Raw genomic sequence first — 55,122 nt, 5'->3', positions numbered from 1 at the left:
CGGCTGACGCCTTATCCGGCCTACAAAGCACAATGCTACCCGTAGGCCTGATAAACGTAGTGCCATCAGGCAATGACTCGAATACTCTGGCTATGCGCCGGATGGCGGCTGACGCCTTATCCGGCCTACAAAGCACAATGCTACCCGTAGGCCTGATAAACGTAGTGCCATCAGGCAATGACATCATTACTCATCAATACGCGGATGCTGCTGGACCAGGCGCGAACGCTTAATCTGTAGCTCAGCAATTTCCTGATCGATGTCTTCGATTTTCTGCTCAATGTTATCGTAGTGCTCACCGAGAATTTCTTTCGCTTCCTGAATATCCGAAGCCGCAGGTGTCGCCCCTTTCAGCGGCTGATTGGCGGTCTCTTTCATGGTCACGCCGGTAATTAAACCAATCACCGCAATCACCATCAGATAGTAAGCAGGCATCATCAGATTCTGCGAACTTTCCACCAGCCAGGCGGCCAGCGTCGGCGTCAGACCTGCAACCAGTACCGAGATGTTAAACGCGGCGGCCAGCGCACTGTAACGAATATGTGTCGGGAACATCGCGGGTAACGTTGATGCCATTACCCCGGTGAAGCAGTTGAGGATCACCGCCAGCATCAGCAACCCAGCGAAAATCAGGCCAATGACATTGCTGTTAATCAGAATAAATGCCGGGATTGCCAGCACAAACAGCGCAATACTGCCCATGATCACAAATGGACGACGCCCGAAACGGTCACTCAGCAGGCCCATCACCGGCTGCACAAACAGCATACCAATCATAATGGCGATAATAATCAGCACACCGTGATCTTCAGAGTAGTGCAGGTTATGCGACAGGTAGCTCGGCATATAGGTGAGCAGCATGTAGTAGGTGACGTTGGTCGCAATCACCAGACCGATGCACGCCAGCAGGCTGCGCCAGTGTTTAGTCGCAATTTCTTTAAACGAAATCTTCGGTCCTTCCTGCAGACCCTGACGATCACCCTGCTCCAGCTTGTCGACATGCTGTTGAAATGCAGGCGTTTCTTCCAGAGCATGACGCAGATACAGACCAATCAACCCTAACGGTAGTGCCAGGAAGAACGGAATACGCCAACCCCATTCAAGGAAGTTGTCTTCACCGACGACAGTCGAGATCAAGACGACTACACCGGCACCCAGCACAAACCCGGCAATAGAGCCGAAGTCCAGCCAACTGCCCATAAATCCACGCTTACGGTCCGGGGAATACTCTGCGACAAAAATCGACGCGCCGGTATACTCCCCACCGACCGAAAAGCCCTGTGCCATCTTACACAGCAACAGCAGGATCGGTGCCCAGATACCAATAGACGCATACGAAGGGATCAACCCAATACAGAAGGTACTGATCGACATAATCACAATCGTGATAGCCAGGATCTTTTGGCGACCGTATTTATCGCCGAGCATACCGAAGAACAATCCGCCAAGCGGTCGAATCAGAAAGGGAACGGAGAAGGTAGCGAGTGCAGCAACCATCTGCACGCTGGGGTCAGCCCCCGGGAAGAACACTTTACCTAATGCGTAAGCAACAAACCCATAAACACCAAAATCAAACCACTCCATTGCATTACCGAGTGACGCGGCGGTAATGGCTTTTCGCAGTTTTCCGTCATCAATAATGGTGACGTCGCGAAGCGTAATTGGCTTTATTTTTTTCCTTTTTAGCATACCAGTCCTCATAGACTTAGCCCTGTCGCGCTACAGATCGAGTCTCCCAACGCCGTATGCGCTAAGGTCATCGCCGAGCGGGGATTGCACAGGCGCAATCCCTGTAACAAGCGTAGCAGGTTTACTTACACTGACTGATAATGAGCAGTACAACCGAACCTGTTGACGCCTGATTGGGCGGTTAATGACCTCTTTACCCTAACAGTGTTTAAATGTGTGATCAACTTCACACATAGTTTTTCATTTCGTCAACCTGCGTAAATAAGGTCATTCTCAGTCAGCTTTTTTACATGAAATGCTTGCGATTTATAGGCAATTAATTACAAGAATAAATCGCTTGGTTTCATCAACAATCACAGCAGTCACTATTATTCTGCTAGCAAAAAATTCACCTAATCCCTTCACAAAAAGATCACAGGTTTTTTAATAATCTGAACCTGTAATGATCTTTGCTCAGAATATGTGATGAAGATAACTAAAACATCGTTTTATTTTGATTGAATCAATGTTCCTGTGAATGCAAACTAATTCCAGACGCAATATCCCTGGGAGCAGTAGCACGCTCAACGTATGCCGCGTTAGATTTTATAAAACAAAGAGATAGCTGTTTTCTCTGTTAAAACTCACAAGTAACCTTTTGAATTTAAATAATTTTTACTTTCTTGCGCGTTTATAACCTGCGACAAGACATGAGGACGTTTATGAAAATTAAAGCCACGATTGAACGCATCCCCGGCGGAATGATGTTGATTCCTCTGTTATTAGGCGCAGTGTTAAATACGTTAGCTCCGGATACGGGCGCGTATTTCGGTTCATTTACCAAAGGTATGATCAGCGGGACAGTTCCGATTCTGGCAGTGTGGTTTTTTTGTATCGGTGCATCAATTGATTTGCGAGCAACCGGTACGGTATTACGCAAGTCAGGTACATTGGTATTAACCAAAATAGCCGTAGCATGGGCAGTGGCAATGATTGCCGCTTCATTTATTCCTGATACTGGCATTCAAACCGGGTTCTTTGCAGGTCTTTCCGTACTGGCAATTGTCTCAGCAATGGACATGACCAACGGGGGTTTATACGCCAGCCTGATGAATCAGTACGGTACGAAAGAAGAGTCTGGCGCCTTTGTGTTGATGTCTCTGGAGTCCGGTCCGTTAATGACCATGGTCATTCTGGGCTCTGCCGGTCTGGCCTCTTTTGAGCCACACCATTTCATCGGCGCGGTCCTGCCGTTCCTGATTGGCTTTGCACTGGGCAATCTGGATCACGACCTGCGAGCCTTCTTTAGCAAAGCGACACCGGTACTGATTCCATTCTTCGGCTTCGCACTGGGTAACACCATTAACCTGAGCGTCATCGTTGATACCGGTCTGCTGGGTATCCTGCTGGGTGTGGCCGTCATCGTTATCACCGGTATCCCACTGATTATTGCTGACCGCGTTATTGGTGGCGGGAACGGTACGGCGGGTGTCGCCGCCTCTTCTGCAGCTGGCGCTGCAGTGGCGAACCCAGTCATCATCGCCCAGATTAACCCGGCATTTGAACCGGTTGCCGCTTCGGCAACGGCTCTGGTCGCTGCCAGCGTGATAGTGACTGCGATTCTGGTGCCAATTATCACGGCACTGTACGCCAAACGTTTTAACAAGGAACGTGTTGCCAACAATACGGCAGCCACCCCGGCAGACTCTCTGCACCACTAAGTCGGGCTACACATCATTCGCCGTCCCTGCTCAGTGATTCAGAGAGGGACGGTGCAAAAATCTCCTCAACCATCGCATCAACCAGTCGCTTTGCCGAACACAGTCTCGGCATCCCCAACGCCACATTCTGCCAACGCTGCGTCACCGACCAGCTCACCGGATGGCGCTGTGCATCACACCAGTCACCCAGCCAACTCAGCAGATCGTTATGTTCGCTCGAACCCCCAACTGCAGGTGAACTCAGCCATTGATGGTAATAATGGCGCGTAGTAGGTGCCGCATTCACGCTGTGTGCCAGTGTCTGGGCAGCCATCGTGCGTAAATTGTCTTTTAGCATCGACACAACATCGGCATTCGCAAGCCGACAGGCATCACCAAAGGCACCCCAGCGCAGCTCTTCTAGCGCAACAAAGCAGCGTCCGGGTAATGACCAGCCGTCATACGCCCCAGCCCGCCAGCGAGTAAAAATCTGTTCACTGTGTTCGCCTGCCTGCACGGTCAGCCCACGTTGCGTCAGCGCTTTCTCTTTATATGCACTACGTTGGGCAAACCCGTCAGCCAGTGAAATTAATTGCTGCATCACGCCGGGAGTTGATTGTCCGCGTGGCTGTTCAGTTTGTTGTAAGAGCACCAGTCGCTCGGCAATACGTACCAGCGCCAGGTGGCCAGGATCGATAGTGCCAGCCAGCTTTTCCACCAGCTTAAGGCGCATCACCAGGTGTTCGCTGGATACCCCTGCCATCACCCACGCCCGCAGCTGCGTCTGGGATAACACTTCCTGCGTCAGGCGCGCACGCAACCGCTGCTGCTGCTGCAGAAAACCGCCGGAACGTTTGGTTTCATCTCCCTGAACCAGATCGACCATAAACTTCGGGTAGACGCACTCCAGCGTCCGCCCAGGGCCTTCCAGTAACACGTTAGTCATGTATGCTCGGTTGCAAAAAGGGTGTGGATATCGTCACGCAGCAAGCGGGAATCTTCATAAATCCATGCCGCCGTCGTAATACGATGCTGCAATTGTTCATTCATTGCGTTCACCGCCGATTCATTTTGCTGGCGCAGAGTCAGACTCTCGCGCAGGCTCGCCTGCAATTGTGTCAGACACAGTGAAAAATCAGCAAAAAACGTGGCCATGCCTGCCGTAACGGAAATATCGACCTGAGCAACTAAAGCTTTACGAATTTGTTGGCAAAACTGAGTGACATAATGGACAAGGTTCTTGTGCAACGCGCCCATATCAATGAGATAACGCGTTTTTGTTTCGACGTAATCATTCCATCCCCAGTTTGGTTGATTCAACCAACGTGAGAACGTGTCACGTACAACACCGCCGGTAGACGGGGCATTATCCGCCGGGATATCCTGTTCAATAGCCTCGTTAAACAACTGGCGTGTATTGAAATTAAACATCGACGCATGAAAGGCTGGAAAACGGATCCGCGCCCGAAATCCGGCGTGGTTCAGATCCTCTTTCACCCGTTGTTCAATAGGCCGCATAGCATCATTCAGCGCCCGGGATAACGTCGATTCAAGCTCCTCAAAACGCAGCGCCAGGTCCCGACTGATACTCTCCTGCGCCGCCAGCAGAACAACCTCACAGGAGGAGCGAATTTTATCTAACACAATTTTCGCTTGCCCCTCGTCATGCAATACCAGCATATCACCGGCCATTTCCGCCGTCGCAATGGCAGCGCCCATGCCATGTTGTGACATCATCAGCACGTTTTCTTTAACAAAGAACGTATTAATACCGCACAGAATCTCGGTCTGCTGCTGATTGAGATAGCCAGCAGCAGCCTCTAGTGCCAGTTCAACCTCGTGACTGACCTCATCACCCACCCGCGCCTGACTTATCTGCAACTGTTGCATGTCATCTTCAATATGCGCGATGTTCATCCGCAACTGCTCATAGGCTACGGTTAAGCCGTGAGCGCGAAATTCCAGATATTCGTGTGCGCTTTGCGAATAGTTCAATAGCTTGTGTGATGCCGAGCGGAGCGCGTACAGTGAAGCATTAGCATAGGCTGCATGGATCACTTTCTGAATCGGTTGTTCAAACAGTGAGTCTTCCCAAAGCAGATCGGCGGCATGGCGAATATGTTCTTTATCATCAAGATCGGTGGTACGCCAGCGCCTGCCGAGTGCCGCTTCGGCAAAGTCCTGGACCCAGCGCTGCTCCTGATGATCCGGCAAACGCCCATTGTTCACGAGTTCATGACGTGCCCTGTTGGCCAAATATCCCCACATTGAGGAGACCGGATAAATACGTTCAGGCGTAATACCGCCTTTCATCAACGTGCCGGAAATTAACGCCCGCACCTGCTCTTCATCATCGCTGTTGCGGTCTTTCTGATCGAATTTGTTAACCAGTGCATACAGCGGTACTGATTTTCCGACCGCCATAATGGCCTGACGGACTTCCTCATCCGAAATCGACTTCAGTTGGGTATAATCCATCACCGCCAGTACCGCTGATGCCCGGGCCAGCTGTTCATTGAGCATCTGTTGTAAGTGTGGTTGCCCGGCCTCATTCGGCCCGGGAGTATCCAGCAGCGTCAATTGTCCCGGATAACTTGCCAGCCCGGCCAGATGCACGAACTCAACTTCAATAACCGGAATATGCTCAATTGCAGCATAGGCGGCAAACGGAAACTCCACCTCCAGCGCTTTAGACAAACGCACCAGATCGTTCAGGCTCTTGAGAAAATGGAAAATGGGTTGTGCGCCAAGATAATACCGTTCAAATGCCACGCCATTTTCAATATGTTGAAGCAGGGCATTCATATCCTTATCTATTTCCAGCGTCTGAGCCAGACGCTGGCGGTCGCATTCCCGCACGCGCTGCTGTAATACTTTCATTAAGGCGTCAATTGGCGCGACATGCGAAAAATGCAGCACCGGCTCTTTCTGTCCCGGTGTATGGCGGATAAGGGTCGGTAACGCCGTCATCGGGCGATTACGATTAGGTAAAACCTCGGTTCCGACAATCGCGTTAATCGTCGTCGACTTTCCCGCCTTCATCGTACCGACAATAGCCAGAACCATTTCCAGACGGGTAATCTTTCGCAGTTCATTGTTGAGCGTTGCCTGCTGGACATCCATGCCACGAGCGCTGAAATGCAGGGGCTGAACAACCTGTCCGCTATGCTCTCCTTTTTTCAACATGACATCATTCGCCGAGGTCATTGGCAATTTTTGCAATTGCCTGAGATGTTCAAGAGAGAGCATCAGTAAGCGTTCAGCTTCCTGACTTAATTCATAAATTGTCTGTGTGTACATGGGAAATCTTTCCTTAACGCAAATAGCATTACTTTTATTTAGCCAAATCGTTTTATTTATAGATCTTCGGCTTTTATAATTACGTGTGGAAATAATTAAAATTAAAACAACCAGCTGATATTATTAAAATAAAATTTATCGTATGACTGCTGGCCTGATGCCTCTCACTTACTATATTAAGTAAGAAAGATAAACAGAGTAGTTCAGTTTTAAACAATGCCAGCTTAATTCCCCTACCAAAATTAAGGGGGTCACAAAGTATTCACTCACAATGACTTAGCTAGTCTGTAAGCCATGCTACCTATGAATATCGGGTGTTTCGCCTCACCTTATCTTAAATAACTAAACGTAGCAATTTCCCTTAAAAAATATTCCTTCTGGTTTTCATAGACGTGAAAGCAACCTGACGCCACAACAGATAGTTGCGCATAATTGGCCTGTAGCCCCGACAAAAGCAGGGATTTTATGTATAATTGCGGCCTTTTTCGGCAATCTGCCAACTTTTGGGCGCTTTTGCCCCTGCTGACTTTTGAGGAAATCCACATGTCATTACCACACTGCCCACAATGCAACTCCGAATACACTTACGAAGATAACGGCATGTTCATCTGCCCGGAATGCGCTCACGAATGGAACGACGCTGAACCCGCTCAGGACAGCGACGAACTGATCGTTAAAGATGCTAACGGCAACCTGCTCGCCGATGGCGACAGCGTTACTGTAGTAAAAGATCTGAAGGTAAAAGGTAGCTCTTCCATGCTGAAGATCGGTACCAAAGTGAAGAATATCCGCCTGGTTGAAGGCGACCACAACATCGATTGCAAAATTGATGGCTTTGGCCCAATGAAGCTGAAATCTGAGTTTGTGAAAAAGAACTGATTTAACTTGCCTGATGGCGCTACGCTTATCAGGCCTGCTCCAGCTTATTTGTCAGGCGGGAAACCCATACTTCCCGCCTGGTTTGTTTTTGCACACGACATCTACACTTAACTGGCTTCTTTTACCTGAGGTAAAAATTATGCCGTTAAGTCCCTATATCTCCTTTGCAGGCAACTGCGCTGACGCTATCGCCTACTATCAAAAAACGTTAGGCGCTGAGCTACTCTACAAAATCAACTTCGGTGAAATGCCCAAATCCGCGCAGGACAGCGAAGAAGGTTGCCCTTCAGGCATGAAATTCCCCGATACCGCCATTGCTCATGCCAACCTGCGCGTGGCAGGCAGCGACATCATGATGAGCGATAGCGTCGCCACCGGAAAAGCCCACTACTCCGGCTTCACGCTGGTTCTTGACACGCAAAATGTCGATGAAGGGAAGCGCTGGTTTGATAACCTGGCCGCAAAAGGACAAATCGAAATGGACTGGCAAGAGACCTTCTGGGCACATGGTTTCGGTAAAGTAACCGACCAATACGGCGTGCCGTGGATGATCAACGTCGTCAAGCAACAGCAACCCCCTACCGAGTGATGTAACGGGAGGCTCGTCCTCCCGGACTGTCATCAAATATCGCTCAACTCTTCATCGCCAAGTAACCTTCCTTTAACGAAAACGTCACATTAATCCGCCACGATGGGGCCACTTTTTTAGGGAGGCCGCATCATGCAAACGGTTATTCGCGTCGAGAAACTCTCCAAATCCTTCAATCAACATCAGGCGCTTAATGCAGTTGACCTGAATATCTGTGCCGGTGAGATGGTGGCTCTGCTTGGGCCATCTGGCTCCGGCAAATCCACCCTTTTACGTCATCTAAGCGGTTTGATTACGGGTGATAAATCACCGGGCAGTCACGTCGAGCTATTAGGCCGTACCGTTCAACGTGAAGGCCGACTGGCACGCGACATCCGCAAAAGCCGTGCCCACACCGGCTACATCTTCCAGCAGTTCAATCTGGTGAACCGACTGAGCGTACTGGAGAACGTGCTGATTGGCGCGCTCGGCAGCACGCCATTCTGGCGCACCTGTTTTAGCTGGTTTACGCCAGAGCAGAAGCAACGCGCGTTACAGGCGCTGACCCGCGTGGGTATGGCGCACTTTGCTTATCAGCGCGTTTCCACGCTCTCCGGCGGGCAACAACAGCGCGTCGCGATCGCCCGCGCATTGATGCAACAGGCAAAAGTGATCCTCGCCGATGAACCGATTGCCTCGCTGGACCCGGAATCGGCGCGCATCGTGATGGACACCCTGCGCGACATTAACCAGACCGACGGTATTACCGTGGTCGTCACGCTGCATCAGGTGGATTACGCCCTGCGCTACTGCGAACGCATTGTCGCGCTGCGTCAGGGGAACGTCTTCTTTGATGGCAGCAGTCAGCACTTCGATAACGATCGTTTTGATCATCTCTACCGCAGCATGAACCGCGTCGAACAGAACGCGCAGGCTGCCTGACATCCCCACAATGAGGAATGGAAATGAGCTATAAGACAGTTGCCGCGCTGGCTTTCACCAGCATGTTTAGCGTCAGTACTCTGCTGAATCCAGCATTTGCCGAAGAGCAAGAAAAAGCGCTGAACTTTGGCATTATTTCGACTGAATCACAGCAAAACCTGAAGCCGCAGTGGGAACCGTTCCTGAAAGATATGGAAAAATCACTGGGCGTAAAAGTAAACGCCTTCTTTGCGCCGGACTACGCCGGGATCATCCAGGGAATGCGCTTTAACAAAGTCGATATCGCCTGGTACGGCAACCTCTCAGCAATGGAAGCGGTGGATCGCGCCAACGGACAGGTGTTTGCCCAGACCGTCGCTGCGGACGGCTCTCCGGGGTACTGGAGCGTACTGATCGTTAACAAGGACAGCCCGATCAACAACCTGAACGATCTGATCGCCAAACGTAAGGATCTGACCTTCGGCAACGGCGATCCCAACTCCACTTCAGGCTACCTCGTCCCTGGTTACTACGTCTTCGCGAAAAACAACATCTCCGCCACCGACTTCAAACGCACCGTCAATGCCGGACACGAAACCAACGCCCTGGCCGTCGCCAACAAACAGGTGGATGTGGCTACCAACAACACCGAAAACCTCGACAAGCTGAAAACCTCCGCACCGGACAAGCTGAAAGAGTTGAAGGTTATCTGGAAGTCACCGCTGATCCCAGGCGATCCGATCGTCTGGCGTAAGAACCTCTCTGAAACCACCAAGGACAAGGTGTACGACTTCTTTATGAATTACGGCAAAACGCCGGAGCAGAAAACCGTCCTCGAACGCCTGGGTTGGGCACCGTTCCGCGCCTCCAGCGATCTGCAACTGGTCCCGATTCGCCAACTCGCGCTGTTTAAAGAGATGCAGGGCGTGAAAGACAACAAAGGCCTGAATGCAGAAGAAAAAACCAGCAAAACGTCGGCGCTGAAAGCACAGCTTGATGATCTCGACCGCCTGACCGCCGCGCTGGGCGCCATGACCAGCGTCACCAAAGCGGTGCAGTAACCCTGATGCCCGGTGGCGCTTCGCTTACCGTGCCTACAGGACATCGTAGGCCGGATAAGGCGCAAGCGCCGCCATCCGGCAATAACCGACGCACGGAGCTAAATATGCAAACCATCACCGTCGCCCCGCCCAAGCGTAGCTGGTTCTCGCTGCTGAGCTGGGCCATTCTTCTCGCCGTGCTGGTGGTCTCGTGGAAAGGTGCCGAAATGGCCCCGCTCACGCTGATCCAGGATTCCGGCAATATGGCAACCTTCGCTGCCGACTTCTTCCCACCTGACTTCAGCCAGTGGCAGGACTATCTCGGTGAAATGGCCGTCACGCTACAAATCGCCGTCTGGGGTACCGCCCTCGCCGTGGTGTTGTCGATTCCGTTCGGTTTGATGTGCGCCGATAACCTCGTGCCGTGGTGGATTTACCAGCCGATGCGTCGCCTGATGGATGCCTGTCGCGCCATCAACGAAATGGTCTTCGCCATGTTGTTTGTCGTCGCCGTTGGTTTGGGTCCGTTCGCCGGGGTAATGGCGCTGTTTATCCACACCACCGGGGTGCTCTCCAAGCTGCTTTCCGAAGCGGTAGAGGCCATTGAACCCGGTCCGGTAGAAGGTATTCGCGCCACCGGAGCCAACAAGATTGAAGAGATTCTTTACGGCGTTCTGCCACAGGTCATGCCGCTGCTCATCTCCTACTCGCTGTATCGCTTTGAGTCCAACGTTCGTTCGGCCACGGTGGTCGGGATGGTGGGAGCCGGTGGTATCGGCGTGACCTTATGGGAAGCGATTCGCGGCTTCCAGTTCCAGCAAACCTGCGCCCTGATGGTGTTAATCATCGTCACCGTCAGTCTGCTGGATTTCCTCTCCCAGCGTTTGCGTAAGCACTTTATCTGACTAGCGAGGCATTGATTGCTATGCACTTGTCTACACATCCGACCAGTTATCCAACGCGTTATCAGGAAATTGCCGCGAGACTTGAGCAGGAGCTTCGTCAACATTATCGCTGCGGTGATTACCTGCCCGCCGAGCATCAACTGGCCGCGCGTTACGAGGTAAACCGCCACACCCTACGCCGCGCCATTGACCAGTTGGTTGAGCGTGGTTGGGTTCAACGTCGTCAGGGCGTGGGCGTGCTGGTGCTGATGCGCCCGTTCGACTACCCGTTGAATGCCCAGGCGCGCTTCAGCCAGAACCTACTGGACCAGGGCAGCCACCCCACCAGCGAAAAACTGCTGGCGGTACTGCGTCCGGCTTCCAGCCACATTGCTGATGCGCTGAGTATTAACGAGGGCGATAACGTCATTCATTTGCGCACCCTGCGCCGGGTCAACGGCATCGCCCTGTGCCAAATCGACCACTATTTTTCCGACCTCACTCTCTGGCCGCTGCTGCAGGGCTTCAACAGCGGTTCGCTGCACGACTACCTGCGCGAACAGTCGGGCCTGACGCTGCTACGCACGCAAACGCGTATCAGCGCCCGCCGCGCACAGGCCAAAGAGAGCAAGGTGCTGGAAATCCCCAACATGGCGCCGCTGCTGTGCGTGCGCACCCTGAACCACCGTGAAGGCGAAGAACAGGCCGCGGAATATTCCGTCAGCCTGACCCGCGCCGACATGATCGAATTCACCATGGAGCACTGAATGCATTTCGATACCGCCACTCGCCAGCGTTGGATGCGCGCGCTGGCTTACAGCAATGCCGATGCCCTGAATGCGCGTATCAAGGCGCTCAAACTGACGCCGGACTATGAGCTTATCCGCGCCCCGGAAAGCGGACTGATGCAGATCCAGGCCCGCATGGGCGGCACCGGTAATCGCTTCTTTGCGGGCGACACCACGCTCACCCGCGCGGTTATTCGCCTGAAGAGCGGCACGCTGGGCTACAGCTACCTGCTGGGTCGCAATAAACAACACGCCGAGCAGTGCGCGGTAATTGACGCATTGCTGCAGGAACAGACGCATTTCCAGAACCTAATGGAAACCTTAATTGCCCCGCTGGAAGCGGAACGCGACGCGCTGATTAGCGCACGCCGTGCCGAAGTCAACGCCAGCCGGGTCGACTTCTTTACGCTGGTACGCGGAGATAACGCATGACCTTACAAACCGCCTTTAATTTACCTGTTCAGGATGCCCAACAGAGCTTTCGTCGTTTGCTGAAGGCGATGAGCGAGCCGGGTGTAATCGTCGCCCTGCATCAACTGAAACACGGCTGGCAGCCGCTGGGTCTGGCAACTACCAGCGTGCTGCTGACGCTGGTCGATGGCGACACGCCTGTCTGGCTGGCATCCTCGATAGATAACGATATCGCCCGGCAGAACCTGCGTTTTCACACCAACGCGCCGCTAGTGGACCAGCCGCAACAGGCCGCCTTTGCTGTCGCCGACGAACGCATCAGCAGCGAACAGCTGAATGCCCTCTCCGCGGGTTCTGCTGTGGCCCCAGAGACCAGTGCCACATTGATTGTACAGGTTGCAGGCTTAAGCGGCGGACGCATGCTGCGTCTGACCGGAGCGGGTATTGCCGAAGAACGCATGATCGCGCCACAGCTACCGGAATGTCTGATTCACGAACTTACCGAGCGCCCACATCCTTTCCCGCTGGGGGTCGATCTGATCCTTACTTGCGGTGAACGACTGCTGGCTATTCCGCGAACCACCCATGTGGAGGTGTGCTGATGTATGTCGCCGTCAAAGGGGGCGAAAAGGCGATAGCCAACGCCCATGCCCTGCAGGAAAGTCGACGCCGGGGCGATGAGAGCATTGCTGAACTAAGCGTGGCGCAAATCGAACAACAGATGAACCTGGCCGTCGACCGGGTGATGACCGAAGGCGGCATTGCCGACCGCGAGCTGGCGGCACTGGCGCTAAAACAGGCCAGCGGCGATAACGTCGAAGCCATCTTTCTGCTACGCGCCTATCGCACCACACTGCCAAAGCTGACGGTTAGCGAACCGATTAACAGCGCAGAAATGCGCCTTGAACGCCGAATTTCTGCCGTCTACAAGGATATTCCCGGTGGGCAACTGTTGGGTCCAACCTATGACTACACCCATCGCCTGCTGGATTTTACCTTGCTGGCCAACGGGGAAACGCCACCGCTGCGCAGCGCGGAAAATACGCAGGACGCCTCTCCGCACGTCTTTTCTCTGCTGGCAAATCAAGGACTGGCAAAACGTGAAGAGGATAGCGGCACGACGCCTGACGATATCACCCGCACCCCCCCCGTTTATCCCTGCTCACGCGCTTCGCGACTGCAACAGCTGATGCGCGGTGACGAAGGTTACCTGCTGGCACTGGCCTACTCCACCCAGCGTGGCTACGGGCGCAACCACCCGTTTGCCGCCGAAATCCGCAGCGGCTATGTGGCTCTGGAAACCGTGCCGGAAGAGCTGGGGTTTGCGGTGAACGTCGGCGAACTTCTAATGACTGAATGTGAAATGGTTAACGGCTTTGTTGCACCAGAAAACGAATCCCCCCATTTTACCCGCGGTTACGGGCTGGTGTTCGGCATGAGCGAACGTAAAGCAATGGCGATGGCACTGGTTGACCGCGCCCTACAGGCACCCGACTACGATGAAACGGTTACGGGACCGGCGCAGGACGAAGAATTCGTACTGGCGCATGCGGATAACGTCGAGGCGGCGGGTTTTGTTTCGCACCTCAAGCTCCCCCATTACGTCGATTTCCAGGCCGAACTGGAACTGCTTAAACGCCTGCAACAGGAGGCCGACCGTGACCACTAACCTCTCCGGCTACAACTTTGCTTATCTTGATGAGCAGACCAAACGCATGATCCGTCGCGCAATTTTGAAAGCGGTGGCCATCCCCGGTTATCAGGTGCCGTTTGGCGGACGCGAAATGCCAATGCCGTACGGCTGGGGTACGGGCGGCATTCAGCTTACCGCCAGTGTGATTGGCGAGCCGGATGTACTGAAAGTGATTGACCAGGGGGCGGATGACACCACCAACGCGGTGTCGATCCGCAACTTCTTCAAGCGCGTAACCGGCGTTAACACCACCGAACGTACAGAACACGCCACGCTAATTCAGACCCGCCACCGCATTCCGGAAACGCCGCTGGTGGAAGATCAGATAATCATCTTCCAGGTGCCAATCCCCGAGCCGCTGCGCTTTATCGAACCGCGCGAAACGGAAACCCGCACCATGCATGCACTGGAAGAGTACGGCATCATGCAGGTAAAACTGTATGAAGATATCGCCCGCTTCGGCCATATCGCCACCACCTACGCCTATCCAGTGAAGGTTAACAGCCGCTACGTGATGGACCCGTCGCCCATCCCGAAATTCGACAACCCGAAGATGGACATGATGCCTGCCCTGCAATTGTTCGGTGCAGGCCGCGAAAAACGTATCTATGCCGTACCACCGTATACACGGGTGGAAAGCCTCGATTTCGACGATCACCCGTTTACCGTGCAGAGCTGGGATGAACCTTGCGCCATCTGCGGATCAACCCATAGCTATCTCGACGAAGTGGTGCTCGATGACAGCGGCAAACGCATGTTTGTCTGCTCCGACACCGACTACTGCCGCCAACAGAGCGAGGCCCTCAGCCAATGACGCAACCGCTGCTTTCAGTCAACAACCTGACCCATCTCTACGCGCCGGGCAAAGGCTTCAGCGATGTCTCTTTTGACCTGTGGCCTGGCGAAGTGCTGGGCATCGTTGGGGAATCCGGTTCCGGTAAAACTACGCTGCTGAAATCAATCTCTTCACGGTTGACGCCGCAGAACGGTGAAATTTTGTATCAGAACCGTTCGCTATACGGCATGAACGAGGCCGACCGCCGCCGTCTGCTGCGCACCGAGTGGGGCGTGGTGCATCAGCATCCGCTGGACGGCCTGCGCCGCCAGGTTTCGGCTGGCGGCAATATCGGCGAACGCCTGATGGCCACCGGCGCGCGTCACTATGGCGACATTCGCGCCACCGCACAGCGTTGGCTGGAGGAGGTGGAGATCCCCGCCTCGCGTATCGACGACCTGCCGACCACCTTCTCCGGCGGCATGCAGCAGCGTTTGCAGATCGCCCGCAATCTCGTCACCCATCCCAAACTGGTGTTTATGGACGAACCGACCGGCGGCCTGGACGTCTCGGTACAGGCCAAGCTGCTCGACCTGCTGCGTGGCCTGGTGGTGGAACTGGATCTGGCAGTGGTGATTGTCACCCATGATTTGGGCGTGGCACGTCTGCTGGCCGACCGTTTGCTGGTGATGAAGCAGGGCCAGGTGGTGGAAAGTGGGTTAACCGATCGCGTGCTCGACGATCCGCATCATCCGTATACCCAGTTGCTGGTGTCGTCGGTATTGCAGAACTGATTTTTTGTTGTGTCGGATGGCGGCTACGCCTTATCCGGCCTACGGAGCGGCATCGCTTGTGCCGGATGGCGGCTGCGCCTTATCCGGCCTACGGAGCAGCATCGCTTGTGCCGGATGGCGGCTGCGCCTTATCCGGCCTACGTAGCGGCATTGGTTGTAGGCCTGATAAGCGCAGCGCCATCAGGCAATTGAACGCACAAATGTTTAAAGAGGCTAAAAATGAACGCGATCCGCGTTGAAAATGTCAGTAAAACCTTCGTGCTCCACCAGCAAAACGGCGTGCGTCTGCCGGTGCTGCAAAACGCGACTCTGGACGTTAAAAACGGCGAATGCGTCGTGCTGCACGGCCATTCCGGCAGCGGTAAATCGACGCTGCTACGTTCGCTGTACGCCAACTACCTGCCAGATGAAGGGCATATCCATATTCGCCATAGCGGCGAATGGGTGGATCTGGTGCAGGCTCCGGCCCGTAAAGTGCTGGAGGTCCGTCGTTCAACTATCGGCTGGGTAAGTCAGTTCCTGCGCGTGATCCCTCGAATTTCCGCGCTGGATGTGGTGATGCAGCCACTGCTGGATCTGGGCGTATCTCGTGAGGAATGTGCCGCCAAAGCCGCAAGCCTGCTCACCCGCCTGAATGTTCCTGAGCGCTTATGGCATCTCGCGCCATCAACCTTTTCCGGCGGCGAACAGCAGCGCGTCAACATCGCCCGTGGGTTTATTGTCGATTACCCCATTCTGCTGCTCGATGAGCCTACCGCCTCGCTGGACGCCAAAAACAGCGCTGCCGTGGTGGCGCTGATTGAAGAAGCAAAAACCCGCGGCGCGGCAATTGTTGGCATTTTTCACGATCAAACCGTGCGCGACCGCGTCGCGGATCGTCTGCACCTGATGGGAATAACAGCATGATTATCAACAATGTAAAGCTGGTGCTGGAAGATGAAGTGGTGCAAGGATCGCTGGAGATTGAAGGCGGGGTTATTCGCACTTTTGCCGAAAGCCAGAGCAGCTTGCCTGAAGCGCTGGACGGTGAAGGCGGCTGGCTGCTGCCGGGGCTTATTGAACTGCATACCGATAACCTCGACAAGTTCTTTACCCCACGCCCAAAAGTAGACTGGCCTGCCCACTCAGCGATGAGCAGCCACGATGCTTTAATGGTTGCCAGCGGTATTACCACCGTACTGGACGCGGTGGCGATTGGCGATGTGCGAGACGGTGGAGACCGTCTGGAAAACCTGGAAAAAATGATCAATGCGGTGGAAGAGACGCAAAAGCGCGGTGTCAACCGTGCCGAACACCGTCTGCATCTGCGCTGTGAGCTGCCGCATCACACCACCCTGCCGCTGTTTGAAAAGCTGGTTGGTCGTGAGCCGGTGACGCTGGTGTCGCTGATGGACCACTCACCGGGCCAGCGTCAGTTCGCCAACCGTGAGAAGTACCGCGAGTACTATCAGGGCAAGTATTCGCTGACCGACGAGCAGATGGCCCGCTATGAAGAAGAGCAACTCGCCCTGGCGGCACGCTGGTCACAACCCAACCGCACCGCCATCGCACAGATGTGTCGTGAACGGCAGATTGCACTGGCGAGCCACGATGACGCCACCCACGATCATGTGCTGGAATCGCATCAACTTGGCAGCGTGATCGCCGAATTTCCCACGACGTTCGAAGCTGCCGAAGCCTCACGCCAGCATGGTATGAACGTGCTGATGGGCGCGCCGAATATCGTGCGAGGCGGTTCGCACTCCGGCAACGTAGCGGCCCATAAGCTGGCCGAACTGGGGCTACTGGATATCCTCTCTTCCGATTACTACCCCGCCAGTCTGCTCGACGCAGCATTTCGTGTCGCGGATGACGATACCAACCGTTTTACACTTCCACAGGCTATTCGTCTGGTGACCCGTAATCCCGCACGGGCGTTGAATCTTGACGACCGTGGCGTGGTTGCCGAAGGAAAACGTGCAGACCTGGTGCTGGCACACCGCAAAGGCGGCAACATCCATATCGACCACGTCTGGCGTCAGGGCAAAAGGGTATTCTGACTATGGGTAAACTGATCTGGCTGATGGGGCCATCCGGCTCCGGAAAGGACAGTCTGCTGGCGGAACTCCGCCTACAGGAACCGGCACAATTGCTGGTGGCACATCGTTACATCACCCGGGCGGCCAATGCCGGGAATGAAAACCACATCGCCCTCAGCGAACAAGAGTTTTTTACCCGTGCCGGGCAAAACCTGCTGGCGCTAAGCTGGCATGCCAACGGTTTGTACTACGGCGTCGGCGTGGAGATTGATCTCTGGCTGCATGCCGGTTTTGATGTGGTGGTCAACGGTTCACGCGCCCATCTGCCGCAGGCGCAATCACGCTATGGCACGGCTTTAACGCCTATCTGCTTACAGGTTTCTCCGGCGATTTTACGCCAACGTCTGCAGGCACGCGGGCGGGAAAGCGAAACGGAAATCGCTGCCCGCCTTGAACGCGCGGCCCGCTACGCGCCTTACGACTGCCACGTCCTCAATAACGATGGAAGTTTGCTACAGTCAGTCGATACACTGCTCACCCTGATGGGACGCAAGGAGAAGAAACATGTCTGTCTGTGAATTACGCCGCGCTACGCTGTACGACACCGATGCGGTTTACGCGCTGGTCTGCGAACTGAAGCAGGGTAAATTCGATCACCAGGCCTTTAGCACCGGGTATATAGCAAATCTGCAAGACCCCAATATGCACTACCAACTGGCGCTGCTTGACGGACAGGTCATCGGATTAATCGGTCTGCATTTGCAGTTTCATCTGCACCACGCTAACTGGATTGGTGAGATTCAGGAACTGGTGGTGATGCCACAGGCACGGGGGTTAAAGGTAGGCAGCCAGTTGCTGGCCTGGGCCGAAGCCACCGCGCGCGAAGCGGGGGCGGAAATGACCGAGCTTTCCACCAGCACGCAGCGCCTTGATGCGCATCGTTTTTACCGCCGCGAAGGCTATACGCAAAGCCATTTTCGCTTTACCAAGCCGTTGTAAGGGGATGCGATGAGTCTGACCATTACGCTTACAGGAACCGGCGGCGCACAGTTGGTACCGGCTTTTGGCTGCAACTGTGCCGCTTGCCAACGAGCACGTTTACAGGCGCAATACCGCCGACGCCCCTGCAGTGGCGTGGTCAAATTCAACGACGCGGTGACGCTCCTGGATGCAGGGATCCCCCATCTGATGGACGACTGGCCGGCAGGCAGTTTCCAGCAGTTCCTGCTCACTCACTATCATATGGATCATGTACAGGGACTGTTTCCGCTGCGCTGGGGAGTGGGAAAAACAATCCCGGTGTACGGCCCACCGGATGAACAGGGCTGCGACGATCTGTTTAAGCATCCCGGTATTCTGGATTTTAGCCAGACCGTCGCACCGTTTGTGGTGTTCGATTTACAGGGACTGCAGGTGACCCCTTTACCGCTCAACCACTCGAAGCTGACGTTCGGCTATCTGCTGGAAACCGCGCACAGCCGCGTGGCGTGGCTCTCCGATACCGCCGGGCTTCCCGACAAGACGCTGAAGTTTCTGCACAATAACCAGCCTCAAGTGATTATCATCGATTGCAGCCATGCCCCACGCGCCGAGCCGCCTCGCAATCACAGCGATGTAAATACCGTCATCGCCCTAAACGAGGTTATCCGCTGCCCACGGGTGATCCTGACGCACATCAGCCATCAGTTCGACCTGTGGATGATGGAAAATCCACTACCGGCAGGGTTTGAAGCCGGGTATGACGGAATGGAGATTGTGCTGGAGTAAGGAAATTTGCCGGATGCGATGAAAACATCTTATCCGGCCTACAAACAGATGGTTAAGCGGTTCCAGGTATTCATATTGCAGGATATCACCCACAGTCGTTGGTTTTCTGGATGCCTGTTTCATATCGTTACAGCTAACGATCGTAGTCCTCTTCCATTCTGCGTTCGTCGTCTTCTAACTGACGCCGTTCTTGATCGAGCTGCCGCTGACGGTCATCCAGTTGGCGACGGCGGTCTTCGAACTGGCGACGACGATTGTCGTACTGCCTGCGGCGATCGTCACTCATCTGACGCTGCCAGCCATCATCACGTGAGTCGTCATAATCCCGATTGTTATCCGGATTATAAGCATCGCTGACGGCGCGTTGAATATTGCCAATGGCGTCATCAATAATGTCTGCATGCGCCGAAATCGTCGTCAACATCAACAAACTGAATAAAAAGAGCGTCGGGGAGCGTTTCATAAAACCAGCCTCATAAAGAAACTGGCTCCACGGTAATCAAAGTGCTTTGACGCGAGTAGCGGAGGAATCTCAATTACGTGCGCGTCGCAGCGCCTGGGCCAGCTCCCCTCGGGTAAACGGTTTACGCAATAGCGCCACATCCGGCAGTGCCGGATTATGCGCCGGGCGTAAATCCTGGCCGCTAATCAGCAGAATATTCAGTTGGGGATAATGCTTCAGGGCATGATTGACCACATCCGCACCACTCAATCCGCCTGGCAACATTAAGTCACTGACAAGAATATCAATCTCTGCTGAAGCCGCCAGCATATGCATTGCCTGTTCGCCGTTAGCGGCTTCGAGCGTCAGGTAGCCCAAAAGGTGTAATTGTTCGCACAACGTCTGACGCACATCGGCCTCATCTTCAAGCACCAGAACCAGCTTCTCACCGCGGGTCGCAGGATGCTCTGCTATCGGTTCGACCGGAACTTGCACTGGCACAACGGCACGAGGAAGCTGTAGTCTGACGGTGGTTCCCTGCCCCGGCGCGCTCTCAATTTCCACCCGACCACCGGACTGGCGCACAAAGCCGTACACCATCGACAGCCCCAGCCCACTCCCACTACCGGTTTGTTTGGTCGTGAAGAACGGTTCGAAGACCTGTGCCTTAATTTCCTGTGACATGCCACTGCCCTGGTCAGCCACTTCCAGCATCACCATGTCCTGCTTGCGGCCATCGCTACGCGTAACGCGCTGATTCCACGAACGGATCTTAATTATACCGGCCTGCCCATCCATCGCATCGCGGGCGTTCATCACCAGATTGATAATGGCGTTTTCCAACTGGCTGACATCAATCCACGCCGGCCAGGCGGGCGATTGGGCCTCAATTTCCAGGGTCAATGTGGCAGGTAGCGAATGACGCATCAACTCTCCCAGGTTTTCCAGTAGCGTTTTCAGCTCTACCGCGTGAGGATGCAAAGACTGTTTGCGTGAAAAGGCCAGCAGCCGCTGGGTCAGCAGCGCCCCACGTTCAGCCGCTTTTAGCGCCCGATGAATCCGCGGTGCATCGGGCGAATCCGGATTCACCAGATCCAGACTGCCGATAATCACCGCCAGCAAGTTATTGAAATCATGCGCCAGCCCCCCCGTCAGTTGCCCTACCGCTTTCAGCTTTTGGCTGTGTAGCAGCGCTTCTTCCAGCCCCTGGCGCTCGGTGCGGTCGATTTCCATCTGGCTGGTTTTTTCTTTTAGCAAGCGGGTGGTGTGCTCCAGCGATGCCGTATTACGGGCAAATACACTAAAGGCACGCGCCAGTTCGCCCAGCTCATCGCGGCGTTGCAGAGCCGGGACGCTGACGTCCGATTCACCGTGCGCCAGTCGGGTCATCGCTCGCGAAATGGCGGTCAGGTTGGAGCCAAGATTGCGGTAGATATACCAGCCAGCAAAACCGGTGATCACCACCGCCAGCAGCGCAAAGACCAGAATAAACAACGCGCCGGATTGCAGCTCCTGGTGGCTTTGCGCCACCCGCTGTTCGGAGATTAACGCCACCTGCGAAGCATACTGGTTGATATCACTGTTGAGGATCGCGACCAGCGCTTTGATATGAAACATATACCAGTTGATCGCCAGATCGCTTTGTTCCAGGGCGGCAGAAAGCGGCTCCAGCTTATGCAGTTCCTGATTGAAATCATTGAGAATACGGCTAATCAGCAGGTTACTGGCTTGCAGAGGCAGCGCAGGCATCACGCCGTCCAGTTGTTTGACCACCGATCGCGGCGTAGGTGTTTCAATGGCGGCCATAATTAAGCGATCCATTTGATCCAGCAGCGCGTCATCCTGTGCGTCAGTCAACTTTTGCAGATGGCGTAAGTAGCTTTGATTCTGATACAGCGAACTGAGTAGCGCGTTACGCTCCAGATGCCGCCGCTGTCCACGCTGCAACATACCTTCCACACTGCTTTGCAGCTCATTGCTGCGTTGAATAATACGCTCAACCAACCCCGGCTCCTGCTGTGCCAGCGGCGCAGCGGCCAGTTGTTCCAGCGACTGCTTCAGCGCCCGCTGGGTCTCCTGTAGACGTTCCGCTTCGCCTTTGTATTCCAGCGCCCCCACCACCTGAGATAGCCGCACCGCCGCCGTTGCTACATTTGCCGTATCGCGCGCCAGATTCATGCTGCCGGTCATGTCATCAACCGTTTGTTGCTGCACCTGCTCCTGAATCTGACTGGCGTGCTGAAACCCCAGCACCGCCACGCCGCTGACCATCAACGTGACCGCCACCACCAGCAGGTTGAAAAACAGTAATCGCCCGCGCGCGCTGGCGAAAAAGTGACGTCCCGGTTGCGGCATATCACGCTCCATGAAGAAAAATCGCAATATGACAAATATGAACGGCTTCTGACATTTTGCATTTACATTCCTGTGATGGACTGCTGATATCGGCCACCCCGCAGGAGATCCGCGATGAGCAGGACACCGGTTCTGGAAATGCGCAACATTGCCAAAGCGTTTGGCAAATTTTACGCGCTGAAAGGGGTCGATTTAACGGTCTGGCCGGGTGAGATCCATGCCCTGATGGGCGAAAACGGCGCGGGGAAAAGCACCCTGATGAAGATCCTCGCGGGGGCGTATACCGCCACCAGCGGCGAGATCCTGATTGACGGACAGCCTTTTCATATTCGTGGACCCAAGGATGCGTTAAGTGCAGGCATTACCCTGATTTATCAGGAGATGCAGCTCGCGCCGAACCTGACGGTAGCGGAGAATATCTTCCTCGGCAGTGAATTGTCGCGCGGTGGTCTGGTCCAGCGCAAAGAGATGGTGATGCAGTCGCAGAAAGTTATCGACCGACTCGGAGCCCAGTTTAAGGCCAGCGACCGGGTAATGACGCTGACCATCGCCGAGCAGCAGCAGGTCGAAATCGCCCGCGCCCTACACCGTAACAGCCGTATCCTGGTCATGGATGAACCCACCGCCGCCCTCTCCTCACGTGAGACGCACCGCCTGTTTGAACTGATCATGCGCCTGCGCGATGAAGGAATGGCGATTATCTATATCAGTCACCGCATGGCGGAAGTCTATGAACTCTCGGATCGCGTCAGCGTCCTGCGCGATGGGCAGTATGTCGGTAGCCTGACCCGCGACAAGCTTAATGCTTCGGAACTGGTGCGCATGATGGTGGGCCGCCCATTGAGCGACCTGTTCAACAAGGAACGCGATATTCCCCTAGGCAAAGCGCGCCTGAACGTTCATCACCTGACTGATGGCAACAAAGTGCAACCGTGTAGTCTGCTGGTGCGCTCTGGGGAGATTGTCGGCCTTGCAGGTCTGGTGGGAGCCGGACGTTCCGAACTGGCGCAGCTGATTTTTGGCGTACGCAAAGCGATCGGCGGCATGATTGAAGTCGACGGCGAACCGGTAGTGATCCACTCCCCACGTGAAGCAATTGACCACGGCATCGGCTTTCTGACGGAGAACCGCAAGGAACAGGGGTTATTTTTAGAACTGGCGGCAGCGGAGAACATCACCATGGCGACGCTGGAACGTGATGCCAACTGGGGGCTGCTCGATCGCAAAAAAGCGCAGGCCATTTCCGATGACGCGATTCAATTACTCAACATCCGCGTGCCGCATGCTCAGGTACGGGCGGGTGGGCTGTCCGGCGGTAATCAACAAAAATTGCTGATCTCGCGTTGGGTGGCGATCGGCCCCCGCATTTTGATCCTCGATGAACCCACGCGCGGCGTAGACGTCGGTGCCAAAAGCGAGATCTACCGGATCATGAACGATATGGCGCGCAAAGGCGTAGCGATCCTGATGATCTCCAGTGAATTGCCGGAAGTGGTCGGCATGAGCGATCGGGTATATGTCATGCGGGAAGGCAGTATTGCCGGCGAACTGGACGGGAAAAGCATTACCCAGGAAAACATTATGACGCTGGCAACCGGCGTGAACGACTCCCATCATCAGGCGGTGCCCCATGAATAATCCAACCCCTCCCCAGCAAGTGGCGAAATCCGCCTCTGCGAAAAAGATGTTGATGAGCGATCTGATGCAAACGGTCGGCATCTTACCCATTCTGATCCTGATTGTGGCCGTGTTTGGCTTTATCGCGCCAAACTTTTTTACTGAGAGCAACCTGCTGAATATTACCCGCCAGGCGTCGATCAATATCGTCCTGGCGGCCGGCATGACTTTCATCATCCTGACCGGCGGGATCGATCTCTCCGTCGGTTCAATTCTCGGCACCACCGCCGTTGCGGCCATGGTCGTTTCTCTTATTCCTGAGTTTGCCATGCTGTCGATTCCGGCGGCGCTGATGCTCGGCCTGGTGCTGGGGCTGTTTAATGGCGCGCTGGTCGCCTTCGCCGGATTGCCGCCGTTTATCGTCACGCTTGGGACTTATACCGCGTTACGCGGCGCGGCGTACCTGCTGGCGGATGGCACGACGGTTATCAACTCCAACATCAGCTTTGAGTGGATCGGCAACAACTATCTCGGCCCGGTACCGTGGCTGGTGGTGATTGCACTGGCGGTGGTGGTGGTGTGCTGGTTCATTCTGCGCCGCACCACGCTGGGCGTCCATATCTACGCGGTTGGCGGCAATATGCAGGCCGCACGTTTAACCGGTATCAAAGTCTGGCTGGTGCTGCTGTTCGTCTATGGCATGAGCGGTCTGCTCTCGGGCCTTGGTGGGGTGATGAGCGCCTCGCGGCTGTACAGCGCCAACGGCAACTTAGGGATGGGTTATGAGCTGGACGCGATTGCCGCGGTGATCCTCGGCGGCACCAGCTTTGTCGGCGGTATTGGCACCATCACCGGCACGCTGGTAGGGGCGCTGATTATTGCCACGCTTAATAACGGCATGACGCTAATGGGCGTCTCCTATTTCTGGCAACTGGTGATCAAAGGGGCGGTGATCATCATAGCGGTGCTGATCGACAAATACCGTACCCGACACCATCAAAGTGCATAGACAAGCTTACTGGCCTACTCATTCGTAGGCCTGATAAGCGCAGCGCCATCAGGCGTATAACAACAATACCCTACGTGAGGAAACGAGTATGCGTTTGAAGCCATTAGTTACCGCGCTCTGTGCTGGCGCACTGTTTGCTGCAGCTCCGTTTGTGCAGGCAAAAGAACTGAAATCGATCGGCGTCACGGTGGGCGATCTTGCCAACCCGTTCTTCGTGCAAATCACCAAAGGTGCGGAGCTGGAAGCGCGTAAACTGGCCGGTGATAACGTCAAAGTAACGTTGGTATCCAGCGGCTACGACCTGGGGCAACAGGTATCGCAGATCGACAACTTTATTGCCGCCAAAGTCGACATGATCATTCTTAACGCAGCGGATTCCAAAGGCATCGGTCCGGCGGTTAAACGGGCGAAAGACGCGGGGATTGTAGTGGTCGCCGTTGACGTGGCGGCGGAAGGGGCTGATGCAACCATCACCTCCGATAACACCCAGGCAGGCGAAATGGCCTGTAAATACATCACCGACCGCCTGAAAGGTAAAGGCAACGTAGTGATCATCAACGGGCCGCCAGTTTCCGCCGTTCAGAACCGCGTGGAAGGCTGCCAGACTGAATTCAAACGCCATCCCGATATCAAGGTGCTATCACATAACCAAAACGCCAAAGGCAGTCGCGAAGGCGGCCTGGAGATTATGACCGCACTGCTGGCGGCTAATCCGAAGATCGACGGCGTATTCGCCATTAACGATCCGACTGCGATCGGTGCCGATCTGGCAGCGAAACAGGCACAGCGCAATGAATTCTTTATTGTCGGCGTAGATGGATCGCCGGACGGCGAAGAAGCGTTGAAGCGCGAAAACTCACTATTTGTGGCGACTCCGGCACAAGATCCGCAGGTAATGGCAGCCAAGGCAGTCGAAATCGGCTATGACATATTACAGGGGAAACCCGCGCCGAAAGAACCTGTGCTGATCCCAGTGACGATGATCGATAAAAACAACGTCGGTAGCTATAAGGGTTGGACGGTGAAATAACCCGCTACAACAACGCCGGATGGCGGCAAAAATGCCGTATCCCGCCTACAAGATCGATATGAATTTGTAGGTCGGATAAGCACAGCGCCATTCGGCATTATACTCAGGAGAATTCTGTCCATGAAACGCTCCGCAATAAACGAAATTCTTGGCCACACACGCCAGTTTTTTTCCCAGCACGACGTGCATCTCCCCGCTTTCGCCAGTTTCCCACCCACGCAATGGCGAAAACTTGATGCTTCCGCCTGGAGCGAAGTCTTTGACCTCAAATTGGGTTGGGATGTCACCGCATTTGGCGGCAACAATTTCGCCGCTCAGGGCTTAACGCTGTTCACCCTGCGAAATGGCTCGCCAAAAGGTATGCCATACGAGAAGTGCTACGCAGAGAAAATCATGCATGTTCGCGATGCCCAGGTTACGCCGATGCATTTTCACTGGCGCAAGCGTGAAGACATCATCAATCGCGGCGGCGGCAATCTGATTGTCGAACTGTGGAACGCCGGTATCAGAGAACAAACGGAGGACAGCGACGTCAATGTGGTCATTGATGGTTGCCGACAAACCCATGCTGCAGGTAGCCAGCTACGCCTGGCACCAGGGGAAAGCATCTGTCTGACGCCCGGTCTGTATCACAGCTTCTGGGCTGAGGAAGGGTTTGGTGACGTGCTGGTCGGTGAGGTTTCTTCCGTCAATGACGACGACCACGATAACCATTTTCTGCAACCGATAGCCCGCTATAACGACATTGAAGAAGACGAACCGGCGCATCTGGTGCTGTGTAACGAGTACCGCCTGTTCCGTTAACCAAGGAGCGTATTATGCCGTTAATTTCCCTCGCCGATGGGCTTGCCCATGCCCGCGAGCACCGCTATGCCTTAGGGGCATTTAACGTACTGGACTCACACTTCCTGCGCGCGCTGTTTGCCGCAGCAAAACAGGAACGTTCGCCTTTTATTATCAACATTGCCGAAGTGCATTTTAAATATATCTCGCTGGACTCCCTCGTCGAAGCGGTCAAATTTGAAGCCGCACGCCATGATATTCCGGTGGTACTAAACCTTGACCACGGCCTGCACTTTGAGTCAGTGGTTCGGGCACTGCGCTTAGGCTTCAGTTCGGTCATGTTTGATGGTTCCACGCTGGAATACGAAGACAATATCCGTCAAACCCGCGAAGTCGTGAAGATGTGTCATGCGGTGGGTGTGTCGGTGGAAGCAGAGCTCGGTGCGGTGGGCGGCGATGAAGGCGGAGCACTGTATGGTCATGCCGATGAATCATTGTTTACCGACCCCATGCTGGCACGGGATTTCGTCGATCGAACCGGTATTGATGCGCTGGCAGTTGCTATTGGCAATGCACACGGCAAGTACAAAGGCGTGCCACAACTCGATTTTCCCCGTCTGGACGCTATTCGCCAACAGGCGGCAATTCCGCTGGTACTACACGGCGGCTCCGGCATTAGCGACGACGATTTCCGTCGGGCAATCGAGCTTGGCATTCACAAAATCAACTTCTACACCGGTATGTCGCAGGCGGCACTGGCTGCGGTAGAGTCGCGTATGGCTAATCGCCAGCCGCTGTACGACGAATTCGCCGAACTGCTGCTGAGTATTGAGGAAGCCATTACCGATACCGTTTCTGAACAGATGCGTATTTTTGGTAGCGCGGGGCAGATCTGATGGAACGTAAAGGCATTATCGCCGCAGGTAACATGCTGGTCGATCATGTACATCAGATTGTGCAGTGGCCAGAACGCGGCTGGCTGGCGGAGATAACCCATAGCGAACGCGCAACGGGGGGGGCTCCGCTTAACGTATTGCTCACGCTGGCAAAAATGCACACCGGGCTACCGTTGCAGGCAGTGGGCTTAATTGGCAAGGACAGCGATGGCGACTATATCATGGCGATGCTGGAACAGTATCACGTTAATCGCCAGCATGTTCAGCGCACGACATCAGCCCCCACGTCAATGTCGCAGGTGATGACCGATCCCAGCGGCCAGCGCACCTTTTTTCACTCACCGGGCGCCAATCGGCTACTCGATCTGCCTGCGTTTGAGCTGCTGGATACCTCGATGAAAATTTTCCATCTGGGCTATCTGCTGCTGCTCGATAGTCTGGACATGCCTGACGATGAGTTCGGTACGCGAAGCGCACGACTACTGGCACAAATGCGTGAAAATGGCTTTGAAACGTCACTGGATCTGGTCTCACGCAAAGGCGATCCTCGCTACCAGCCACTGGTGATGCCAGCGCTTCGCCATCTTGACTATCTGGTGATCAATGAACTGGAGGCCGGGGAATTCAGCGGACTGGAGATCCGCCAGCCCAACGGCGAATTGCATATTCCGCACATCGCTACCGCCGCCCGTGAACTACTGGACGCGGGTGTACGCCAGCGGGTGGTGATCCACTGTCCGGAAGGCGCATGGGGTGAAGATCCTGATCAGGCTGGCACCTGGATACCCTCACAATTTCTGGCCCAGGAAGAGATCGTCGGCAGTGTCGGGGCAGGAGATGCATTTTGCGCTGGTTTTCTGTATGGCTGCCACGAGCGCTGGTCGTTAGCGGACAGTATCAGGCTGGCACACGCCTGCGCGCGGGCAAGCCTGCTGTGTGCCAATGCAATCGACGGCGCAAAAACGCTGGAGGAGTTAAAAGCCGGAATGGCTGATGCCTGATGCGCTACGCTTATCAGGCATACGGGGTCGTTATCGCTTTTGTAGGCCGGATAAGGCGTTTACGCCGCATCCGGCAACTGCGCAGATCACGCCGCCTTATCGTGATGCTGCACGTCGGCGGCAAAAACATAACCCAGACCGCGCAGGGTTTTAATCAACATTGGCTGATGCGGGTTAGTCTCTATCTTTCGCCGTAGTCGCATGATTAACACATCAATAGTGCGGTCAAACACCTCAACGCTGTCGCTGCGCGTCAACTCCAGCAATTGTTCGCGGCTAAGCACCCGGCGGGCGTTCTGTGCCAGCGCCAGCAGCAGACTGTATTCGCCCTGCGTCAGGTCCACCTTCAACTGCTGAGGATTACGTAACTGACAACCTGCGGTATCCAGATGCCAGCCATTAAAGGATAACCCCGTGGTTTGTGGACCGCTGCTTTCAGGTGTTAAAACACCGACACGCCTGAGCACGGCTTTTACCCGCGCCACCAGTACCCGCGCATTGAACGGTTTGCCGATATAATCGTCAGCCCCCATTTCCAGCCCCACAACCACATCCGATTCGCTACCTAACCCTGTCAGCATCACCACCGGTAATCCCGGCCTTATTTTTTGCACCTGCTGAAGCACCATCAGGCCATTAATATCGGGCAACATCATGTCCAGCAATACCAGCGCTATATCCGGCTGAGTATCAACGCAGCGCAGCGCATCCTGTCCGGTATGACAGGCGGTCACCGCAAAGACGTGTTCACTCAGCACATCCTGGAGCAGTGTGCAGATTGCCTCGTCATCATCCACAACCAGTATGGCTGGCTTCATTGTTCCTCCCCATTTCTGGCCAACTTAAATGAGTGTGATTGATTCTGCACAGAGTGACAGCGATAAGGCACAAGGACATGTGGGAAACATAACCTCGGTCACACTGCCGGGGCGTCACGTATTGAAGATTCGTCACGTCAAATATGACGACAGCCTGTTTTTCGTCAGGGTTTTGCGCAAAATTCGCCCGTATTATCGGCGAATGCCCCTGATAAAAACATGGCATAAAAGATGCATAACGAAAGCGACAAGCGCGTATGCGCGATTTGATTAACTGGAGCGAGACCGATGAAAAAAGTCGTCACGGTTTGCCCATATTGCGCATCAGGTTGCAAAATCAACCTGGTGGTCGATAACGGCAAAATCGTCCGGGCTGAAGCGGCGCAGGGGAAAACCAACCAGGGTACCCTGTGTCTGAAGGGCTACTATGGCTGGGATTTTATCAATGATACCCAGATCCTGACCCCTCGTCTGAAGACCCCAATGATCCGTCGCCAGCGTGGCGGCAAACTGGAATCCGTTTCCTGGGATGAAGCGCTTAATTACGTCGCCGATCGCCTGAGCGCCATCAAAGCGAAGTATGGCCCGGACGCCATTCAGACGACCGGTTCATCTCGCGGTACGGGTAACGAAACCAACTATGTAATGCAAAAATTCGCGCGCGCCGTTATTGGTACCAATAACGTTGACTGCTGCGCTCGCGTCTGACACGGCCCTTCGGTTGCAGGTCTGCACCAATCGGTCGGTAACGGCGCAATGAGTAATGCCATCAATGAAATTGATGACACCGATTTAGTGTTCATCTTCGGGTATAACCCGGCGGATTCCCACCCTATCGTGGCGAATCACGTGATCAACGCTAAACGTAAAGGGGCGAAAATTATCGTCTGCGATCCGCGCAAAATTGAAACTGCGCGTATTGCCGACATGCACATCGCGTTGAGAAACGGCTCGAATATCGCGCTGCTTAACGCTATGGGTCATGTCATCATCGAAGAAAAACTGTACGACCAGGCGTTCGTCGCCTCGCGTACGGAAGGATTCGAAGAGTACAGCAAGATTGTCGAAGGCTACACGCCGGAGTCTGTCGAAGATATTACTGGCGTTAGCGCTCAGGATATCCGTCAGGCTGCACGTATGTATGCTTCGGCGAAAAGCGCGGCCATCCTGTGGGGCATGGGTGTTACCCAGTTCTATCAGGGCGTGGAAACCGTGCGTTCTCTGACCAGCCTCGCAATGCTAACCGGCAACCTCGGTAAGCCGAGCGTGGGCGTTAACCCGGTTCGTGGCCAGAACAACGTTCAGGGCGCATGTGACATGGGCGCGCTGCCGGATACCTATCCGGGCTATCAGTATGTGAAAGATCCGGCTAACCGCGAGAAGTTCGCTAAAGCCTGGGGCGTGGAAAGTCTGCCTGCTCATACCGGCTATCGCATCAGCGAACTGCCGCATCGTGCAGCGCATGGCGAAGTTCGTGCGGCCTACATTATGGGTGAAGATCCATTACAGACCGATGCTGAGCTTTCCGCAGTGCGCAAAGGCTTCGAAGATCTGGAACTGGTTATCGTGCAGGATATCTTCATGACCAAAACCGCTGCTGCCGCAGACGTTATTTTACCGTCTACGTCATGGGGCGAACATGAAGGCGTATTCTCCGCGGCTGACCGTGGCTTCCAGCGCTTCTTTAAAGCCGTTGAGCCGAAGTGGGATCTGAAAACGGACTGGCAGATTATCAGTGAAATCGCCACCCGTATGGGTTACCCGATGCACTACAACAACACCCAGGAAATCTGGGACGAGTTGCGTCATCTGTGCCCGGATTTCTACGGTGCCACTTACGAGAAAATGGGCGAACTGGGTTATATCCAGTGGCCTTGCCGCGACACCTCAGAAGCCGACCAGGGTACGTCTTATCTTTTCAAAGAGAAGTTCGACACCCCGAACGGCCTGGCGCAGTTCTTCACCTGCGACTGGGTAGCGCCAATCGACAAACTCACCCCAGAGTACCCAATGGTACTGTCAACGGTGCGTGAAGTCGGCCACTACTCTTGCCGTTCGATGACCGGTAACTGTGCGGCGCTGGCCGCGCTGGCGGATGAACCGGGCTATGCCCAGATCAACACCGCCGACGCAGAACGCCTGGGCATCCAGGATGAAGAGCTGGTGTGGGTGAACTCGCGTAAAGGCCGGGTCATTACCCGTGCGGCAGTCAGCGATCGTCCAAACAAAGGCGCGATTTACATGACCTACCAGTGGTGGATTGGCGCATGTAATGAACTTGTAACCGAGAACTTAAGCCCGATTACCAAAACGCCGGAGTACAAGTACTGTGCTGTAAACGTTGAACGCATTGCCGATCAGCGCGCTGCCGAGCAGTATGTCATTGATGAGTACACCAAGCTGAAAGCCAGCCTGCGCGAAAGCGCGATGGGTTAAGCTTCCCCTGACGGCCTCCATTCGGAGGCCGTTTTTTTATGCACATAATCTCTCTATACTGTTCATTCCCTACACTAAATCTAAATATAAGATGAAACGACTTTTCGCCTTGATGGTGTTAATGACATGCTTTGTCCATGCCGAAGAGCCCGGTAGTCAGTTTTTGAAAGCCGCCGAGTCCGGAGACCGACGCGCACAATATTTCCTCGCTGATACCTGGTTTAGCTCAGGCGATTTGGGTAAAGCGGAATATTGGGCGCAAAAAGCCGCCGACAATGGTGATGCCGATGCTTACGCATTGCTGGCACAGATTAAGATTACCAATCCGGTCAGTCTGGATTACCCCGAGGCCAAAACGCTGGCCGAAAAAGCGACCCAGGCAGGTAGTAAGGCGGGGGAAATTACGCTGGCGAGAATTCTGGTGAACACGCAGGCCGGGCACACAGATTACCCCAAAGCGATTACATTGCTGCAAAACGCCTCGGAAAACCTGGAGAACGACTCCGCTGTCGATGCGCAAATGCTGCTCGGACTGATCTACGCCAATGGCGTGGGTATTCCTGCCGACGATGAGAAAGCCACCTGGTATTTCAAACGTAGCTCGGCCATTTCTCGCACCGGGTATTCCGAATACTGGGCCGGGATGATGTTCTTAAACGGCGAGCAGGGTTTTATCGAAAAGAATAAACAGAAGGCGCTGCACTGGCTGAATCTGAGCTGTACAGAAGGATTCGATACCGGCTGCGAAGAGTTTGATAAGTTAACCAACGGGTAATGGTTTGCATTGCCGGATGAACGTAGTCGTTGTAGGCCTGATAGCGTAGCGCCATCAGGCAACCCGGAGCAGGTTGCCGGATGGCGGCGTTGCCTTATCCGGCCTACAAAGCGGTCTTATCAAACTTACCTAATATTTCACGCTCATAGGCCAGCGCTTTCTTGCGGTCAAATTTGTGTTCCCACTTGGCGATTACCAGTACCGCCAGCGCGTTACCCACCACGTTCAGCGCAGTACGCGCCATATCGAGAATACGGTCAACACCGGCGATAAATGCCAGACCTTCCAACGGGATCCCCACACTGCCCAGCGTCGCCAACAGCACCACAAACGATACGCCCGGCACACCTGCAATCCCTTTCGAGGTTACCATCAGCGTCAGTACCAGCACGATTTCCTGCCACAGCGACAGGTCAATACCGTACAGCTGGGCAATAAAGATAGCGGCGATACTCTGGTACAACGTCGAACCATCCAGGTTGAATGAATAGCCGGTCGGCACCACGAAACTGGTGATTGATGCCGGTGCACCGTAGGCTTCCATTTTCTCAATAATACGCGGCAGTACGCTCTCAGAACTGGCGGTTGAATACGCCAGAATCAGCTCATCCTTCAGGATACGGATTAAGATCCAGATACTCAGACCACAGACACGCGCCACGATACCCAGCACCACCAGTGCAAAGAACAGGATGGCAAAATGCACCAACAGCACCAGCTTCGCCAGCGGCCACAAGGAGGCAAAGCCAAAGTTTGCGACCGTGACGGCGATCAGCGCAAAGACACCGACCGGCGCATAACGCATGACCATGTGGGTCACTTTAAACATGGTTTCGGAGATAGAGCGGAACACGGTAACCAGCGGTTCACGGTGCGTGGCAGGCAGAGAAGACAGACCTAAACCGAACAGCACTGAGAAGAAGATAATCGGCAGCATGTCACCTTTCGCCATCGACGCAACGATGTTGGTCGGCACCAGTGACAAAATTGTACCCATCAGGCCATGTGCATGACTCTGCACTTCTGCCGTTGTGCTTTGATATTTCGAAATATCCACAGTCGCCAGCTGCGACATATCAACGCCGGTACCTGGCTGGAATACGTTTGCCAGCGTAATACCGAGGATAATCGCCACGGTGGTGATCACTTCGAAATAGATAATGGTTTTCGCGCCAATACGGCCCAGCTGTTTTGCATCCCCCACCCCGGCGATACCCACAATCAGCGTGGAAATTACAATGGGCACGACGATCATTTTAATCAGGTGGATAAAGATATCACCCGCCGGTTGCAGCAGGTTTAATACCAGCCATTCGCGGCTGTCACTATGGTAGTGCAGGTAACTCCCTAGCAAAATGCCCAGCACCATGGCGATGAGGATCTGCCATGCCAGGCTGACTTTCAAATTTTTCATAACAACGGACTTCCTCGATGGAGCGCTATTCCGCATATAAAAATGCGAGAACAGTACATACTGAAAGGGTATGATTTGTGTTGCGTTCGTTTATAGAGTTTTTTAACGCTTATTATCATTATCATTTGCACGCTATCTCGCGCAAGCCTTTCAGAACAGGGGGTTTAGCTGAAATTATGCATAAAAACGCGAGTTTATATCGGTAATCATGAATAACTTTTTGTTATAAAAGAATTTTTATTTGATAAAAAATGAAGAAGTTCTTCCGTGAGTTTTTTTTACCCACTTGTTCGACTGCCTGTTTTTTAAACAGGCAAAATGATACAAATCACAAAAAAAACAAATTTATTTTTGCCGATTCTGCAACAATTTCGCCATATTAATGGAGTCGATCAACTGCGCACGATTCACCCTAGGCGAGTTTAAATCCATTACTTTTTGCCACATTGAAATCGCCTGTGCGTAATCAGCCTGCATAAACGCATCAGAAGCCAACAGCATCAGCGCGGTGACTTCATTGCCGTCCAGCGCCAGGGATTTATCTATCATTTCGCGCGTTTGCGGTGTCATATGCTGTCCGGCCTGGTAATACAATACCGTCGCCAACGCCGAGTAGATTTCGGCGTTTTCACCCCGAAAACGCAGCGCCTGTTCATAGGCCAGCAGTGCATTGTGATACGCATTTTGCCAAAGATAATATTCCCCCAGTTGCGCCCATAACACCCCGTCCTGTGGCGTGGCACGAATCTGCGACTGCAAAGAAAGCAGCTGTTTTTCCTGAATATTTTCATCAGAGAACGCGTGTAATGGATCGGCCAGTCGGGCTTGCTCCTGACGGACAGCCTGCCATTTTGGTGTTAACAGATAACCTCCGATGCAGGCAATAACCATCATCACAACCGCGACAACCAGCCGTTTCACCGGCATCGGACGAAACGGTGCCACGGCGCGTTCGGAGTGACTCATTGCTCGTCCTCCTCAGTACGCTGGCGCGATCTCACCCGCCAAATCACCACGCCCATCAGCAGCAATAACACGCACGGTAGCGCCCATAGCAGCAGTGTTTGCTCATTCAGAGGGGGGTTATAACGAACGAAATCACCATAACGCGCGGTCATCCAGGCAGTGATCTCTGCTTCGTTTTTGCCCTCTTCAACCATGCTGTAAACCTGATGACGCATACTGACCGCCACTGGCGCATTGGATTCCAGTAAGTTTTGGTTTTGGCACTGCGGACACCGCAGTTGGCTGGCAATAAACAGCGCCTTTTCCTGCTGTTGCGGGTTTGCAAAGCGCCAGGTATCCACAACCTGAGCATGCGTGATGAAAGGTAGAAAAATCAGCAAGAGCATAAGTAACATCGTTTTGCCGGATGGCGGCGTGAACGCCTTATCCGGCCTACCAGGCTTTTCACTCGTAGGCCTGATAAGCGCAGCGCCATCAGGCAATAACTCAGGGCATTTCCTTCCCCGCCAGCCGCTCAGCAGCGCACCAAATACCATCAGCAGTCCTCCCCCCCAAATCCAGCGCACGCCGCTTTGCACGTATAAGCGCATGGCATAACGATCCTGCCCTGTTTTTTCGCCCATCACCGCATACCAGTCATGCAGCAGGTTCCAGCGGATACCCGGCTCCATCATTTGCTGGCGACGCGCGGCATAGAAGCGCCGTTCGGGTTGAAGACTGCCGATACGTTTCTCATCCTGCCACAGCGTAATCAGCGCTTTTTCACTGGTGTAATTTCCTTTTGCTTCCAGACTGAGGCGCTCAAAACGGAAGAGATAACCTGCCAGCTCAACCTGCTGGCCCGGACTCAGATTCAGGCTAATCTCCTGGCGACTGCCGCTGGAAAAGACGATCCCCGCCGCGAAAACCAGTACCCCACTGTGCGCTAACAGGGCCGGAAGCTGGCTTCGCAGCGATCCTTTCCAGCTTCTGATGGTTGCGATAACGATGACCGCCAGCATCAATAACCCAAACGGCAACGTGGCGCGGTTAAAATACGGCGCCCCAACCGAGAGTCGCCCCCAGCCAAACAGACCGTAAATCATGGGATAGAGCGTGCCGATCAGCACAATCAGTAGCACCGCACAAAAAAGCAGTAACGCGACCAGAATTAACATCTCGCGCGACCAACCGCCGAAACGCGCAGTTTGGCGACCATCCTGTGCCCGCCAGGCGTACAGCCCGAGCGACGCCAGGCTTAAGACGGAAAATAGTGCAAACAGCGGCGCAGCGCGGACATTATCCAGCGCGAAAGCATGAACAGACACCAGGATGCCGGAACGCACAATCAACGTCCCCAGCAGCGATAAAATCAGTGTGACGATGGCCAGCAGCAGCGACCAGTGACGGAAGAGCCCGCGCTGGCGTGAGACATACAAACTATGCAGCAATGCGCTGGCAGAAAGCCAGGGTAATAAAGAGGCGTTTTCCACCGGGTCCCAGAACCACCAGCCGCCCCAACCCAGCTCGCAGTACGCCCACCAGGAGCCGAGGATGATGCCCAGCGTCAACGCACACCAGCCGGGTAAAGCCCAGCGCCAGCAGACCCATGCAGTTTCTGCGCTAAAGCCGCCACGCAGCAGCGAAGCCAGCGCAACCCCAGCCGCAACCATCAATCCACCGTAACCCAGATAGAGCAGCGGAGGGTGGAGGATGAGCCCAAGATGCTGCAACATCGGATTAAGATCGCGTCCTTCAATGGCTGGTGGGAAGATACGCACGAACGGATCGGACCACACCACGACAAACAACAGCAGTAAGGCCAACATCATTGACAGGACGCAGAGCGCCAGCGGAAAAAGCGCGTCGGTATCACGCCGATAGCGAAGAGCGAACAGCGCGCTCCAGCCGGAAAGAAACAGCACCCACAGCAGCAGCGATCCTTCATGACCGCCCCACACCGCCGCCAGTTTTAGTCCCCACGGCAGCAGGCTATAGCTATGCTGAGCAACATAGACAACCGAGAAGTCGCTGGTCATAAAACAGAAGACCAGAATGGCAAAAGCGATCAGCTGTAGCGTAAATTGCGTCCACGTCCCCACGCAGGCCAGTTGCATCACACCCTGCCAGCGCCGGCGGAGCCCCACCAGCGCGACAAGCGGGGTCAACACGTTGACCCCGAAACTTAACAACAGAGCCAGAAAACCGGCTTCAGGAAGGAAGACGTCCAGATATCACCTTACGCAACGGTTAGCTGTCCTGCATACAAAATAAAGAAACGCAGCAGTAAAACACCAGTCAGGCTGGCACCACATACCGCCAGTACGCCATGAAACGTTGAGCTACGATTCGCCCACGGTTTCAACAGCATCGGGAGGATCAGTCCAAGCCCTGCCACACCCAGCCAGAACCACCAGGTCCAGAACCCACCGCCCAAGGCAGCAGCCAGCGCGCGCATTTTGCCGTCATCACCCAGCGCCAGCCCGACAAAGAAAGCCGCCAGCAGGAAGATTTCCAGCCACACCACCGGCGTTTCCATACGGTGGACAAAGTGCGCTTCAGTGCTGTGTGGGTTACTACGATGGCGTAATGCCATGGCGATTAACGCCACTGCAGCACCGGAGGAGATCCCAGAAAACAGGAACAGTACCGGCAGGATCGGGTTATTCAGGAACGGGTAGGATTTCAACGCTGACAGCAAGAACCCGGTGTACGCCCCGAGCAGTACCGCCAGCACCAGCATCACCGTTTCAAGCATCCGGTGGAACGGTGCGATCAACGCCAGCAGTTTCGGCACAATACTCAGGCGTGGAATGAAGCGCTGTTGTAAGGCAATCACCTCTTTTTCAAAGATTTTTGCCAACCACAGCACCAACACCACCATGTACAATTGAAACAGCATGACCCCCATCGACATCACTGACGTGAAGCTGTAGTGGAACATCAGCTTCCAGAAAGTCCATGGACGCGTCAGGTGGAATACCAGGATCAGCAGTCCAAGAATAATGGCTCCCGGTCCCAGTACCAGCGTGGTGCGCAGCAACGTGCTGTCAGCACCACCCGCTTCCGGGTGCAGCCGTCGTAACAATACCGACAGCGTCACCAGCCCGGCAGATATGCCTATCAGAAACAAATAGATGGCAATGGGCCAGTCCCACACCAGTGATTCAAAATGAAATGCAGAAGCGGGTGTCATTGGCTCACCTCCCCATATTTAAAGGGAACGCGGTAGACCTTCGGTTTCGTGCCCAGCGCCAGCTTGTAACGGTAGGTATTTTTCTGGTGCAACAACCGCGAGATTTCGCTGTTGGGGTCGTCCAGATTACCAAACGTCAGCGCTTTCGTCGGACATGACTCCACGCAGGCGGGCTGCTTGCCCGCTTTCAGGTTGGTTTTGCGGCAAAAATCGCATTTATCCGCCGTCTTGCTGACCGGATGAATAAAGCGCACGCGATAAGGACAGGCGGCGATGCAATACTGGCAACCGACGCACAGATCCGGGTTCACATCCACAATGCCGCTGGCGGCATCGCGGTACGATGCCCCCGTCGGGCAGACGTCAACGCAGGGTGCGTGATCGCAGTGCTGGCACGAATGGCGGAAGAAACGATACTTCACATCGGGAAACGTCCCCAGCGGTTCACTGCGAATGATCGTCAGACGCGAGACGCCTTCCGGTACGCTGTTAACTTCCCGACAGGCATCCATGCACGCGGTACAGCCGATGCATAATGACTCATCATGTACCATGCCGTAACGCACACCATTAATGTTTAACGTCTTCGCTACGACGCGTCCCGCCGTCCCGCTAACAGCCACTAGCGCGCTGACGCCGGTGATAAACTGGCGACGAGAGCAACTCATGGATGCTCCTTAAGCAAGGGAATAGACGCCGGGTTAAAGTTTGGATTGTTACGCTGATCGCTGTGGCAATCGACGCAAATCTTGATCCGTCCTTTATCGCTTAGCGTCTGCATCGTGTCTTGCTTCGGATGCAGTGAGTGACAACTGGCGCACGCTACTTTCGTCACGTGAACATCGTGCGGCCAGAACGCTTTTTGCAACTGCTCAGGCAGGTGACAGGACATACAGACGCTGTTCTGCTGCTCCACGTTGTACATCGGCTCGTTAAAGCGCATCACATCCTTCACCCCTTCACGGTGGTTTGGCGATGGCTGACCGTGACAGTTGGTGCAGGTAACCGGCAGTTTATTATTTGGGTTGATGACTTCTGCATGTTTACCATGCATGCCTTCGGTATCCGGCTTGTGACAATCGAGGCACGCCGCATCCGGATTACGCTGTTGGGTGACCGTCCAGCGTTGATCTGACTCCTGCGGGGTTGGCGTGGCGGTTATCCCGCTCAGGCTCCAGAACAGACCTGACGCCAGCACCCCAGCAGTTAATAACGAACGTAATACGCTCATATTCACTCCGTTGAGTTATCCGCCCCTTGCGAGGCGGAATGGGGTTATTGGCTTAACAGACCGTTTTTACGCGCCTGATCTTCCCATTGCGGAATCACCGTTTTAATGAAGTCCTGCTTCTCAGCGTTGATTTGCTGCATGTTCAGACCAATCGCCTGCTGGGCTTTCTCTTTGGTAGAGATATCCGGCAGAGGGATTTCATGCATGATGCCTTTGGTCGCCAGCAGACGGACCAGTTTGGTACGCGCATCAGCGGCTTTATCCATCGCGCTACCCAGCATCCGCAGACCTTCTTCCGGTGCGTGCATATGGATACCGTGAGAAGCAATCGACAGATCCCAGCGCCATTGTGCGTGGCGAATGTCTTCCAGAATCGGCTTCATTTCCGCTTCCGTCGCCCCCGCATCCCACGCAGCCTTCGCTTCGAAGTGCGCATGGACCAGTTGATCTTCAACTTTGATTTTCAGGTCATGAATCGCTTGCTTACGCTCAGCAACCACTTTTTGCAGAGACGCTTTGTCCTGGGTGTGGCAGTTGGCGCAAGTCTGTGGGAAGTTGTCGAACGGGTTACCAATCTTATGGTCGGTGTAGATTTTACCTTCTGCGTTCTGCACTTTCGGCATGTGGCAGTCGATACAGGTCACGTTGTTCTTACCGTGAATGCCCGCACTCCAGGTTTCATACTCCGGGTGCTGCGCTTTCAGCATTGGGGTTTTAGACAGAGAGTTGGTCCAGTCAGAGAAAGCTATGTTGTCGTAGTATTTCTCCATGTTCTCGACTTTCATACCGTCATCCCATGGGAACTTAACGGCTTTGTTCTTACCGTCGAAGTAGTACTCCACGTGGCACTGACCGCAGACCATGGATTGCTGATCAAAGCGGCTGGCTTTTTCAAACGGTTTGCCAATGGTTTCCATCGCTCGCTCGGCATAAGGACGCGACAGCGTCAGTTCCGGTTTCCCTTTCGCGAAATCTGCTGATGCCGTGTTATGGCAGTCAGCACAGCCGAGGTTGTTAACAATTTCCGGGCCGCCACGCGCCCATTTACCGTGGAAGTACCCATCTTCACCGTCTTTCTGGATCAGACGTGCCACATCCGGGCTTTTACAGCTCCAGCAGGCCATCGGCAACGGACCATCTTCAGCCGTTTTTGGCGCACCGGTACGTAACGTTTCACGCACATCGGTAACCGCATACGCGTGTCCACGCGGTTTGTTGTAATCGCGGGAGAAAGGATATCCCGCCCACAGGATCACCAGGCGAGGGTCTTCTGCCAGCGCATCTTCACGGGCTGACTGTTCAGACGTGGCTTTCCAGGAGAGGTATTGATCAGGATGCTGAGGGGCGAAGGTTTCATTCTTCGCTTCAACGGTGACGGTCTTTGCGGGTACAGAGGTTTGCTCAGCGTGAACGGCAGTAATAAATAAAAACGGTAATATCAGGCTGAAGAAACGGCGTACGCGTGATTTTGTCCTTGCCATAGGGGTCTCATCCAGATGTCGCCATTATCTGCAATGGCGGTTCTTTTATTGTTTTCCATAACAGCAACCACACAATACTGTCATGACATTGCTCCACCCTATTTGTAACAAGAAACCCCACAAGAAATGTTGTTTTTAATCAATTGTAAGTGTATGTAAAATACCACTTTAGAGTTATTCACCCCCTCTAATCCCTCACTCTTTTGTCGATACCAGACACAGATCACCTTTTCAAAACCCTCTATATAACCGCATGTTATCGCGAGGTTTAATCAATTTTTGCTAGTTATCTTCAAAATTCAGTTTGCCGATAATTTGCACAATTCGGTTATTGCGTGATCTGTCGCCCAAATACTAAACAAAACTCGTAAAGCCCCTACATTTAACTTTTGTGCGACATATTATTAACATCCTACAAGGAGAACAAAAGCCATGAGCCAAATACACAAACACGCTATTCCCGCAAATATTGCGGACCGTTGCCTGATAAACCCGGAGCAGTACGAAGCGAAATACCAACAGTCCATTACCGATCCCGACACATTTTGGGGCGAGCAGGGAAAAATTCTTGATTGGATCACACCGTACAGCCAGGTAAAGAACACCTCTTTTGCCCCTGGTAACGTATCCATTAAATGGTACGAAGACGGCACGCTGAATCTGGCAGCGAACTGCCTTGATCGCCACCTACAGGAAAACGGCGATCGCACCGCCATTATCTGGGAGGGCGATGATGCTACCCAGAGTAAAAACATTACCTATCGCGAACTGCATCGCGATGTCTGCCGTTTTGCTAATACCCTTCTGGATTTGGGGATTAAAAAAGGCGATGTCGTGGCTATTTATATGCCAATGGTCCCAGAAGCTGCGGTTGCCATGCTGGCCTGCGCCCGTATTGGCGCGGTACATTCGGTCATCTTTGGTGGTTTCTCACCAGAAGCCGTTGCCGGACGTATTATCGATTCCAATTCACGTCTGGTGATCACCGCCGATGAAGGCGTACGTGCCGGACGCGGTATCCCGCTGAAAAAGAACGTTGATGATGCGCTGAAAAACCCGAATGTGAAGACGGTTGAGCATGTCATTGTCCTCAAACGTACCGGCGGAAAAACGGACTGGAAGGAAGGCCGCGATCTGTGGTGGTCCGATCTTATTGAAAAAGCGAGCCCTGAACATCAGCCGGCAGAGATGAACGCGGAAGATCCGCTGTTTATCCTGTATACCTCTGGTTCAACCGGTAAGCCAAAAGGCGTGCTGCACACCACGGGTGGATATCTGGTTTACGCGGCAACGACCTTTAAGTATGTGTTTGATTACCATCAGGACGATATCTACTGGTGTACCGCTGATGTGGGTTGGGTTACCGGCCACAGCTACCTGCTGTACGGCCCACTGGCCTGCGGTGCCACCACGCTGATGTTTGAAGGCGTACCTAACTGGCCGACCCCGGCGCGTATGTCACAGGTCGTGGACAAGCACCAGGTCACCATCCTCTATACTGCACCAACGGCTATCCGCGCCCTGATGGCAGAAGGTGATAAGGCGATAGAAGGCACTAACCGTTCATCACTGCGCATTTTAGGTTCCGTTGGCGAGCCGATTAACCCGGAAGCATGGGAGTGGTACTGGAAGAAGATCGGTAACGAAAAATGCCCGGTCGTCGATACCTGGTGGCAGACCGAAACCGGGGGGTTCATGATCACCCCACTGCCGGGCGCCACCGAGCTGAAAGCGGGTTCCGCAACGCGTCCATTCTTTGGCGTACAACCGGCCATCGTTGATAACGAGGGCAATCCGCAGGAAGGGGCGACCGAAGGCAACCTGGTGATCACCGACTCCTGGCCGGGTCAGGCGAGAACACTGTTTGGCGATCACGAACGCTTTGAGCAAACCTACTTCTCTACCTTCAAGAATATGTACTTCAGCGGCGACGGCGCACGCCGTGATGAAGATGGTTATTACTGGATAACCGGACGCGTGGATGACGTGCTGAACGTCTCGGGTCACCGCCTGGGTACAGCAGAAATCGAGTCGGCGCTGGTGTCGCATCCAAAGATTGCCGAGGCCGCCGTGGTCGGCATTCCACATAGTATTAAAGGCCAGGCCATTTACGCCTACGTCACGCTGAATCACGGCGAAGAGCCGTCACCTGAGTTGTACGCCGAGGTTCGCAACTGGGTACGAAAAGAAATTGGCCCGCTGGCAACGCCAGACGTGCTGCACTGGACCGACTCACTGCCGAAAACCCGCTCCGGCAAAATCATGCGCCGCATTCTGCGTAAAATTGCGGCGGGCGATACCAGCAATCTGGGCGATACCTCGACCCTCGCCGATCCTGGCGTGGTAGAGAAACTGCTCGAAGAGAAGCAGGCCATCGCGATGCCATCATAACAAAGTCCTGAAAATGCCGGATGGCGACGCGAAAGCGTCTTATCCGGCCTACAAATCTGACCCTACCCTCTCTTCACCGGGGGGGAAATATAAAAAACCTCCCCCAAAGGATTTCGTGTTACAGGAAGGCGGCAAGCGAGCACATCCCCAGGAGCATAGTTCACTATGTGACTGGGGTGGGCGAGTGCGGCCAACGAACCTGTAGCGCGAAAGACGCAGGGGGACCTCTGGAGAGCTCTGTGATGAATGACCAAATTTATCAGCGGATAGAAGACAGTGCGCGTTTCAGGGAGTTAGTTGAAAAACGGCAACGGTTTGCCACTATTCTGTCCATCATCATGCTGGCAGTTTATATCAGCTTTATTTTACTGATTGCTTTTGCACCTGGCTGGCTGGGCACCCCACTGCATGCGGGAACCAGCGTTACCCGAGGTATCCCTATTGGCGTCGGCGTGATCCTTATTTCCTTTATCCTGACCGGGATCTACATCTGGCGGGCAAACGGTGAATTCGACCGTCTTAACAACGCGGTTCTGCACGAGGTTAAAGCATCATGAAGAGAGTCCTGACGGCGCTTGCCGCCACGCTGCCCTTCGCTGCGAACGCGGCGGATGCTATTAGCGGTGCAGTCCAACGCCAGCCAACGAACTGGCAGGCGATTATCATGTTCCTGATTTTCGTCATCTTTACGCTCTGTATTACCTACTGGGCGTCTAAACGTGTGCGTTCGCGTAATGACTATTACACCGCAGGTGGCAACATTACCGGCTTCCAGAACGGGTTAGCAATTGCAGGCGACTATATGTCGGCGGCCTCGTTCCTCGGGATTTCCGCACTGGTCTTTACCTCAGGATATGACGGGCTGATTTACTCGCTCGGCTTCCTCGTCGGCTGGCCGATCATTCTGTTCCTGATTGCTGAACGCCTGCGTAACCTCGGTCGCTACACCTTTGCCGACGTGGCCTCTTATCGCCTGAAGCAAGGTCCCATCCGTATTCTGTCAGCATGTGGATCGCTGGTGGTGGTCGCGCTGTATCTGATCGCGCAGATGGTTGGCGCAGGCAAGCTGATTGAACTGCTGTTTGGTCTGAACTATCACATTGCCGTGGTGCTGGTTGGCGTACTGATGATGATGTACGTGCTGTTCGGCGGCATGTTGGCGACCACCTGGGTGCAAATCATCAAAGCGGTACTGCTGCTGTTCGGTGCCAGCTTTATGGCTTTCATGGTCATGAAACATGTCGGCTTCAGCTTCAACAATCTGTTCACTGAAGCAATGGCGGTACACCCGAAAGGCTCCGCAATCATGAGTCCAGGCGGGTTGGTTAAAGATCCGATATCCGCGCTGTCGTTAGGCCTCGGTCTGATGTTCGGTACGGCAGGCTTGCCGCATATTCTGATGCGCTTCTTCACGGTCAGCGATGCCCGCGAAGCGCGTAAGAGTGTGTTCTATGCGACCGGTTTTATGGGTTATTTCTACATCCTGACCTTTATCATCGGCTTTGGTGCCATCATGCTGGTCGGTGCAAATCCGGCGTATAAAGATGCTGCAGGTGCGTTGATCGGTGGTAACAACATGGCGGCAGTGCATCTGGCTAACGCGGTGGGCGGTAACCTGTTCCTCGGCTTTATCTCCGCCGTAGCATTTGCCACCATTCTGGCGGTGGTTGCCGGTCTGACGCTCGCGGGCGCATCGGCGGTGTCGCACGATCTGTACGCTAACGTGTTCCGCAAAGGCGCGACCGAACGTGAAGAACTGCGCGTCTCTAAAATTACCGTACTGGTATTGGGTGTCATTGCCATCGTGCTTGGCGTGCTGTTCGAAAATCAGAATATCGCCTTCATGGTAGGTCTGGCATTTGCCATCGCCGCAAGCTGTAACTTCCCCATCATTCTGCTTTCCATGTACTGGTCAAGACTGACCACGCGTGGTGCCATGATGGGCGGCTGGTTAGGTCTGCTAACAGCCGTTGTGCTGATGGTGCTTGGTCCAACAATTTGGGTACAAATCCTCGGTCACGAAAAAGCCATTTTCCCGTATGAATATCCGGCGCTGTTCTCGATAAGCGTTGCATTCCTCGGGATCTGGTTCTTCTCTGCCACGGATAACTCAGAAGAAGGTAACCGTGAGCGTGAGCAGTTCCGTGCGCAGTTCATCCGTTCCCAAACCGGGTACGGTGTGGAGCAAGGTCGCGCGCATTAATCTCACTTATCCTCCGGCTTTCGGGCCGGAGGATATCACCGAATCTCAGAACATCACCCTCGCAACCAGCGGGGCAACCAGAACCATCACCACACCGGACAGCATCATCACCAGACTTGCCACTACGCCTTCCTGTTGACCAAGCTCATAAGAGCGAGCCGTACCTGCACCGTGCGATGCTGCGCCAAACCCTGCCCCTTTGGCCATACCTTCGCGGATAGAGAGTCGTAAAAACAACACATCGCCGACCGCCATACCGAATACACCGGTCACCACCACAAACAACGCCACCAGATCTGGCTGCCCACCCAAGGGTTCTGCCGCTGCCAGCGCAAAAGGCGTAGTGACGGAACGTACCGCCAGGCTACGTTGGATCTCATCAGGCAGCATAAACAGACGCGCCAGCCACACGGAACTGGTGACAGCCACCAGCGTTGCCGTGATCACCCCCGCCGTCAACGACATCCAGTGACGCTTAATCACCGCGAGGTTATCGTAAACCGGAACAGCGAAGGCAATGGTCGCGGGACCTAATAGCCACAGCAGCCAGTGTGATTCACCGATATAGTTTTGCCAGGAGATATGGCCGAAGACCAGCATCAGCACCAGTAACGCTGGCGTGAGAACCAGCGGCATCAACGGCAATTTGCGAAAACGGCGATACAGACGCTTGTTGGCAAAATAGATACCCAGCGTAATCACCAGACACAGCACGCTTAGCTGGAAGTTACTCACGGTTTAGCCTGCTCATTTCATAGCGATACACTTTATCCACCACCCACGCGGTTGCGCCGAGAACCATCAGCGTGCTTATCGCAATGACAGCAAAAATACGCCAGCCATCGACCAACAGCAGCTGCGTATAGTTGACGACGGCAACCACCGCTGGAACAAAAAATAGTAGCATTTCAGCCAGTAACCAGCGGGCACCGGCGCGTATCCAACTCAGCGGGATGATCCGACAGACAATCAGCGCCAACATCAGCACCATCCCAACCAGATTGGCGGGAAGCGGTAAATGCAGCCAGGAGACAAGATACTGAGCAAATACAAATAAACCTGCGTACAACAGCACCTGGACAGGTATCTGAAGTCGGTGAATGACAGCAGGCGTCACGCGGCTTATCGCCACAGCCATGAGGGTATGTCCTTAAAAAATAGAGAGCGCCAGTATAGAGAGCACCCGTCCAGGACTGAAATGAATTAAACTCATTGCAGGCATAGTCTTAAGGAATAATCATGGATATCAGAACACTGCGATATTTTGTTGAGGTGGTGCGTCAGCAGAGCTTTACCCGCGCAGCGGAGAAGCTTTTTGTCACCCAACCCACCATCAGCAAAATGTTGAAGAACCTTGAAGACGAGCTGAACTGCACGCTGTTAATCCGCGACGGACGACGGCTGTTGCTGACTGATACCGGACAGGTTGTTTTTGAGCGCGGTCTGGCGATTTTGGCCGAGTTTCGCCAGCTTGAAGCCGAACTTAGCGACATTAACCACCTGAACAAAGGGCTATTACGCCTTGGTATCCCGCCAATGGTCGGTATGTTGATGGCAGGTCCCATCAGCCTGTTTCGCCAGCGTTATCCCGGCGTTGAACTTAAAGTATCAGAGTTTGGCGGCTTAACCGTCCAGCAGGCAGTAATGAACGGTGATTTGGATGTCGCCATGACGGCACTTCCGGTCGAAGAAGAGAGTGGACTGGCAACCTTGCCGCTTTTCAGTCATCCGCTCTGCGTGCTGGTCCCGCGCTCGGGCCAGTGGACAACCTGCGAATCCATTTCCCCCGAGGCACTGGCGGAACACCCGCTGCTTATCTACAACGAAGATTTCGCCCTCAGCCGTCAGTTACTGGAACTGTTTAACCAGCACGATGTAAAACCCCGCATCGCGGTACGTAGCGGGCAGTGGGATTTTCTGGCGGCCATGGTGCAAGCCGGGGTCGGTATCGCCATTTTACCGGAGCCAATTTGCCAACGGCTGGACAAACAGACGCTGCGCTGGATTCCGCTGGAGAGCGATTTACGCTGGCAACTCGGCATGATTTGGCGTGAAGGTGTGTATCTCTCGCACAGCGCTCAGGCGTGGCTGACATGCTGCGAAGGGTTTTGGCTAACGCAAGAATCGTAAGTGCCGGATGCGGCGTAAACGCCTTATCCGGCCTACATCGGTTTTGTAGGCCTGATAAGCACAGCGCCATCAGGCTCGTTCACCTGTACGGAGGTCCATCATATTCCCCGCCCAGTTTTCCGGATACAACCCCGATTTAACATCACGATGAAACGTTGAAAAAGGCCATGACTTCACCTGCTGCACCCAACCGTGTTTCACAGGATTGAGATAAATGTAATCCACATGCTGACAATAATCGCGCGCATCACGAATGGTATGTTCCCAAAAGCGGGGTTGCCAGATATGCCTGGCGGATAACGATCGGGTGAAATGCTTTTTAATTTCCCGCCAACGAGAGGAAAAATCAGCGTCGCTATCAGGTAACGTCCATATGCAATGCATATGCTCAGGTAAAACCACCCACGCATTGATTTGAAAAGGCATAACCTTCTTTACCGCCGAAATAGCACAGCGAAGCTGGTTAATGTTGGATGTCAAAAGATGGCTTCTACGGTCCTGTAAATTCACCGTAAAAAACCATGTTCCACCGCTGATGTAATGGCGCCGATAGTTAGACATGTTTCCCCCTTTTCTCAACCGTATGGAGAAAAGAGGGAATCGACAAGAGAGATGGATTCGTTCAGGAAAGCCGCTCGCAAATTACACGATGAATAATTTTTTGCAGACCTGAAGGCTGTGCACCATCAGGTACATTCTTCGCCGGATGCGGCTAACGCCTTATCCGGCCTACATCGCTATTGCCGGTTTTGTAGGCCTGATAAGCATAGCGCATCAGGCACACCTTTCGCCGGATGCGGCTACCGCCTTATCCGGCCTACATCGCTATTGCCGGTTTTGTAGGCCTGATAAGCATAGCGCATCAGGCACACCTCTCACCGGGTGCGGCTAACGCCTTATCCGGCCTACATCGCTATTGCCGGTTTTGTAGGCCTGATCAGCGTAGCGCATCAGGCACACCTTTCGCCGGGTGCGGCTAACGCCTTATCCGGCCTACATCACTATTGCCGGTTTTGTAGGCCTGATAAGCGTAGCGCATCAGGCACAACCTTCGCCGGATGCGGTTAACGCCTTATCCGGCCTACATCACTATTGCCGGTCTTGTAGGCCTGATAAGCGTAGCGCATCAGGCACTACCGTTTATTGATTCTCAATCAACAACGCTTCCAGCAAATCCAGGTCGTGCAGCAGTTTTTGCAGCGTTTCATTGCTGATTTCGCGCGTGGCGCGCAGGTGATACAGTTCTGCTCGTTCCGAACGCAATGCCGCCAGGCGGAAACGTCGCTCGAGGTTCTCTTCCTGTAATGAGCTTTCCACATCGTTACGTCCATCGACGCGACGACGCAGGTTACCGATTACACGAGAGCTCACTTCGGTCAGCAGTTGATTATCAATATTCTCTTCGCTGTCCGCCGCCAGACGTTCTTCCATTTTCTGGATAGCAACAATCGCGACTTCCGCCGTCGCAGCACGGGCTATCCGTTCTTCTTTCAGTTGCTGTGAGTGATCTGCCACTTCCAGGTGTTGCAGCAGAATCGGTAGCATCACCACACCGACAAACAGCGAGAACAGGATCACGCCCGCGGCAAGGAATACTAACTCGTAGCGCGCCGGGAAGCCGCTACCATCCGGCAACAGCAGCGGGATGGAGAGCACACCGGCAAGCGTAATCGCCCCGCGAACACCCGCAAAGGAGGCGATCAGGATTTCACGCGTTGTCCAGGAACCAAACTCCATGGGCTTTTTCTTCAGGAAGCGCAGACTGAATTTTTTCATCGTCCACAGCCAGCCAAAACGCACCAGCATCAGCGCCACGTAAATCAGCACGATATCGGTAAACAGCATCCAGGTTTCAACGTTCGGATCGGCTTCTGCCGCCACCAGCGAAGACTCCAGAATCCCCGGTAATTGCAGCCCTAACAGCAGGAAGACCATGCCGTTAAAGACGAACTCCAGCATTGCCCAGGTGCTGTTAGCACGTAAACGCATCGCCAATGGCGCACGACGCATTACGCCTGAACGGGTTATCGTCATCCCGGCTGCGACCGCCGCGAGGATCCCGGAAACACCGATGTGTTCGGCAATCAGATAAGAAGCAAACGGCAGCAGGAACAGCAGAACGATTTGCGTTGCTGGCTCATCACCACCCCAGCGGCTAAGAAAGCGCAGAGAGCGTCCATACAACCAGCTGACGACAAAACCCGCCAGGATGCCGCCAATCGCTACCTTGAAGAACTCAACCGTCGCTCCGCCGACGGTAAACACCATCGTCCCCATTGCCACGGCCACAGCAAATTTCAGCGATACCAGGCCAGACGCATCGTTCATCAACGCTTCGCCCTGCAGGATACCCATGATTTTCTTCGGTATACGCCCCTCGCCTACAATGCCAGAAAGGGCAACGGCATCGGTTGGCGACAGCACTGCGGCCAGCGCAAAAGCGGGGATCAGCGGAATCCCCGGGACCAGCCAATAAATCATAAAACCAATGCCGACCACCGTAACCAATACGAGCGCCAGTGCCAGACCGAAGATCTCTCGTCCATGCTCCAGAAACTCTCGCGTTGGCGTTTTCCAGCCATCGGCAAACAGCAACGGCGGGATGAACAGAACCAAAAACAGTTCAGGGTCAAATTCCACATGCAAACCAAACGTCGGCCACGCCAGCAACGCGCCAATGGCGATCTGCATAAGGGGTAAAGGGAGTTGGAAGGGTAATACGCGAGTAAATACCCCCGACAACGAGACCACAAGGGTCATGATGAGTATGGTAAAAAAGATTTCCATGCGTTCCCTGTTTGCGATGTTTCTTATGATTAGTGATGAGAGGCGTCGTGCCTCAATTCTATCTACTCGAGAGTAACGCAAAAGACAACGAGTGTGTTCTGAAAATAAAAACGGGCGGCAAAAGCCACCCGTTTTCAGGATCAAGAGCGTATCGGGATTAAATAGCCCAACCGCCCGCATAGAATGCAACCAGCGCCACGGCAATCACCACCGTTCCGATATTCAGTTTGCGCCATTCGCCGGAAACAATACGGCCAATAACCAGAGTGGCAAAACCGATCATAATACCGGTAACGATATTACAGGTCAGCACGATAAAGACGGCGGTAATCAGTCCCGCCATCGCATCGACGAAGTCGGTAAAGTCGATTTTCGCCACGTTGCTCAGCATCAGCAGACCAACATACATCAGGGCCGGCGCCGTTGCGTAAGCAGGAACAAGGTAAGAGAGCGGAGAAAGGAACAGGATCAGCAGGAACAGAACACCTACGGTGATCGCCGTCAGACCGGTTTTACCACCTGCCGCGGTACCCGCTGCAGATTCAATGTAAACCGCCGCCGGAGCTGCCCCTACCAGACCAGAGAACACGCTGCTCAGGGAGTCCGTCGTTAACGCTTTGCCGCCATCGATAATCTGACCGTCTTTATCCAGCAGATTCGCCTGACCCGCAACCGCGCGGATGGTTCCGGTCGCATCAAAGACCGCTGTCATAACCAGCGCCAGCACGCTCGGCAGGACGACAGGGTTCAGCGCCCCCATAATGTCCAGGCTGCCAATCAGAGAGTTACCTTCAGCATCACTCAAAGAAGGCATGGCGAAAATACCGGAAAAATGCACCGCGGGATCGAAAATCAGGCCAACAACGGAAATACCAATAATGGTCAACAGTATGCCACCCGGTACTTTCAGTTTTTCGAGGCCAATAATCACCGCCAGACCAATCAGCGACATAATGACCGGGAAGGTGTCGAAGTCACCCAGCGCAACCGGCAGGCCGTCCAGCGGGTTCTTAATGACCAGACCAACACCGTTTGCCGCAATCAGCAGCAGGAACAGGCCGATACCAATACCTGTACCATGCGCAACGCCCTGTGGCAGATTGCGCAGGATCCAGCTACGGATACCTGTCGCGGAAATGATGGTAAACAGAACACCCATCAGGAATACCGCGCCCAGCGCAACAGGTACGCTAATATGCTGCCCCAGCACCAGGCTGAACGCGGTAAACGCCGTCAACGAAATGGCACAACCAATCGCCAGCGGCAGGTTTGCCCACAACCCCATCACAATAGAGCCGACACCGGCGACCAGGCAGGTTGCCACAAATACAGCGGCAGGCGGGAAACCGGCTTTACCCAGCATTCCTGGAACCACGATAACAGAGTAGACCATTGCCAGAAACGTCGTTAATCCGGCAACGACTTCCTGTCGAACAGTACTGCCACGGTGCGAAATTTTAAACCAGGCGTCGAGTGAACCGCCGGTACGCGCTGAAGGCGTAGACATAGAAAACATCCCCTGAGAGTTTATTTTTCGTCATTATGCGTGCTGGACAATCCACTGCCTGCTTAACGTTTTCTCCCTGTGCCAGGTTTGCGTCAGTAGGGGTGTCGCAAAAAAGCAAACGTTTAGCTCCGCGCATAAAAAACGGGTGGTAAAAAAAAGCAAACGATTATCTAGCGATCATGTGCCGGTTTTCAACTGAACTTTGCCGCTTTTTACTCATTTCTTCTTATAACGCACAAGAAATAGCCAGTCGATGCGCAAACGTTATCGTCAATGCGCAATCTGGCAACAAATTTCGCGCAGTTATTACAACCTCGACAGTTACCTTTCACGTTCACTCGCGCAAAAAAATGGATGAAGATGCGGAAAATTTTTCGGCTAAAAAATCACCAATTGACTGGTAAATAGACGGGGGTGGCATACACTTACCTTATCAACACAAGCCGGAACCTCCCCTAATGTGCTCGACTGAGGGGTGTTGATGTCGGGGGAAACCCTCCCGTGAACCAGCGGGATAGAGTGAAAGACAAAGACCGGAACCAAACTAAAGCGCCCTCTGTGGCGCTTTAGTTTTATACCCGTCACATATTTCAAACCCATCAATCATCTTCCAGCAGGCGCGCCCCGGTTCCCTGCTCGCCAAGCTGGTCGCCTGGGTTACGCAACGGGCAATCGCTGCGCGATAAACAACCGCAACCAATACAACCATCCAGCTCATCGCGTAATGCCACCAGAGTATGAATACGTCGGTCCAGTTCTTCACGCCATTGCGACGAGAGCTGCTTCCACTCTTTGGCACTGAGTGAATGCCCTTCAGGTAATACCCCTAACGCATCGCCAATCGTTGCCAGTGGGATCCCGATGCGTTGAGCAATCTTGATAATCGCAACATAACGCAACACATCACGTTTGTATCGACGCTGATTGCCACTGTTGCGCATACTGCTGATTAACCCTTTGCTTTCATAGAAGTGCAAAGTTGATACCGCTACACCGCTACGTTTTGCGACTTCACCTGGCGTGAGCAGCGCTTTTATCCGGGGTAATTTCTTTTCCATAAATCGCTTTACCTCAAGTTAACTTGAGGAATTATACTCGCCCACAGACAAAACGACGAATCGAATACTGAGAAAGAGGCAGCCCTATGTCCCATCAGCAGATAATTCAGACCCTTATTGAATGGATTGATGAACATATCGATCAACCGCTGAACATTGAGGCGGTGGCGAAAAAATCAGGTTACTCGAAGTGGTATTTACAGAGGATGTTCCGCACGGTGATGCGTCAGACGTTGGGTGACTATATCCGCCAGCGCCGACTTTTGTTAGCCGCCGTGGAACTACGGACGACCGAACGACCTATTTTCGATATCGCGATGGATCTCGGCTATGTGTCGCAACAAACGTTCTCACGCGTGTTCCGCCGCGAGTTTGATCGTACTCCCAGCGACTACCGTCATCGCCTGTAAGATTATTGCCCGCTCTGCGTCAGTATGGCGGGCGAGCGCTGTAGCCAGTGCATAAACTCCTGCGGCGGTAACGCTTTTGCAAAGTACCACCCCTGACAATACTGAACACCACGTTCAAGCAGCCATTCAATTTGATCTGCCGTTTCCACCCCTTCAGCAATTGTCTTGAGATGTAAGCTTTGCGCCATCTCGATGATATGTTCAGCAATCAGGTGGCTGGTACTGTTGGTCGCCAGCGTACTAATAAAAGATTTATCAATCTTCAGGATATCCACGTTCAGTGCCGCCAGGTTGTGCAGATTGGAATATCCCGTCCCAAAATCATCAAATGCCACTTCATAACCTGCCTGACGGAATGCCTGGATTACCGGGGTCATTTTCTGCACATCAATAAATCCACGTTCCGTCACTTCGACTTTAATTTGCTGAGCAGCCACTGAGTAATCACGCGCTTTCTCAGCGATCAGGGCAATCAGTCGGGATGAATGGAAATCAGAAGCTGAGAGGTTAATTGAGATATAAATCTGGGGATGCGCAGAAAGAAAATACCCTAAATCATTGAACACTTCTTCGACCACGTAATCCGTGATCCTTTCAATCATGCCTTCTTTTTCAGCCAGCGGAATAAATTCCGTCGGGCTCATGACCTCACCTTTGCAACCTGGCCAACGCATCAGCGCTTCGGCCCCCACACATTGACCATTCTTGATATCGATGATCGGCTGGTAATGCAGGCGTAGCTGGCGCTTTTCCAGTGCACGTCTTAGCAAACGACGAGGGGAATGGTACTGCTGGCGCGTGCGCCACCACATCAACAGCATCAGAATGCTGCAGATCACTCCAAAGGGGACCGTTAGTGCGGCTTCGTGATAGAAATTTTGATGGACGCGATCGCTGGTAGTCGAAACAATAATCGCGATCGGGCGCTTCTCAGAACGAACGATGGTATAGAACCGATCGTCCAGTTGGAAGGTAGAGGCTTTACCGCGCACCAGTGGCAGAAATTGCTTAACATGCGCCTGATTGCTGGCGGAGAAGAAAGTATCCGTTATCGTGTCATAAACGCCCCACAATAGGCCAGGGTCATCTGACATGACTTCGCTGTAAGATAATGGGTTAATGACTACGACGTAGTTTCCTCTTTGCATATACGTCATGTTGTAGCCAGAGAAAAAAGGCGTATCGCGATAGTAATAGATCGAAACGTCCGGCGTACGTTTATAGTCAGCGGTTGGCATAATATAGGGAACTGACGGCGCCATCGACGTAGAGCACAAAAAATGATCAGCTTGTGCATAAATTAGCTCGCTGATATATAAACGCCCGCGAATAATATTCAGCATACTTTTCTGATGTGCAGGGGTACACATCTTGCCCTGATACAGTTGAGCCATATCACGCGCTAAATCGGCTTGCTGGATCACCAGTTCCGTTTTATTTAACACCAGTTGAGCAAAAGAGCGGAGTTGAGTGCGGGTTTCGGACATCGCCCGGATATGAGCAAACCATAGCGCCAGCACCACGGGGAGCAATACCACCGTGAGCGTGCCGAGGAGCTTCAGCATCTTGCTTTGCGCACTGAGATTCATGTCAGCCCTATTTCCCTGTTTCGTATATGCCAGTACCCATCAAGGCAGGATGCTATAAACACCAGCTGGTTAAGTTGCATGAATCTATCAACATTATCAACAGACGTCTCTATGTAAAAGTCTGATAATAGTGGATGATGATATTATTTTCCCGTAAGGCAAACTTAAAGTTACGCTTATTTTGCAACATCATTATCAAGAAGGAGTAATGTTTTACACGCGTTATACTGACGGCACGTATAAAACACATTAACTTTTTTAACGATTAATTTCGGATAAAGAAAACAAGCAACATGAATGCATCTTACATAACGCATAATTTATTATTCGTTTATGGGTAATGCTGCCAACTTACTGATTTAGTGTATGATGGTGATTTTAAGGTGCTTGCGTGGCTTCCATTTCCATCAGA

General features: G+C 53.7%; 50 protein-coding genes and 1 pseudogene. 30 read left to right on the top strand and 21 right to left on the bottom strand.

Annotation, left to right across the window (positions count from 1 at the left end; translation table 11 throughout):
* Nucleotides 1-186 precede the first annotated feature (186 nt).
* Nucleotides 187-1,689 carry a glycine betaine/L-proline transporter ProP gene (proP, locus tag QMN38_RS23295; RefSeq protein ID WP_271455323.1) on the bottom strand — a complete coding sequence of 501 codons (1,503 nt, stop codon included), beginning with the start codon at nucleotides 1,687-1,689 and terminating at the stop codon, nucleotides 187-189.
* A gap of 701 nt (nucleotides 1,690-2,390) precedes the next feature.
* Here proP and kdgT point away from each other — a divergent pair.
* Nucleotides 2,391-3,389: a 2-keto-3-deoxygluconate transporter gene (kdgT, locus tag QMN38_RS23290; RefSeq protein ID WP_318049650.1), complete on the top strand. Its 999-nt coding sequence runs from the start codon at nucleotides 2,391-2,393 to the stop codon at nucleotides 3,387-3,389.
* A 13-nt stretch (nucleotides 3,390-3,402) separates the two neighbouring features.
* On the opposite strand, the gene QMN38_RS23285 is transcribed toward kdgT, so the two are convergent.
* Together QMN38_RS23285 and crfC are read right to left on the bottom strand one after the other, a co-directional pair.
* Nucleotides 3,403-4,314 carry a diguanylate cyclase regulator RdcB family protein gene (locus QMN38_RS23285; protein WP_271442526.1) on the bottom strand — a complete coding sequence of 304 codons (912 nt, stop codon included), beginning with the start codon at nucleotides 4,312-4,314 and terminating at the stop codon, nucleotides 3,403-3,405.
* Entirely contained in the window at nucleotides 4,311-6,668 is a 2,358-nt protein-coding gene (gene crfC / locus QMN38_RS23280; protein WP_271442527.1) for a clamp-binding protein CrfC, read from the bottom strand. Before crfC ends, QMN38_RS23285 begins: the two co-directional genes overlap by 4 nt.
* 543 nt (nucleotides 6,669-7,211) lie before the next feature.
* Here crfC and QMN38_RS23275 point away from each other — a divergent pair.
* From QMN38_RS23275 to phnP, 16 genes are all read left to right on the top strand, one after another.
* Nucleotides 7,212-7,547, top strand: coding sequence for a zinc ribbon domain-containing protein YjdM (locus QMN38_RS23275; protein WP_003031835.1), 336 nt, complete (start codon nucleotides 7,212-7,214; stop codon nucleotides 7,545-7,547).
* A 139-nt stretch (nucleotides 7,548-7,686) separates the two neighbouring features.
* Complete coding sequence (yjdN, locus tag QMN38_RS23270; protein ID WP_271449272.1) at nucleotides 7,687-8,136, top strand: VOC family metalloprotein YjdN; 450 nt, start codon at nucleotides 7,687-7,689, stop codon at nucleotides 8,134-8,136.
* A gap of 132 nt (nucleotides 8,137-8,268) precedes the next feature.
* Nucleotides 8,269-9,057, top strand: coding sequence for a phosphonate ABC transporter ATP-binding protein (gene phnC, locus QMN38_RS23265; RefSeq protein ID WP_271456954.1), 789 nt, complete (start codon nucleotides 8,269-8,271; stop codon nucleotides 9,055-9,057).
* A gap of 23 nt (nucleotides 9,058-9,080) precedes the next feature.
* Entirely contained in the window at nucleotides 9,081-10,097 is a 1,017-nt protein-coding gene (phnD, locus tag QMN38_RS23260) for a phosphonate ABC transporter substrate-binding protein (RefSeq protein WP_323606149.1), read from the top strand.
* 104 nt (nucleotides 10,098-10,201) lie between these two features.
* Complete coding sequence (phnE, locus tag QMN38_RS23255; protein ID WP_016155398.1) at nucleotides 10,202-10,981, top strand: phosphonate ABC transporter, permease protein PhnE; 780 nt, start codon at nucleotides 10,202-10,204, stop codon at nucleotides 10,979-10,981.
* A gap of 20 nt (nucleotides 10,982-11,001) precedes the next feature.
* Nucleotides 11,002-11,727 (top strand): phosphonate metabolism transcriptional regulator PhnF, encoded by a 726-nt coding sequence (gene phnF / locus QMN38_RS23250; protein WP_323606148.1) that lies wholly within the window; start codon nucleotides 11,002-11,004, stop codon nucleotides 11,725-11,727.
* Nucleotides 11,728-12,180 carry a phosphonate C-P lyase system protein PhnG gene (gene phnG / locus QMN38_RS23245; RefSeq protein WP_124021047.1) on the top strand — a complete coding sequence of 151 codons (453 nt, stop codon included), beginning with the start codon at nucleotides 11,728-11,730 and terminating at the stop codon, nucleotides 12,178-12,180. It begins immediately after the preceding gene.
* On the top strand, nucleotides 12,177-12,761 hold the full coding sequence (phnH, locus tag QMN38_RS23240) for a phosphonate C-P lyase system protein PhnH (RefSeq protein WP_323606147.1): 585 nt from the start codon (nucleotides 12,177-12,179) through the stop codon (nucleotides 12,759-12,761). The genes phnG and phnH overlap by 4 nt, the downstream gene beginning before the upstream one ends.
* Nucleotides 12,761-13,828: a carbon-phosphorus lyase complex subunit gene (locus tag QMN38_RS23235; protein ID WP_323606146.1), complete on the top strand. Its 1,068-nt coding sequence runs from the start codon at nucleotides 12,761-12,763 to the stop codon at nucleotides 13,826-13,828. Before phnH ends, QMN38_RS23235 begins: the two co-directional genes overlap by 1 nt.
* 46 nt (nucleotides 13,829-13,874) lie before the next feature.
* Entirely contained in the window at nucleotides 13,875-14,666 is a 792-nt protein-coding gene (gene phnJ / locus QMN38_RS23230; protein WP_323606159.1) for an alpha-D-ribose 1-methylphosphonate 5-phosphate C-P-lyase PhnJ, read from the top strand.
* Nucleotides 14,663-15,421, top strand: coding sequence for a phosphonate C-P lyase system protein PhnK (phnK, locus tag QMN38_RS23225; RefSeq protein WP_003826710.1), 759 nt, complete (start codon nucleotides 14,663-14,665; stop codon nucleotides 15,419-15,421). Before phnJ ends, phnK begins: the two co-directional genes overlap by 4 nt.
* Before the next feature lie 219 nt (nucleotides 15,422-15,640).
* Nucleotides 15,641-16,327, top strand: coding sequence for a phosphonate C-P lyase system protein PhnL (gene phnL, locus QMN38_RS23220; protein WP_323606145.1), 687 nt, complete (start codon nucleotides 15,641-15,643; stop codon nucleotides 16,325-16,327).
* A complete protein-coding gene (phnM, locus tag QMN38_RS23215; protein ID WP_271455189.1) occupies nucleotides 16,324-17,460 on the top strand; it encodes an alpha-D-ribose 1-methylphosphonate 5-triphosphate diphosphatase in 1,137 nt (378 codons plus the stop codon). The genes phnL and phnM overlap by 4 nt, the downstream gene beginning before the upstream one ends.
* A gap of 2 nt (nucleotides 17,461-17,462) precedes the next feature.
* Nucleotides 17,463-18,017 carry a ribose 1,5-bisphosphokinase gene (gene phnN / locus QMN38_RS23210; RefSeq protein ID WP_323606144.1) on the top strand — a complete coding sequence of 185 codons (555 nt, stop codon included), beginning with the start codon at nucleotides 17,463-17,465 and terminating at the stop codon, nucleotides 18,015-18,017.
* Entirely contained in the window at nucleotides 18,004-18,438 is a 435-nt protein-coding gene (phnO, locus tag QMN38_RS23205) for an aminoalkylphosphonate N-acetyltransferase (protein WP_137382893.1), read from the top strand. Before phnN ends, phnO begins: the two co-directional genes overlap by 14 nt.
* A 9-nt stretch (nucleotides 18,439-18,447) precedes the next feature.
* A complete protein-coding gene (gene phnP / locus QMN38_RS23200; protein WP_271440953.1) occupies nucleotides 18,448-19,206 on the top strand; it encodes a phosphonate metabolism protein PhnP in 759 nt (252 codons plus the stop codon).
* Between the two features lie 51 nt (nucleotides 19,207-19,257).
* Here the strand turns inward: phnP and QMN38_RS23195 are convergent.
* The 3 genes and pseudogenes from QMN38_RS23195 to QMN38_RS23185 all read right to left on the bottom strand — a co-directional run.
* Nucleotides 19,258-19,329: pseudogene (locus tag QMN38_RS23195) on the bottom strand (HigA family addiction module antitoxin); the annotation flags it as partial.
* A gap of 10 nt (nucleotides 19,330-19,339) precedes the next feature.
* Entirely contained in the window at nucleotides 19,340-19,669 is a 330-nt protein-coding gene (gene yjdP, locus QMN38_RS23190; protein ID WP_271455186.1) for a DDRRRQL repeat protein YjdP, read from the bottom strand.
* Nucleotides 19,670-19,738: 69 nt separating this feature from the next.
* Nucleotides 19,739-22,003, bottom strand: a complete 2,265-nt coding sequence (locus tag QMN38_RS23185; protein WP_271440955.1) for a hybrid sensor histidine kinase/response regulator — start codon at nucleotides 22,001-22,003, stop codon at nucleotides 19,739-19,741.
* A 114-nt stretch (nucleotides 22,004-22,117) separates the two neighbouring features.
* Between QMN38_RS23185 and QMN38_RS23180 the strand changes: the two genes are divergently transcribed.
* The 6 genes from QMN38_RS23180 (at nucleotide 22,118) to QMN38_RS23155 (ending at nucleotide 28,339) form a co-directional block, all read left to right on the top strand.
* On the top strand, nucleotides 22,118-23,641 hold the full coding sequence (locus QMN38_RS23180; protein ID WP_202037148.1) for a sugar ABC transporter ATP-binding protein: 1,524 nt from the start codon (nucleotides 22,118-22,120) through the stop codon (nucleotides 23,639-23,641).
* Nucleotides 23,634-24,629, top strand: a complete 996-nt coding sequence (locus QMN38_RS23175) for an ABC transporter permease subunit (protein WP_271449281.1) — start codon at nucleotides 23,634-23,636, stop codon at nucleotides 24,627-24,629. The genes QMN38_RS23180 and QMN38_RS23175 overlap by 8 nt, the downstream gene beginning before the upstream one ends.
* An 88-nt stretch (nucleotides 24,630-24,717) precedes the next feature.
* Nucleotides 24,718-25,659 carry an ABC transporter substrate-binding protein gene (locus tag QMN38_RS23170; RefSeq protein ID WP_323606143.1) on the top strand — a complete coding sequence of 314 codons (942 nt, stop codon included), beginning with the start codon at nucleotides 24,718-24,720 and terminating at the stop codon, nucleotides 25,657-25,659.
* Between the two features lie 120 nt (nucleotides 25,660-25,779).
* The gene (locus QMN38_RS23165) at nucleotides 25,780-26,463 is read left to right on the top strand and encodes a D-lyxose/D-mannose isomerase (protein ID WP_323606142.1); all 684 of its coding nucleotides are present in this window, start codon (nucleotides 25,780-25,782) and stop codon (nucleotides 26,461-26,463) included.
* A 14-nt stretch (nucleotides 26,464-26,477) separates the two neighbouring features.
* The gene (locus QMN38_RS23160; protein ID WP_271440959.1) at nucleotides 26,478-27,338 is read left to right on the top strand and encodes a ketose 1,6-bisphosphate aldolase; all 861 of its coding nucleotides are present in this window, start codon (nucleotides 26,478-26,480) and stop codon (nucleotides 27,336-27,338) included.
* Nucleotides 27,335-28,339 (top strand): carbohydrate kinase family protein, encoded by a 1,005-nt coding sequence (locus QMN38_RS23155; protein ID WP_271456972.1) that lies wholly within the window; start codon nucleotides 27,335-27,337, stop codon nucleotides 28,337-28,339. Before QMN38_RS23160 ends, QMN38_RS23155 begins: the two co-directional genes overlap by 4 nt.
* 86 nt (nucleotides 28,340-28,425) lie before the next feature.
* On the opposite strand, the gene QMN38_RS23150 is transcribed toward QMN38_RS23155, so the two are convergent.
* Complete coding sequence (locus QMN38_RS23150; protein WP_271455184.1) at nucleotides 28,426-29,157, bottom strand: response regulator; 732 nt, start codon at nucleotides 29,155-29,157, stop codon at nucleotides 28,426-28,428.
* Nucleotides 29,158-29,445: 288 nt separating this feature from the next.
* On the opposite strand from QMN38_RS23150, the gene fdhF reads away from it, so the two are divergent.
* Together fdhF and yjcO are read left to right on the top strand one after the other, a co-directional pair.
* A complete protein-coding gene (fdhF, locus tag QMN38_RS23145; protein ID WP_271456964.1) occupies nucleotides 29,446-31,593 on the top strand; it encodes a formate dehydrogenase subunit alpha in 2,148 nt (715 codons plus the stop codon).
* Between the two features lie 91 nt (nucleotides 31,594-31,684).
* On the top strand, nucleotides 31,685-32,368 hold the full coding sequence (yjcO, locus tag QMN38_RS23140) for a Sel1 family TPR-like repeat protein YjcO (protein ID WP_323606140.1): 684 nt from the start codon (nucleotides 31,685-31,687) through the stop codon (nucleotides 32,366-32,368).
* Between the two features lie 103 nt (nucleotides 32,369-32,471).
* Here the strand turns inward: yjcO and gltP are convergent, their stop codons facing one another.
* From gltP to nrfA, 7 genes are all read right to left on the bottom strand, one after another.
* Nucleotides 32,472-33,782: a glutamate/aspartate:proton symporter GltP gene (gltP, locus tag QMN38_RS23135; protein ID WP_271440963.1), complete on the bottom strand. Its 1,311-nt coding sequence runs from the start codon at nucleotides 33,780-33,782 to the stop codon at nucleotides 32,472-32,474.
* Nucleotides 33,783-34,127: 345 nt separating this feature from the next.
* Nucleotides 34,128-34,748, bottom strand: a complete 621-nt coding sequence (nrfG, locus tag QMN38_RS23130) for a heme lyase NrfEFG subunit NrfG (RefSeq protein WP_323606139.1) — start codon at nucleotides 34,746-34,748, stop codon at nucleotides 34,128-34,130.
* Nucleotides 34,745-36,958 carry a heme lyase NrfEFG subunit NrfF gene (gene nrfF / locus QMN38_RS23125; protein ID WP_323606157.1) on the bottom strand — a complete coding sequence of 738 codons (2,214 nt, stop codon included), beginning with the start codon at nucleotides 36,956-36,958 and terminating at the stop codon, nucleotides 34,745-34,747. Before nrfF ends, nrfG begins: the two co-directional genes overlap by 4 nt.
* A gap of 8 nt (nucleotides 36,959-36,966) precedes the next feature.
* Complete coding sequence (gene nrfD / locus QMN38_RS23120) at nucleotides 36,967-37,923, bottom strand: cytochrome c nitrite reductase subunit NrfD (protein ID WP_202037162.1); 957 nt, start codon at nucleotides 37,921-37,923, stop codon at nucleotides 36,967-36,969.
* Nucleotides 37,920-38,591: a cytochrome c nitrite reductase Fe-S protein gene (gene nrfC / locus QMN38_RS23115; RefSeq protein ID WP_271454537.1), complete on the bottom strand. Its 672-nt coding sequence runs from the start codon at nucleotides 38,589-38,591 to the stop codon at nucleotides 37,920-37,922. Before nrfC ends, nrfD begins: the two co-directional genes overlap by 4 nt.
* Nucleotides 38,588-39,154, bottom strand: a complete 567-nt coding sequence (nrfB, locus tag QMN38_RS23110; RefSeq protein ID WP_137381164.1) for a cytochrome c nitrite reductase pentaheme subunit — start codon at nucleotides 39,152-39,154, stop codon at nucleotides 38,588-38,590. Before nrfB ends, nrfC begins: the two co-directional genes overlap by 4 nt.
* Before the next feature lie 44 nt (nucleotides 39,155-39,198).
* Nucleotides 39,199-40,635 (bottom strand): ammonia-forming nitrite reductase cytochrome c552 subunit, encoded by a 1,437-nt coding sequence (gene nrfA / locus QMN38_RS23105; RefSeq protein WP_323606137.1) that lies wholly within the window; start codon nucleotides 40,633-40,635, stop codon nucleotides 39,199-39,201.
* Nucleotides 40,636-41,067: 432 nt separating this feature from the next.
* Here nrfA and acs point away from each other — a divergent pair, with 432 nt between their 5' ends.
* The 3 genes from acs (at nucleotide 41,068) to actP (ending at nucleotide 45,229) form a co-directional block, all read left to right on the top strand.
* Nucleotides 41,068-43,026, top strand: a complete 1,959-nt coding sequence (gene acs / locus QMN38_RS23100; protein WP_271454536.1) for an acetate--CoA ligase — start codon at nucleotides 41,068-41,070, stop codon at nucleotides 43,024-43,026.
* Nucleotides 43,027-43,268: 242 nt separating this feature from the next.
* Entirely contained in the window at nucleotides 43,269-43,583 is a 315-nt protein-coding gene (locus QMN38_RS23095; protein ID WP_003031750.1) for a DUF485 domain-containing protein, read from the top strand.
* On the top strand, nucleotides 43,580-45,229 hold the full coding sequence (actP, locus tag QMN38_RS23090) for a cation/acetate symporter ActP (protein WP_271449288.1): 1,650 nt from the start codon (nucleotides 43,580-43,582) through the stop codon (nucleotides 45,227-45,229). The genes QMN38_RS23095 and actP overlap by 4 nt, the downstream gene beginning before the upstream one ends.
* 45 nt (nucleotides 45,230-45,274) lie before the next feature.
* Here actP and QMN38_RS23085 read toward each other — a convergent pair whose 3' ends face one another.
* On the bottom strand, nucleotides 45,275-45,964 hold the full coding sequence (locus tag QMN38_RS23085; protein ID WP_137381170.1) for an LrgB family protein: 690 nt from the start codon (nucleotides 45,962-45,964) through the stop codon (nucleotides 45,275-45,277).
* Nucleotides 45,957-46,367 carry a CidA/LrgA family protein gene (locus QMN38_RS23080; RefSeq protein WP_271440966.1) on the bottom strand — a complete coding sequence of 137 codons (411 nt, stop codon included), beginning with the start codon at nucleotides 46,365-46,367 and terminating at the stop codon, nucleotides 45,957-45,959. The genes QMN38_RS23085 and QMN38_RS23080 overlap by 8 nt, the downstream gene beginning before the upstream one ends.
* 101 nt (nucleotides 46,368-46,468) lie before the next feature.
* Here QMN38_RS23080 and QMN38_RS23075 point away from each other — a divergent pair, with 101 nt between their 5' ends.
* Entirely contained in the window at nucleotides 46,469-47,359 is an 891-nt protein-coding gene (locus tag QMN38_RS23075; RefSeq protein WP_271440967.1) for a LysR family transcriptional regulator, read from the top strand.
* 69 nt (nucleotides 47,360-47,428) lie between these two features.
* Here the strand turns inward: QMN38_RS23075 and QMN38_RS23070 are convergent, their stop codons facing one another.
* From QMN38_RS23070 to soxR, 4 genes are all read right to left on the bottom strand, one after another.
* Nucleotides 47,429-47,920 carry an REP-associated tyrosine transposase gene (locus QMN38_RS23070; RefSeq protein WP_271449289.1) on the bottom strand — a complete coding sequence of 164 codons (492 nt, stop codon included), beginning with the start codon at nucleotides 47,918-47,920 and terminating at the stop codon, nucleotides 47,429-47,431.
* 579 nt (nucleotides 47,921-48,499) lie between these two features.
* Complete coding sequence (locus tag QMN38_RS23065) at nucleotides 48,500-50,146, bottom strand: Na+/H+ antiporter (RefSeq protein ID WP_040229801.1); 1,647 nt, start codon at nucleotides 50,144-50,146, stop codon at nucleotides 48,500-48,502.
* A 157-nt stretch (nucleotides 50,147-50,303) separates the two neighbouring features.
* Entirely contained in the window at nucleotides 50,304-51,653 is a 1,350-nt protein-coding gene (ghxP, locus tag QMN38_RS23060; protein ID WP_137381172.1) for a guanine/hypoxanthine transporter GhxP, read from the bottom strand.
* A 599-nt stretch (nucleotides 51,654-52,252) separates the two neighbouring features.
* Nucleotides 52,253-52,711: a redox-sensitive transcriptional activator SoxR gene (gene soxR, locus QMN38_RS23055; protein ID WP_003826630.1), complete on the bottom strand. Its 459-nt coding sequence runs from the start codon at nucleotides 52,709-52,711 to the stop codon at nucleotides 52,253-52,255.
* 86 nt (nucleotides 52,712-52,797) lie between these two features.
* Between soxR and soxS the strand changes: the two genes are divergently transcribed.
* Nucleotides 52,798-53,121 carry a superoxide response transcriptional regulator SoxS gene (gene soxS, locus QMN38_RS23050; protein WP_005132611.1) on the top strand — a complete coding sequence of 108 codons (324 nt, stop codon included), beginning with the start codon at nucleotides 52,798-52,800 and terminating at the stop codon, nucleotides 53,119-53,121.
* A gap of 2 nt (nucleotides 53,122-53,123) precedes the next feature.
* On the opposite strand, the gene QMN38_RS23045 is transcribed toward soxS, so the two are convergent.
* A complete protein-coding gene (locus tag QMN38_RS23045; RefSeq protein ID WP_271440969.1) occupies nucleotides 53,124-54,710 on the bottom strand; it encodes an EAL domain-containing protein in 1,587 nt (528 codons plus the stop codon).
* Nucleotides 54,711-55,122: the final 412 nt, after the last annotated feature.

This window comes from Citrobacter sp. R-1.5.2 (assembly GCF_035064245.1).
In the GTDB taxonomy this organism is placed as follows: domain Bacteria; phylum Pseudomonadota; class Gammaproteobacteria; order Enterobacterales; family Enterobacteriaceae; genus Citrobacter.
Note: the sequence above shows the minus strand (reverse complement) of the source record. Positions and strands in the feature narration are given on the sequence as shown.

What these genes read in the sequence shown, in the direction of transcription:
- proP (WP_271455323.1), bottom strand. Translation starts at nt 1,689, where the DNA reads ATGCTAAAAAGGAAAAAAATAAAGCCAATTACGCTTCGCGACGTCACC.
- kdgT (WP_318049650.1), top strand. Translation starts at nt 2,391, where the DNA reads ATGAAAATTAAAGCCACGATTGAACGCATCCCCGGCGGAATGATGTTG.
- QMN38_RS23285 (WP_271442526.1), bottom strand. Translation starts at nt 4,314, where the DNA reads ATGACTAACGTGTTACTGGAAGGCCCTGGGCGGACGCTGGAGTGCGTC.
- crfC (WP_271442527.1), bottom strand. Translation starts at nt 6,668, where the DNA reads ATGTACACACAGACAATTTATGAATTAAGTCAGGAAGCTGAACGCTTA.
- QMN38_RS23275 (WP_003031835.1), top strand. Translation starts at nt 7,212, where the DNA reads ATGTCATTACCACACTGCCCACAATGCAACTCCGAATACACTTACGAA.
- yjdN (WP_271449272.1), top strand. Translation starts at nt 7,687, where the DNA reads ATGCCGTTAAGTCCCTATATCTCCTTTGCAGGCAACTGCGCTGACGCT.
- phnC (WP_271456954.1), top strand. Translation starts at nt 8,269, where the DNA reads ATGCAAACGGTTATTCGCGTCGAGAAACTCTCCAAATCCTTCAATCAA.
- phnD (WP_323606149.1), top strand. Translation starts at nt 9,081, where the DNA reads ATGAGCTATAAGACAGTTGCCGCGCTGGCTTTCACCAGCATGTTTAGC.
- phnE (WP_016155398.1), top strand. Translation starts at nt 10,202, where the DNA reads ATGCAAACCATCACCGTCGCCCCGCCCAAGCGTAGCTGGTTCTCGCTG.
- phnF (WP_323606148.1), top strand. Translation starts at nt 11,002, where the DNA reads ATGCACTTGTCTACACATCCGACCAGTTATCCAACGCGTTATCAGGAA.
- phnG (WP_124021047.1), top strand. Translation starts at nt 11,728, where the DNA reads ATGCATTTCGATACCGCCACTCGCCAGCGTTGGATGCGCGCGCTGGCT.
- phnH (WP_323606147.1), top strand. Translation starts at nt 12,177, where the DNA reads ATGACCTTACAAACCGCCTTTAATTTACCTGTTCAGGATGCCCAACAG.
- QMN38_RS23235 (WP_323606146.1), top strand. Translation starts at nt 12,761, where the DNA reads ATGTATGTCGCCGTCAAAGGGGGCGAAAAGGCGATAGCCAACGCCCAT.
- phnJ (WP_323606159.1), top strand. Translation starts at nt 13,875, where the DNA reads ATGATCCGTCGCGCAATTTTGAAAGCGGTGGCCATCCCCGGTTATCAG.
- phnK (WP_003826710.1), top strand. Translation starts at nt 14,663, where the DNA reads ATGACGCAACCGCTGCTTTCAGTCAACAACCTGACCCATCTCTACGCG.
- phnL (WP_323606145.1), top strand. Translation starts at nt 15,641, where the DNA reads ATGAACGCGATCCGCGTTGAAAATGTCAGTAAAACCTTCGTGCTCCAC.
- phnM (WP_271455189.1), top strand. Translation starts at nt 16,324, where the DNA reads ATGATTATCAACAATGTAAAGCTGGTGCTGGAAGATGAAGTGGTGCAA.
- phnN (WP_323606144.1), top strand. Translation starts at nt 17,463, where the DNA reads ATGGGTAAACTGATCTGGCTGATGGGGCCATCCGGCTCCGGAAAGGAC.
- phnO (WP_137382893.1), top strand. Translation starts at nt 18,004, where the DNA reads ATGTCTGTCTGTGAATTACGCCGCGCTACGCTGTACGACACCGATGCG.
- phnP (WP_271440953.1), top strand. Translation starts at nt 18,448, where the DNA reads ATGAGTCTGACCATTACGCTTACAGGAACCGGCGGCGCACAGTTGGTA.
- yjdP (WP_271455186.1), bottom strand. Translation starts at nt 19,669, where the DNA reads ATGAAACGCTCCCCGACGCTCTTTTTATTCAGTTTGTTGATGTTGACG.
- QMN38_RS23185 (WP_271440955.1), bottom strand. Translation starts at nt 22,003, where the DNA reads ATGCCGCAACCGGGACGTCACTTTTTCGCCAGCGCGCGCGGGCGATTA.
- QMN38_RS23180 (WP_202037148.1), top strand. Translation starts at nt 22,118, where the DNA reads ATGAGCAGGACACCGGTTCTGGAAATGCGCAACATTGCCAAAGCGTTT.
- QMN38_RS23175 (WP_271449281.1), top strand. Translation starts at nt 23,634, where the DNA reads ATGAATAATCCAACCCCTCCCCAGCAAGTGGCGAAATCCGCCTCTGCG.
- QMN38_RS23170 (WP_323606143.1), top strand. Translation starts at nt 24,718, where the DNA reads ATGCGTTTGAAGCCATTAGTTACCGCGCTCTGTGCTGGCGCACTGTTT.
- QMN38_RS23165 (WP_323606142.1), top strand. Translation starts at nt 25,780, where the DNA reads ATGAAACGCTCCGCAATAAACGAAATTCTTGGCCACACACGCCAGTTT.
- QMN38_RS23160 (WP_271440959.1), top strand. Translation starts at nt 26,478, where the DNA reads ATGCCGTTAATTTCCCTCGCCGATGGGCTTGCCCATGCCCGCGAGCAC.
- QMN38_RS23150 (WP_271455184.1), bottom strand. Translation starts at nt 29,157, where the DNA reads ATGAAGCCAGCCATACTGGTTGTGGATGATGACGAGGCAATCTGCACA.
- yjcO (WP_323606140.1), top strand. Translation starts at nt 31,685, where the DNA reads ATGAAACGACTTTTCGCCTTGATGGTGTTAATGACATGCTTTGTCCAT.
- gltP (WP_271440963.1), bottom strand. Translation starts at nt 33,782, where the DNA reads ATGAAAAATTTGAAAGTCAGCCTGGCATGGCAGATCCTCATCGCCATG.
- nrfG (WP_323606139.1), bottom strand. Translation starts at nt 34,748, where the DNA reads ATGAGTCACTCCGAACGCGCCGTGGCACCGTTTCGTCCGATGCCGGTG.
- nrfD (WP_202037162.1), bottom strand. Translation starts at nt 37,923, where the DNA reads ATGACACCCGCTTCTGCATTTCATTTTGAATCACTGGTGTGGGACTGG.
- nrfC (WP_271454537.1), bottom strand. Translation starts at nt 38,591, where the DNA reads ATGAGTTGCTCTCGTCGCCAGTTTATCACCGGCGTCAGCGCGCTAGTG.
- nrfB (WP_137381164.1), bottom strand. Translation starts at nt 39,154, where the DNA reads ATGAGCGTATTACGTTCGTTATTAACTGCTGGGGTGCTGGCGTCAGGT.
- nrfA (WP_323606137.1), bottom strand. Translation starts at nt 40,635, where the DNA reads ATGGCAAGGACAAAATCACGCGTACGCCGTTTCTTCAGCCTGATATTA.
- acs (WP_271454536.1), top strand. Translation starts at nt 41,068, where the DNA reads ATGAGCCAAATACACAAACACGCTATTCCCGCAAATATTGCGGACCGT.
- QMN38_RS23095 (WP_003031750.1), top strand. Translation starts at nt 43,269, where the DNA reads ATGAATGACCAAATTTATCAGCGGATAGAAGACAGTGCGCGTTTCAGG.
- actP (WP_271449288.1), top strand. Translation starts at nt 43,580, where the DNA reads ATGAAGAGAGTCCTGACGGCGCTTGCCGCCACGCTGCCCTTCGCTGCG.
- QMN38_RS23080 (WP_271440966.1), bottom strand. Translation starts at nt 46,367, where the DNA reads ATGGCTGTGGCGATAAGCCGCGTGACGCCTGCTGTCATTCACCGACTT.
- QMN38_RS23075 (WP_271440967.1), top strand. Translation starts at nt 46,469, where the DNA reads ATGGATATCAGAACACTGCGATATTTTGTTGAGGTGGTGCGTCAGCAG.
- QMN38_RS23070 (WP_271449289.1), bottom strand. Translation starts at nt 47,920, where the DNA reads ATGTCTAACTATCGGCGCCATTACATCAGCGGTGGAACATGGTTTTTT.
- QMN38_RS23065 (WP_040229801.1), bottom strand. Translation starts at nt 50,146, where the DNA reads ATGGAAATCTTTTTTACCATACTCATCATGACCCTTGTGGTCTCGTTG.
- ghxP (WP_137381172.1), bottom strand. Translation starts at nt 51,653, where the DNA reads ATGTCTACGCCTTCAGCGCGTACCGGCGGTTCACTCGACGCCTGGTTT.
- soxR (WP_003826630.1), bottom strand. Translation starts at nt 52,711, where the DNA reads ATGGAAAAGAAATTACCCCGGATAAAAGCGCTGCTCACGCCAGGTGAA.
- soxS (WP_005132611.1), top strand. Translation starts at nt 52,798, where the DNA reads ATGTCCCATCAGCAGATAATTCAGACCCTTATTGAATGGATTGATGAA.
- QMN38_RS23045 (WP_271440969.1), bottom strand. Translation starts at nt 54,710, where the DNA reads ATGAATCTCAGTGCGCAAAGCAAGATGCTGAAGCTCCTCGGCACGCTC.